We start from the raw sequence: 57,671 nt of genomic DNA on the forward strand, positions 1-57,671 counted from the left end.
GGCGGAGAAACGCTCCGATGTGGGCAAGGCCACGGTGATTGGCTTTATTACCGTGCTGTTGTTCCTGATGCTGGTGAACGTGCTGTCCCTGGGGATCATGACCCAGCCGGAACTGGCCAAGCTGCAGAACCCGTCGATGGCCGCCGTGCTGGAGCATGTGGTGGGTCACTGGGGCGCGGTGCTGATCAGCGTCGGCTTGATCATTTCGCTGCTGGGGGCACTGCTGTCGTGGGTGTTGCTGTGCGCGGAGATCATGTTCGCCGCCGCCAAGGACCACACCATGCCGGCTTTCCTGCGCAAGGAAAACGCCAACCACGTGCCGGTCAACGCCCTGTGGCTGACCAACGCAATGGTGCAAGTGTTCCTGGTGATCACGCTGTTTTCCGCCAGCACCTACCTGTCGCTGATCTACCTCGCCACCTCGATGATTCTGGTGCCGTACCTATGGTCGGCGGCGTATGCGCTGTTGCTGGCGGTGCGCGGCGAGACTTACGAAAACGCCCTCAAAGAACGCAAGAAAGACCTGTTCATCGGCGCCGTCGCCCTGATCTACGCGATCTGGCTGCTCTACGCCGGCGGTACTAAATACCTGCTGCTGTCCGCCCTGCTCTACGCCCCCGGCGCGATCCTGTTCGCCAAGGCCAAGCGTGAACTGGGCAAACCGATATTCACCAACGTCGAGAAGCTGATTTTCGCCGCAGTGATCGTTGGCGCCCTGGTGGCTGCCTATGGCCTCTACGACGGCTTCCTGACGCTGTAATTGCATGTCCACTGGAGGATCTGAAATGACCACGGAAAAAGTGAAGTACGGCGTTCATTCCGAAGCCGGCAAACTGCGCAAAGTCATGGTGTGCTCCCCAGGCTTGGCCCACCAGCGGCTGACCCCCAACAACTGCGACGAGCTGCTGTTCGATGATGTGCTGTGGGTCGCCCAGGCCAAGCGCGACCATTTCGACTTCGTGACCAAGATGCGCGAGCGGGACATTGATGTGCTGGAAATGCACAACCTGCTGACCGACATCGTCGCTATCCCCGAAGCGCTGGACTGGATTCTGCAGCGCAAGATCACCGCCAATACCGTCGGCCTGGGCCTGGTTGACGAAGTCGGTTCCTGGCTGCGCAGCCTGGAGCCGCGCAAGATCACCGAGTTCCTGATCGGCGGCGTCTCGGCCGATGACTTGCCGAGCAGCTTCGGCGGCCGGACCATCGAGATGTTCCGCGACTTCCTCGGCCACGCCAGTTTCATCCTGCCGCCGCTGCCCAATACCCAGTTCACCCGCGACACTACCTGCTGGATCTACGGCGGCGTGACGCTCAACCCGATGTACTGGCCGGCGCGACGCCAGGAAACCCTGCTGGCCAGCGCCATCTACAAATTCCACCCCGAGTTCACCAACGCCGACTTCCAGATCTGGTACGGCGACCCCGACCAGGACCATGGCGCCGCCACACTGGAAGGCGGCGACGTGATGCCGATTGGCAACGGCGTGGTTTTGATTGGCATGGGCGAGCGCTCGTCGCACCAGGCCATCGGCCAACTGGCGCGCAACCTGTTCAAGAACAACGCCGTGGAACGCGTGATCGTGGCCGGCCTGCCCAAGTCCCGCGCGGCAATGCACCTGGACACGGTGTTCAGTTTCTGCGACCGCGATCTGGTCACCATCTTCCCCGAAGTGGTCAACCAGATCGTGCCCTTCACCCTGCGCCCGGACGACAGCAAACCCCACGGTATCGATATCCAACGGGAGACTACCAATTTCCTCGACACCGTTGCCGCAGCGCTCAACCTCAAGGCGCTGCGCGTGGTCGAGACCGGCGGCAACAGCTTCGCCGCCGAACGCGAACAATGGGATGACGGCAACAACGTGGTGGCCGTGGAGCCGGGCGTGGTGATCGGCTACGACCGCAACACCTACACCAATACCTTGCTGCGCAAGGCCGGGGTGGAAGTCATCACCATCAGCGCCGGTGAACTCGGTCGGGGCCGTGGCGGCGGCCACTGCATGACCTGCCCGATCATCCGCGACCCTATCGACTATTAAGGAGACTTCATCATGGCTTTCAATATGCGCAACCGCAGCCTGCTATCGCTGATGCACCACACCACCCGCGAACTGCATTACCTGCTGGACCTGTCCCGCGACCTCAAGCGCGCCAAATACACCGGCACCGAGCGTCCGCACCTCAAAGGCAAGAACATCGCGCTGATCTTCGAAAAGACCTCGACCCGCACCCGCTGCGCGTTCGAAGTGGCGGCCCACGACCAGGGCGCGCACGTCACCTACATCGACCCGGTGTCGTCGCAGATCGGCCACAAGGAAAGCATGAAAGACACCGCCCGCGTGCTTGGGCGCATGTTCGATGCCATCGAGTATCGGGGCTTTGAACAGGAAATCGTCGAAGAGCTGGCCAAGTTCGCCGGCGTGCCGGTGTTCAACGGCCTCACCGCCGAATTCCACCCGACGCAAATGATCGCCGACACCCTGACCATGCGCGAACACAGCGACAAGCCGCTGCATGACATCAGCTACGCCTACCTGGGCGATGCGCGCTACAACATGGGCAACTCGCTGCTGATGATCGGCGCCAAGCTGGGCATGGACGTGCGCATCGGCGCGCCGAAAGCCCTGTGGCCCCATGACGATTTCATCAAGCAGTGCCAGGCGTTCGCACAAGAAAGTGGCGCACGCATCACCATCACCGAAGACCCGGCCGAGGCGGTCAAGGGCGTGGATTTCATTCACACCGATATCTGGGTGTCGATGGGCGAGCCAGTGGAAGCGTGGGACGAGCGTATCGAGCAACTGCTGCCGTACCAGGTCAACAGCAAGATGATGAAAGCCTCGGGCAACCCGCGCGTGAAGTTCATGCACTGCCTGCCGGCGTTTCATAACAGCGAAACCAAGGTCGGCAAAGACATCGCCGCGCGCTATCCGCACCTGGCCGGTGGCGTGGAAGTCACCGAGGAAGTCTTTGAGTCGCCGGCCAACATTGCCTTCGAGCAGGCGGAGAACCGCATGCATACCATCAAGGCGATCCTGGTGTCGGCGTTGGCGGATATCTAACTGATCGTTCCCACGCTCTGCGTGGGAATGCCTCACTGGACGCTCTGCGTCCGCTTTTGTGGCGCAGAGCGCCACTGGCTGCATTCCCACGCAGAGCGTGGGAACGATCATTTCAGAAGGACATTCTTTATGCGCATCGTCGTAGCCCTGGGCGGCAACGCCCTCCTGCGCCGTGGTGAACCCATGACCGCAGACAACCAACGCGCCAATATCCGCATCGCCACCGAACAGATTGCCAAGATCCACCCCGGCAACGAGCTGGTGATCGCCCACGGCAACGGCCCGCAGGTCGGCCTGCTGTCGTTGCAGGCCGCGGCCTACACCAGCGTTTCGCCGTACCCGCTGGACGTACTCGGGGCCGAGACCGAAGGCATGATCGGCTACATCATCGAACAGGAACTGGGCAACCTGCTGGATTTCGAAGTGCCCTTCGCCACCCTGCTCACACAAGTGGAAGTCGACGCCAACGACCCAGCGTTCCAGAACCCGACCAAGCCAATCGGCCCGGTGTACGCCAAGGCCGAAGCGGAAAAACTTGCCGCCGAAAAAGGCTGGGCCATCGCCCCCGACGGCGACAAATACCGTCGCGTGGTTGCCAGCCCGCGCCCGAAACGCATCTTCGAAATCCGCCCGATCAAATGGCTGTTGGAGAAGAAAGCCATTGTGATCTGCGCTGGCGGCGGCGGTATCCCCACGATGTATGGCGAAGACGGCAAGCTCAAAGGCATTGAAGCGGTGATCGATAAAGACCTCTGCTCATCGCTGCTGGCCGCGCAACTGGACGCCGATTTGCTGGTGATCGCCACCGACGTCAACGCGGCGTTCATTGACTTCGGCAAGCCCACCCAGAAGGCCATCGGCCAGGCTCATCCCGACGCCATGGAACAACTCGGCTTCGCCGCCGGTTCCATGGGCCCCAAGGTGCAAGCGGCCTGCGAGTTCGCCCGCCAGACTGGCAAAACCGCGGTGATCGGTTCACTCTCGGACATCGAAGCCATCGTCCAGGGCAGCGCCGGCACACGCATCAGCACGGCAACCGCTGGCATCAGCTATCTGTGAAGTAGAGGAGATTTGCCTATGGCTACCTTTGAACCGGGACACTTGCACGTCGAACGTCACGCGCTGAACAAAGACGACTACAGCTACAACCTGTGCATCGACTATGAGGTCAGCCAGGACCCCAAGGAAGGCAAGGGCATGTTGTTCAAACTGCACGGTTCGGTGCAGGGCAAGGACCTCAAGGAGGAGTTTTTCCTGCCCAAGGACCAGGCCTTCGACTTTGCGCGGCATGCGATGAATATCGCGCAGAAATACGGCATGCCGAAAACGGCCGTGTTGAATGGCTCGATGCACAAGCAGTACGACTTGATGTTCGAAGATGTGCGGCACCAGCTGGATGTGAAATCGGGCGACCCGATCAAGCCTGAGCACCTGACATAACGCGCCTGCATTGACACAACACTGTTCAAAAATGTGGGAGGGGGCTTGCTCCCGATAGCGGTGGATCAGCTGATAAATCTTTGGCTGACACACCGCTATCGGGGGCAAGCCCCCTCCCACATTTTTGATCTCCATCACCTGTCAGGCATACTTGCCGTCTCTCGCACGCCAGAACCCAACACCATTCCATGCGTATCCACGTCAGCTTCATCGATCGCGTCGGCATCACCCAGGAAGTCCTGGCCTTGCTCGGTGGGCGCAATCTCAACCTGGATGCGGTGGAAATGGTGCCGCCCAACGTCTATATCGACGCGCCGACCTTGAGCGCCGAGGTGCTCGAGGAACTGCGCGATGCGTTGTTCAGCGTGCAGGGCGTGCAGGCGGTGACCGTGGTCGACATCCTCCCCGGCCAACGCCGCCACCTGCAACTCGACGCGCTGTTGGCGGCCATGACCGACCCGGTACTGGCCCTGGACAGCGCGGGCAAGATCCTGCTGGCCAACCCGGCGCTGATCGCTCTTTACGGGCGCGAACCGGCCGGGGAAAGCATCGCCGAGCTGTTCAACGATCCAGGGCTACTCAACACCTTGCTGGAGCACGGCTTCCGCCTGCCGCTACGCGAGATCAGCGTGAACGGCCAGACCCTGCTGCTGGACGCCACACCGATCACCGATGCCGGCGCCCTGCTCACCCTCTACCCGCCCAACCGCATCGGCGAGCAATTATCGGCGCTGCACCACGACCATGCCGAAGGCTTCGACGCGCTGTTGGGCGAATCCCCGGCGATCCGCACCTTGAAAGCGCGCGCGCAGCGCGTGGCCGCGCTGGATGCGCCGCTGTTGATCCAGGGTGAAACAGGCACCGGCAAAGAGTTGGTGGCACGCGCCTGTCATGCGATCAGCGCCCGTCACAGTGCACCCTTTCTGGCCTTGAACTGCGCCGCGCTGCCGGAAAATCTCGCCGAAAGTGAGCTGTTCGGCTACGCCCCCGGTGCCTTTACCGGCGCGCAACGGGGTGGCAAGCCGGGGCTGATGGAGCTGGCCAACCAAGGCACGGTATTTCTCGACGAGATCGGCGAAATGTCGCCGTACCTACAAGCCAAGTTGCTGCGCTTTTTGAATGACGGCAGCTTTCGCCGGGTGGGCGGCGACCGCGAAGTGAAGGTCAATGTGCGCATCCTCAGCGCCACCCACCGCAACCTGGAAAAAATGGTCAGCGAAGGCACCTTTCGCGAAGACCTGTTCTACCGTCTCAACGTGCTCAACGTCGAAGTGCCGCCCCTGCGCGAACGTGGTCAGGACATCTTGTTGCTGGCCCGCTACTTCATGCAGCAGGCCTGCGCGCAGATCCAGCGACCGGTGTGTCGCCTGGCGCCAGGCACCTATCCGGCGCTGCTGGGCAACCGTTGGCCGGGCAATGTGCGCCAGCTGCAGAACGTGATCTTCCGCGCCGCCGCCATCTGCGAAAGCAGCCTGGTGGATATCGGCGACCTGGACATCGCTGGCACCTCGGTGGCCCGCCAGAGCGACGGTGAAATCGACAGCCTCGAACAGGCCGTCGAGGATTTCGAACGCAGCCTGCTGGAGAAACTCTACGTCAGCTATCCCTCCACGCGGCAGTTGGCCAGCCGCTTGCAGACCTCCCATACCGCCATCGCCCATCGCTTGCGCAAGTACGGCATTCCCGGCAAACCCTGAACCCACCCTTCACCAGAATGAGCGTCGTCCGCGGTGCTTGACTGAACCTTTAGCGCTGAAAAACAGTTGCTCGGCCATGGGTGCGCTGATGCGCGAATAGTAGATCGCGATGACATCCCGGTCGGTCTTGTCAGCGAGGCTGCGGAAACTCATGAAGCGCTGCTCCGGCCGCTTCAAATGGCCGGCGTTGTAAGCGCTGTCGGGTGTGGTGAGCGTCGTGTAATGAAAGTGTGCATACGCCAGGACCTTGCCCTGCTTGTCCTTGACCACATACTCCTGCAAAAAATCATCGACGCGCTTGAGTGCGATACGCCCCTCGATGCGTAGTATCAGCACCTGATCCTGGGCATGGAGCCAGGCAATCCCGTCCTCATCGAGAGGCAAACGCTTGAGCATGTCGATACGCAACAGTCGCCCCTGTTCCAGGTAACGGCGGGAGACCTGCTCCAATTCATCGAGCAGGGCCTGCGATACGGCATCGGGCGCTTCAGGCAGCGCCTTGCGAATCTTCTCGGCAACGGCCCTGATCGCTTCGGACTGCCGCGTCAACCGGGCCTGGACGTTGTCCGCCACGTTGGAGGCAAGCGCTTCGGCACGGGCCTGCTGCTGCACAATGGGCTCTCTGTCCAGCAGCCGACGGGCATCGCGCTTGAGGTTTTCCAGGGAGCGTATCGGGCGTGGCACCACGGCGACCGCCTCGGGAATCGCTTCGAACTCCGCCGAACCCACCCGCTGATGCAAGCTGACAACCACCGTCTGGTCGACAGGGCTGATGAGATCCACGATGTCTTCGCTCGCCTGCGGCGTGCGCGCACGAACCCGCCCCAACTGATAGCGTCTCTTTGAGTCACGTACCAGCCATTGACCTGCACCGGGCGTGCGCACGGTGGCGGGTTGGGGGTTACGCTCTTGCTCGCGGAGCAGTTTGGCCAACGCTATTCTCGATTCCTGTTCCAGGCTGAGGATCGCCTCTTCCACCGGCACCTCGATGTCCCCATGAATCAAGTCCGGCGCGGCTGCACGGTATTCATCCAGTATCGCCCGCGATCCGGCGTACTCATGCAGAATGGCCTGGATCCCATCGATGCGCTGCTGCACGCTCAGCACGCCGGCTTCGTCAATAGTCTTCTGGGATTGGGCCGATTGAATCGCCTCGTCAATCGCCACCTTGACCCGACTGACATCGTCGCGCTCTTCAGGCAGGGGCTGCCGGCGCCATATCAGCTGTTTCAGCGTCTGCAGCTGCAAGGTCCTCCAGTCCAGTGGCAAGCCATGGGAAGAAGGCGCCAGTTCGCCGATGTACGATTTATATCCAGGAATGCTCAGCAACCGCTCGTAAAAGACGCGCTCCCAAAAACTCAAGTTGACCATCTTGTCCTGGAATTCGCCGATCTTTCGCGCTTCCTCGGTCAGCGCACCGTAAGCCGCCTGGACGGCGGCCACGTCCTCGTGTTCCAACTGCGCCGTCAATTGATCCAGACTCACTTTGGAAAACTGCTCTTGCATGCGATTGAACTTCAATACGTACATTCGCCGGCGCATGGTTTTAAGCATGTCCTCCAATTGCAAACTGTGCTCTCTTTCAAAACCATCCACGGGCCTATTGGCGTTTTTTTGCACCAGCACATTAAGTTTTTTTAGTTGCACCTCCTCTTTTTTCTCCAGTTCCTTCAAAAAGCGCGCCCTGGCGTTTTGCCGCAGTGAGTCGGTGAATAGACCTTCAGCACTTAAATGCGCCTTTTCGCACAGGTTTTCGGCGGCAATGACCACGCGTTCAGCGTTCGTCAACTCGGCGCTCACTTCGTTGTACGCCTGCTGCAGCGCGAGGTTTTTCTGTTCGATTTGCGCACGCTGCCCGATGGCGGTGTTCTTGAGTTGACCACCGATCAAGCGCAGGCCCAGGTCGACTTTCCAGGCACCGCGCGCATTCTTCCTGAGCCAGGGGCCAAGGCGCTGGGAGTTCCTGAGGTCAAATAGACGCCAGCCCGCCTCAACAGCCCTCACGCCATACAGCTTGCCGTCTATCAGCGTGTAGTTTTCAACGCTGGCGACGGCACTGTCACTCAGCACCTGGACCCCACCGCGCACAGGGCTGTCGGCCGAGACAATCGTGGGCCGCTCAGGCCAACGTTCTCCACGCTGGGGTGACCATTGGAACGTCTCCAACTGCGCCTGCTGCTGCGGGGTAAGCCTGAACCGTGAGTTGGCCCAGGAATAATCCATGGCGGTTATATCGGCGAGTGAACGCTGCCAGGCAAACGTCGACGCCGACTGGCGAACGTGGTTGGGCGGGATCACCTCCGGAGCTGACACCACGCCTGTCGTAACGGTTTTGATCGCGCGCAGGCGTAAACGCTGATCCAGGGTGACCACGGGGCTCAGCAGCAGGCCGGCCACACTGCCCATCAATTCGGCGAGGGCATTGGCCGTGTCTTCACGACTGGCCTGGGCCGGTAAAGCCAGGACTGTCCGAAAGGTCCTGAAGGTTTGGAACAGCCAGCCCGCGACCGCCACGGGCCCTCTGATCATGGGCAACAACGCATTGAACAATTGCCAGAGATCATTCTTGAACAAGGTCCAGCGCAATGCCTGGTTCGACGCAGACTGCTTCACCGCGAGCTGCCACAGGCTTTGGGCGTTGTCATCGAAGACGGCCGCCAGAAAATCGCCCTGCACCGGCTCATCGCTGAGCAGCGCCGGACTTGAGCTGGGCTGCACGTCGTATTCATCGCCTTGAAGAAAACGCTGAACGTGAGGACGCAAAAAGCCGCCATTGCCAAACACGGCCCGGCTGTCCTCCGGCAGGCGCTGCAGCACCACGCTTTGCAGGTCGCTGCCCATTCGCGCGATCTCGTCGAGCAACGCCTGGCGGCTGGGGAATTGTTGCAACACGGCTTCGGTTTGATCCGGCCGATAAAGAATATGGGGCAATTGGCTGTTGTCACGCGGGCCGATGACAAACAGGTTATCCGCTCGATGGGCAAGCCCCCCGGCATGGATCAGAAATGCCAGAGGCCGGGCCGCTATCACTTCACCGTCGATCACACGCTTTTGCGGATCGTCCTGCAGCACCGCTCGCACCACCAAGGCGCCAGCCCGAGTAAAGCCATAGCGCCGGCGCAGGCTGTTTTCAAGGGCGCGCATCGGCAGTTGGATCGCCATCTGATCAACGAACAATCGACGCCGCCGTGCGGACTCCGCCGGGTCGGCTATCAGCGCATGTTCAAGCAGTGCGGGGTAGTGCTTGCCCACATCCACGCGTTCGATCAGTTGCTTGAGGTACGCCGGCGTGATCCATCCGGGCACCTGACCCGGCGTGGCCTGATTGCTGATCTGCACGCGGGCATAGGCCGTGGCGAAGGGGTTTTCCAGCGACCATTGGGTCAAGGTCCTGGAGGTGCGTTGCGTCCAGCCGACGGTTGCGCCCTGGGTGTGTTCGAAGGTTAGAAGGTAATCGTCCGGGTTGATAAGCGCTTGCGTGGGGTGGTCCAGGCGCATTTGCCGTTGCAGGGCTTTGTGTGCATACACATCGATAGGGTCAAGGCCATCCAGGAATGACGCACCACCGGTGACTCGCTGCGAGCGCTCCAGGCGTTCGAGCCACTGACCATACACCAGGCGATCGGCCCTGTTGGCCTGTTGCAGCCAGACAGGCAGCTGCTCTTCGTGAGGTTGCTGGAGGTAATCCGGGTCGAACCAGGCCAAGGGCGACGTGAGGGTGATGAACAGGTTTTCATAGCTGCCAATGTCGGGAAGTGCCGACCAGTCGAGCCGATACAGGGTGCGAAGCTGACGCTCGAGCAAGGTCTGGGCCAAAGCCTCGAACACATCGCACATCGGCTCACGAAGCACCCAGTTGACGGGCACTCCGGGCAGGTAGTGGTTCATGTAGCGAGGTAACAGGTTACCCAACGCGTCCGGGGTATCGAGCTTCAGCAGGTTCATCGCCGGAACGTAGACCAGAGTGATTTGCTGGCCCTGGACCTGCCGCTGCAGGACCAACAGCGGCAGCCATTCGCCACCGTGACCATCCTGGGCGGCATAGACTTGATAGATGCGCAGCACATGAGGTTTGTCCAGCGCCTCTCGGTCCGCTTGGTACGCCCAAAGTTCCTGGTAATCATTGCCCAGCCCCAGCAGCCATCCCGCTTGCTCCGGTGTCAACGGCGGATTCTGCCGCGCCGTGAGCAGGCATGCTCTTAATTGCTCGCGGACTGCATACCAGCGACTTCTGGCCACACCGGGCACGTCAGCATTCCAGTACTCCACCAACCGCTCGCAAAACCCCGCGAGCACGCCGAGTGCCAGGGTGTTGAGCATCAATTCAATGTCATCCACGCTGATGGCTTCGGTCACCGGTTGGAAAACCTCCGCTCCCGACCGGATCAACAATTGATGATGCCCTGGCGTGTAGTTCAACGCTTCGCCACTCATGCAGCGTTTAATCAGCGCATCGCTCAAGGCGATGAGTTGCGTGTAGTGACCGCCCGGCTGTGTCACGCCGATCCAGCTATTGCTCGCCTGGAGGCGGGAACCGGCAAACCATTCGCTTATCCACGCCTGGATCATCGATTGGGCCACCTCGGTCAGGCTCAGGCGGTGGGCAAACACTTTGGCCAAGTAATCGCGGGACTTCCGGGCCTGGGTGAGTTCCGGGGAATTTGCAGTTGAAGCACACATGGGACGCATCCTGATAACGGGATGGCGCACGTTAAAGCGCGGTCGGGCATCCGTTACGGTAGATAGATCGCGCAGGCAGACGCCAAAAGCGACGCCTATCCGTACTGAAAGCGCTACAGCGTAACGATTTCGCTACAACCCTGTTTTTTGCGCGCCATGCAAGGCTTTGATCCACATAGGCTTTTTTTCGCACGTCTGGCTGTAGCGAAATCGCTACAGCCGAAACACATCACCCTATAGCCATACTTAGTAACCAACTGATTTATAAAGAATTAATGGAACTGGCCGCAATATTGCTAAGCAACTCCTCATTATTCCAATCCCGTCCACCAGACGAATCTGGCCCTGAGGAGTTTCCATGAGCGAGTTGCGTTTCACTGAAGATCACGAATGGCTGCGCGCCGAAGCCGATGGCAGCGTCACCGTGGGTATCACCGCTTTCGCGCAGAACGCGCTGGGTGATGTGGTTTTCGTGCAACTGCCGGAGTTGCAGGCCTACGACAAGGGTGCTGAAGCCTCCACCGTGGAGTCGGTCAAGGCCGCCAGCGGCGTGTACATGCCGTTGGACGGTGAAGTGCTGGAGGTGAACGACAAACTCGATGGCAGCCCGGAGCTGGTCAACGAAGACCCGATGGGCGAAGGTTGGTTCTTCCGCTTTAAACCGGCTGATGCCGAGGCGGTCGCTAAACTGCTGGATCAGGATGCGTACGACCGCCTGATCAAAGCCAACGCCGAAGCCTGAGGAGCGCGCCATGACGATCAACTTGAGCACCGCCAACGAATTCATCGCCCGTCACATCGGCCCGCGCCAGGAAGATGAGCAGCAGATGCTCGCGAGCTTAGGCTTCGATTCCCTGGAAGCCTTGAGCGCCAGCGTGATCCCGGAAAGCATCAAGGGCACCAGCGTGCTCGGCCTGGAAGACGGCCTGAGCGAAGCCGAGGCCCTGGCCAAAATTAAAGCCATCGCCAGCCAGAACCAACTGTTCAAGACCTATATCGGCCAGGGCTACTACAACTGCCATACGCCGTCGCCGATCCTGCGCAACCTGCTGGAAAACCCGGCCTGGTACACCGCCTACACCCCGTACCAGCCAGAGATTTCCCAGGGCCGCCTGGAAGCGCTGTTGAATTTCCAGACCCTGATCAGCGACCTCACCGGCCTGCCGATCGCTAACGCCTCCCTGCTCGACGAAGCCACCGCTGCCGCCGAAGCCATGACCTTCTGCAAGCGCCTGAGCAAGAACAAGGGCAGCAACGCCTTCTTCGCCTCGATCCATAGCCACCCGCAAACCCTCGACGTACTGCGCACCCGTGCCGAGCCATTGGGCATCGACGTGGTAGTGGGCGATGAGCGCGAACTGAGCGACGTCAGCCCATTCTTCGGTGCCCTGCTGCAGTACCCGGCCAGCAACGGCGATGTGTTCGATTATCGCGAGCTGACCGAACGCTTCCACGCCGCCAACGCCCTGGTCGCCGTGGCCGCCGACCTGCTGGCCCTGACCTTGCTGACCCCGCCGGGCGAGTTCGGCGCCGACGTGGCCATCGGCAGCGCGCAACGCTTCGGCGTGCCATTGGGCTTTGGCGGCCCGCATGCGGCGTACTTCTCCACCAAGGACGCGTTCAAGCGCGACATGCCGGGCCGTCTGGTCGGTGTCTCGGTAGACCGCTTCGGCAAGCCGGCCCTGCGCCTGGCCATGCAGACCCGCGAGCAACACATCCGTCGCGAGAAAGCCACCAGCAACATCTGCACCGCCCAAGTGCTGCTGGCCAACATCGCCAGCATGTACGCCGTGTACCACGGCCCCAAGGGCCTGACCCAGATCGCCCAGCGCATTCACCAGCTGACCGCGATCCTGGCCAAGGGCCTGACCGCCCTGGGCTTGAAGGTCGAGCAGCAACACTTCTTCGACACGCTCACCCTCAACACCGGCGCCAACACTGCCGTCCTGCACGACAAGGCCCGTGCCCAGCGCATCAACCTGCGCGTGGTGGACACCGAGCGTGTCGGCCTGTCGGTCGACGAAACCACGACCCAGGCGGATATCCAAGCCTTGTGGGCGATCTTCGCCGATGGCAAGGCGCTGCCTGCCTTCGCCGCCACTGAAAGCACCTTGCCAAGCGCCTTGCTGCGCCAGTCGCCGATCCTCAGCCACCCGGTGTTCAACCGCTACCATTCGGAAACCGAGCTGATGCGCTACCTGCGCAAGCTGGCCGACAAGGACCTGGCGCTGGACCGCACCATGATCCCGCTGGGCTCGTGCACCATGAAGCTCAACGCCGCCAGCGAAATGATCCCGGTGACCTGGGCCGAATTCGGCGCCCTGCACCCGTTCGCCCCGGCCGAACAAAGCGCCGGCTACCTGCAACTGACCTCGGACCTGGAAGCCATGCTCTGCGCGGCCACCGGCTACGACGCGATTTCCCTGCAGCCGAACGCCGGCTCCCAGGGTGAATACGCCGGTCTGCTGGCCATCCGCGCCTATCACCAGAGCCGTGGCGAAGCGCGTCGCGACATCTGCCTGATCCCCTCGTCGGCCCATGGCACCAACCCGGCGACCGCCAACATGGCTGGCATGCGCGTGGTGGTCACCGCCTGTGACGCCCGTGGCAACGTGGACATCGACGACCTGCGCGCCAAGGCCATCGAGCACCGCGAGCACCTCGCCGCGCTGATGATCACCTACCCGTCCACCCACGGCGTGTTCGAAGAAGGCATCCGCGACATCTGCGCGATCATTCACGACAACGGTGGCCAGGTGTATATCGACGGCGCCAACATGAATGCGATGGTCGGCCTCTGCGCGCCGGGCAAGTTCGGCGGCGATGTGTCCCACCTGAACCTGCACAAAACCTTCTGCATCCCCCACGGCGGTGGCGGCCCGGGCGTTGGCCCGATTGGCGTCAAGTCGCACCTCACGCCGTTCCTGCCTGGCCACGCGGCCATGGAACGCAAGGAAGGCGCCGTGTGCGCAGCGCCTTTCGGCAGTGCAAGCATCCTGCCGATCACCTGGATGTACATCAGCATGATGGGCGGCGCCGGCCTCAAGCGCGCCTCGCAGTTGGCGATCCTGAATGCCAACTACATTTCCCGTCGCCTGGAAGAGCACTATCCCGTGCTGTACACCGGTAGCAATGGCCTGGTGGCGCATGAATGCATCCTCGACCTGCGCCCATTGAAAGACAGCAGCGGCATCAGCGTGGATGACGTGGCCAAGCGCCTGATCGACTTCGGCTTCCATGCGCCGACCATGTCGTTCCCGGTGGCCGGCACCTTGATGATCGAGCCGACCGAAAGTGAATCCAAGGAAGAACTGGACCGCTTCTGCGATGCCATGATTGCCATTCGCGAAGAAATCCGCGCAGTGGAAAACGGCACCCTGGACAAGGACGACAACCCGCTCAAGAACGCTCCGCACACTGCGGCGGAACTGGTGGGCGAGTGGAACCACCCGTACAGCCGCGAGCAGGCGGTGTACCCGGTTGCGTCGCTGATCGAAGGCAAGTACTGGCCGCCGGTGGGCCGGGTCGACAACGTGTTTGGCGATCGCAACCTCGTTTGCGCATGTCCATCGATTGAAAGCTACGCGTAACTTCGGGGGTGTACTCGCTTAAAAGGTGGGAGGGGACTTGCTCCCGATGACGGAGTGTCAGTCAACAGATAGGTTGAATGTACAACCGCCATCGGGAGCAAGCCCCCTCCCACACTGACCGAGTACACCCGATACATAATAAGAAACCGGAGAACAACTCATGTCTTTAAGCGTGTTCGACCTGTTCAAGATTGGCATCGGCCCTTCCAGTTCCCACACCGTCGGCCCGATGCGCGCCGCCGCTCGTTTCGTCGAAGGGCTCAAGCGTGACAACCTGCTCAGCGCCACTCACAGCATCAAGGTGGAACTCTATGGCTCGCTCGGCGCCACCGGCAAAGGCCACGGCAGCGACAAAGCCGTGCTGCTCGGCCTGGAAGGCGAACACCCGGACACCGTGAATACCGAAACCGTGGCCGCACGCCTGGCGCAGATGCGCGGTGATGGGCGCCTCAACCTGCTCGGCGAACACAGCATTGCATTCAACGAGAAAGCCCACCTGGCGATGATTCGCAAACCCCTCGCCTACCATCCCAACGGCATGATTTTTCGCGCCTTCGATGCCGCCGGCATCCAGGTGCGCAGCCGTGAGTATTACTCGGTCGGCGGCGGTTTCGTGGTGGATGAAGACGCGGCCGGTGCTGATCGAATTGTCGAGGATGCCACCCCACTGACCTTTGCGTTCAAGCACGCCAAGGACTTGCTCGGCCATTGCGCCACCTACGGGCTGTCCATCAGCCAGGTGATGCTGACCAACGAAAGCGCCTGGCGTCCGGAAGCGCAAACCCGTGCCGGCCTGTTGAAGATCTGGCAGGTCATGCAGGATTGCGTGGACGCCGGCTGTCGCAATGAAGGCATCCTGCCCGGTGGGCTGAAGGTCAAGCGCCGAGCCGCCGCGCTGCACCGGCAATTGTGCAAGAACCCCGAGTCGGCCCTGCGCGACCCGTTGTCGGTGCTCGACTGGGTCAACCTCTATGCGCTGGCGGTCAACGAAGAAAACGCCAACGGCGGGCGCGTCGTTACCGCGCCCACCAACGGTGCGGCCGGGATCATCCCCGCCGTGCTGCATTACTACATGCGCTTTATCCCCGGCGCGAACGAAGACGGCGTGGTGCGCTTTCTGCTCACCGCCGCCGCTATCGGCATTCTGTACAAGGAAAACGCCTCGATCTCCGGCGCCGAAGTCGGTTGCCAGGGCGAGGTCGGCGTGGCCTGTTCCATGGCCGCCGGCGCACTCTGCGAAGTGCTGGGCGGCAGCGTGTCACAGGTGGAAAACGCCGCCGAGATCGGCATGGAACACAACCTCGGCCTGACCTGCGACCCGATTGGCGGGCTGGTGCAGGTGCCCTGCATCGAGCGCAATGCCATGGGCTCGGTCAAGGCGATCAACGCCGTGCGCATGGCCTTGCGCGGCGATGGGCAACACTTTGTGTCCCTCGACAAAGTGATCCGCACCATGCGCCAGACCGGCGCCGATATGAAGAGTAAATACAAGGAAACCGCCCGTGGCGGTTTGGCGGTCAACATTATCGAGTGCTGACGCCTGACCGCGCCGGCACGTTTTTCAGGAGCTGAACATGTCCACCGAAACCCTGTTGAAAACCCCATTGCACGCCCTGCACATCGAGCTGGGCGCGCGCATGGTGCCCTTCGCCGGCTACGACATGCCGGTGCAGTACCCGTTGGGCGTAATGAAGGAACACTTGCACACCCGTGAACAGGCCGGGTTGTTCGATGTGTCGCACATGGGCCAGATCCGCCTGACCGGCGCCAACGCCGCCAAGGCCCTGGAAACCCTGGTGCCGGTCGACATCATCGACCTGCCGGTGGGCATGCAGCGCTACGCGATGTTCACCAATGACCAGGGCGGCATTCTCGACGACCTGATGGTGGCAAACCTTGGCAACGACGAACTGTTCCTGGTGGTCAACGCCGCCTGCAAGGATCAGGACCTGGCACACCTGCGCGCGCACATCGGCGACCAATGCAGCATCGAACCGCTGTTCGAAGAGCGCGCGCTGCTGGCCCTGCAAGGCCCGGCGGCGGTGAAGGTGCTGGCGCGCCTGGCACCGCAAGTCACCAAGATGACATTCATGCAGTTCGCCTCCCTGCGGCTGCTGGGCGTGGACTGCTACGCCAGCCGTTCGGGCTACACCGGGGAAGACGGTTTTGAAATCTCCGTGCCGGCTGAAAACGCCGAAAGCCTGGCCCGCAGCCTGCTGGCCGAGGCCGAAGTACAGGCGATCGGCCTGGGCGCTCGTGACTCCCTGCGCCTGGAAGCGGGCTTGTGCCTGTACGGCCATGACATGAACACCGACACCACCCCGATTGAAGCCAGCCTGTTGTGGGCCGTCTCCAAGGCCCGCCGTGCCGATGGCGCGCGTGCCGGCGGCTTCCCGGGTGCAGACCGGATCTTCACCCAGCAGCAAACGGGCGTAGGCCGCAAACGCGTAGGCTTGCTGCCGCAGGAGCGCACCCCGGTGCGTGAAGGGGCGCAAATCGTTGATGAACAGGGCACGGTGATCGGCAGCGTGTGCAGCGGAGGCTTTGGTCCAAGCTTGGGCGGCCCGCTGGCGATGGGGTACCTGGACAGTGCATTTGTCGCACTGGATACCGAGGTCTGCGCATTGGTGCGTGGGAAAAAGGTGCCGTTGCGTGTAAGTAAAATGCCATTCGTGCCGCAGCGTTACTTCCGCGGCTGAATGTCTGTTTCAATAAGTAACGCGCTTGCGTGCCGTGCACTAAACTGTAACGCAAGCGCCATATAACAGTGCACGCGTGATAGTAATTGTTCGGGGTTTTTCCCTATAACAAGTGATCGAATCTATCGAATAAGACAGCTGCGCAACTTCAACAAAACTGTCATCAGCCCGAGCAATCTCGGGCTGTTTGGCAGGGCTTGTTTTTTTCATATTAGTTGGCGTAGAGTTTCTCCACTGTGTTTGCATGGGTCGCTTGGAACCTGGACCTGGGCAGTAGCTGAAGTAGTAGTGCTACAACCCGTTCGACGTCTCTTACTTTCCTGCAACCCAGCCCAGTACTCTTTCATGTGAAAGGGGCTGTCATTAATTTTTAGCGTCAAAGGAAAGAAGAAAATGTCTGATCGTCAGAGCGGTACCGTCAAGTGGTTTAACGACGAAAAAGGGTTTGGTTTTATCACACCAGAAAGCGGTCCGGATCTGTTCGTGCATTTCCGCGCTATCCAGGGCAACGGCTTCAAGAGCCTGAAAGAAGGCCAGAAGGTCACCTTCAAGGCCGTGCAAGGCCAGAAAGGCATGCAAGCTGACGAAGTACAAGCAGAAGGCTGATCCTTCCTGCGACAAAAAGCCCCTGATATGACATCAGGGGCTTTTTTATGGGCGCTATTGCGTAAACTGCAGTTTTCCCCAGAGAGCCCTGCCATGCCCAAAGCCCTGTTGAGCCCCCAAGGCGAGTTTCCCGCAGTTGGCCTGGGCCGTCGCCTGGCAGCGATGTTCTATGATTTTCTTTTATGCACCGCGCTGCTGATCGTCACCGCGTTTATCTACAAGCTGATATGGATCGCCTTCGCCGGCGAAGCGAAGATGCGCACCCTCACCGAATCCGGCGCACTGGACGGCGACCCGCTGCTGTCGACCCTCCTGTTGTTTGTGCTGTTCGGTTTCTTCGCCAAATTCTGGACCCATTCGGGGCAGACCCTGGGCATGCAGGTGTGGGGCGTGCGCGTGCAGAACGCCGATGGCTCGCGCATCAGTCTGTGGCAGGCGCTGTTGCGCTTTGTGGTGTCGATCGCCTCGTGGCTGTGCGTAGGGCTGGGATTTATCTGGTCGCTATTCGATAAGCACAAGCGCAGTTGGCATGACATCTATTCGGACACGCGGCTGGTGCGGATCCCGAAGCAGAAGAAATAACTCCCTGCCTGGTGCAGATCAAATGTGGGAGGGGGCTTGCTCCCGATAGCAGTGTGTCAGGACTTTATATGTCACTGATATACCGCCATCGGGGGCAAGCCCCCTCCCACATTTTTGACCGAGCCAGTCTCAGATCAGGCGTTGCCGGCCAGCCTCAGGCGCGCAGCCTGGGTGAAATCGAGCATGCGCTTGAGCGGCCTCACGGCATGGGGAATCACTGACGGCTCGACGAATATCTCATTACTGCCCTCGCGCAGACATTGCAGCGTGCGTTCCAGGGTATTCATCGCCATCCACGGGCAGTGCGCGCAACTGCGGCACGCGGCGCCGTTACCGGCGGTAGGCGCTTCGATGAAGACCTTGTCCGGGCACAGCTGCTGCATCTTGTAGAAGATGCCACGGTCAGTGGCGACGATGAACGTCTTGTTCGGCAACCGTTGTGCCGCGGCAATCAGCTGGCTGGTGGAACCGACGGCGTCCGCCAATTCGATGACCGCTGTCGGCGACTCCGGGTGCACCAGGATCGCGGCATCCGGATACAGCGCCTTCATGTCTTCCAGCTGCTTGGACTTGAACTCTTCGTGCACGATGCACGCACCGTCCCACAGCAGCATGTCGGCACCGGTCTGGCGCTGGATGTAGGTGCCCAGGTGTTTGTCCGGGCCCCAGATAATCGTCTCGCCGTTATCCATCAGGCTTTCGACGATCTCCAGCGCGCAACTGGAGGTCACCACCCAATCGGCGCGGGCTTTGACCGCCGCCGAGGTGTTGGCGTAGACCACCACCGTGCGCTCGGGGTGTTGATCGCAGAAGGCGGAAAACTCATCCACCGGGCACCCAAGGTCCAGGGAGCAGGTGGCTTCCAGGGTCGGCATCAGGATACGTTTTTCAGGGGTGAGAATTTTCGCGGTTTCGCCCATGAAACGCACCCCCGCCACCAGCACGGTCTTGGCCGGGTGAGCAGCGCCGAAGCGCGCCATTTCCAGGGAGTCGGAAACGCAGCCACCGGTTTGTTCGGCCAAGGCCTGAATCACCGGGTCACAGTAGAAGTGGGCGACCAGCACCGCGTCCTGCGCTTTAAGCTCGGCGGCGATGGCGGCCCGCAGGCTCGCCTCTTCATCGGCGCTGAGGGCCTTGGGCTGCTTGGCGTCGAGGTGGGCTTGAACCAGTAGGCGTTCGGAAATGTGCGTCATGTTCGCAAGACCTGCAGGCGCAGTAGCGCGAAAGTCGAGTGTACCACCGGCTCAGGAGCCCTTCGGGCGCCGCCGGACGAAGTGTGTAGTCATCAAGCACGGGTAAAGCTGAAGCTGCGCAAGGCTACAGAATATCGAATGGATTCAAAAGCCTAATCTGGCCTTGCACGGGGCATTTTGCGGGGGGATGACGGCGGGATTGGTGCCCCGCGAATACACAGGTATTCGCGGGGTGGTGCAAGTGGTCAGGCAAACAGCTTCTGGACATTGCTCATCGCATCATCGGCGAACCCTTGCAGGAACGCCTCGAACGCCGGCACGTCCTCCGGGCCACCGGTGTAGGGCTCACCGATGATGGTCCAGGTCGCCAGGCTTTGGTTCGCGCCTTGCGGCTCCACTTGCATGACGGCCCACAGGTTGCCGATATTCAGTGAGGTGTAAATCAGCGACCAGGTCATGGTCATGCCGTCGTCGTCATGACTGTTGAGTTGCTCGATCACCACGTTGCCGTCCTTGAACAGCTTCTTGCGTACCGAGCGCACGCCCTCCCCGGTCATTTCAATGTGGGACAGCGCCGGAATGAATTTCGCGAAACCGGAAAAGTCACCGACGATATTCCACACGCTGCGCGCGTCGCCATTGACGGTGACGCTGGCGACCACAGGGTTGCCCACGGGGTTGCGCACCAGGGTATCGGGTTCAAAATGTTGCATGAGACAGCTCCTTGTTTGTGCTTTAGATGAAATCGATTTGCTTGAGGTAGTCGCAGCCTTTTTGCAGCAGCGCACTGTTCTTGGCCGGGTAGTCTTCACCCATGCTACGGATGCCTGAGAGCGCATTGCGGTATTCGATCATCGAGATATCGCCGATGTCTTCCTCAAACCCATTGAGGTAAAAGCCGACTACACCGAATAACGCGTTGTCACTGTCGATCGCCGACAGGCGCTGCTGCCATTGTGTCACCGGGACCATCTGGAAATCGTGACCAGCGGCGCGAAACGCCTCCAGGTAGTGCGCCCAGCTCAGGGGCAACGGGTTGTGCAAGTTGAAGACCGCCTTGGAGCGGTTATGCCGGCTGGCATGAAACGCAATGAACCGAGCGAGAAAGTCCACCGGCATCAGGTCGAAGTTCAGCGCCAGCTCAGGCACTTCCTTAAGCTGCAATGAGCCTTTGAGCATCAGCATCAACCGGTTCTGATGGGGCTGGCACACACCGGTCCGCGTATTGAAGGCAATGTTGCCGGGACGATAGAGGTTGACCCACACCCCCGACTCACTGGCGTTCCACAAGATGCGCTCAGCCACCCACTTGGAAAGGTTGTAGCCATTGCGAATGTAGATCGGCGGCGTGAACGCCGGCGGTTCTTCCAACACGCGCCCCTGCGCATCCACCGTGCTGGAAGCCGACAAGGTGGAAATGAAATTGAACACCTTCTTGCTGCGCCCTTCACACAGCTGCAGGCATTCCAGCACGGGGGTGACGTTGTCCTTGACCAGCGACTCATAGTCGAGCACATGGTTGACGTTGGCCGCGTTATAGATCAACACGCCGTATTCACGGTCCAGCCACTCATAATCAGCCTGCGACAGCCCCAGTCGAGGCTGGCTGATATCCGCCGCCAGCACCCTTACGCGGCTCAAGTCCAGGTGCTCCAGACGGTTCTGAATCAAGGCCTGCTCGAAACGCTGCTGGGCGCTCATCCCTGCTGATTCGCGCACCAGGCACGCCACTTCGGTGCTGCCCAGCTCCAGCAACGCTTCGACGATATGCACCCCCAGAAACCCATTGGAACCGGTGACGATGACCTTGTGCAGGTTGCCCAGGCGGCTGATCGGCAACACGTCCAGCTCGGGTCGCAGCATCGCGTCACGCAAGGCCTGAGGGCTGACCGTGGCCGTGGCCTCCACGTCCTGGTCGATGAGCTTGGCGAGGTTGATCAGGGTAGGCTGTTCGATAAAACGGTTGATCGAAACGCCCTTGCCGAACTTCTCGCGAATGCCCATGAGCATTTGCGACAACAGGATCGAGTGGCCGCCAAGGTTGAAGAAGCTGTCATCCACCGAGATGTCGGCACCGGGCATGTCGAGCAGTGTGGCCCACAACGCGAGCAACGTTTCCTGGGTAAGGTTCTGCGGCCCCTGGCGTGGCCCTTGGGTTTTGTAATTGACGGGAAGATTCTTCAAGGCCTTGCGGTCGACTTTGCCGTTGGCCGTGGCCGGCAGGCGGTCCAGCAGGCAGTAGGCGCTGGGGCGCATGTAATCGGGCAAGTGCTTGAGTGCGTAAGCCTGCAACTGTTCGCTGGCCGCGTGTCCGTCACCGCCGTGGGGTTGGGAGAAAAACGCCAGGATGCGCCGCTGCTGATCGATCACCACCGCCAATTGGCGAAACAACTGGCTCGATTGCAGCAAGTGCTCGATTTCTTCCGGTTCGACGCGAAAACCGCGAATCTTCACCTGGTTATCCAGGCGTCCGATGATCTGGATGCCGTCTGACGTCCAGCGCGCGAGGTCGCCGGTGCGGTACAAACGCAACAGCTGACCATCGGGCAATTCGTGCAGGCGGTAACGCTCGGCAGTCATTTGCACGGCGTCCAGATAACCCAGGCCCACCCCTGGCCCGGCGATGTGGATCTCGCCGCTGCCACTTTGCCCTACCGGCTGCCCCTGCTCATCGAGCAGGTAAATCGCGGTATTGGCGATCGGCACGCCAAGGTTGCGATTGTTGTCGCCGGGCAGGAAAGTGCGGCATGTGGCAAGCACGGTCGTCTCGGTGGGCCCGTAGATGTTATGCAATTGGCACTGCCCCGCCAGTTGCTCGATGACATGGGGCTCGCACACATCGCCGCCCGTCACCAGATGCTGCATGCCGTACAGCGATTCGAGCGCAAGGATGCTGAGCAAGGCCGGTGGCAGGAAGGCATGCGTCACGTGCTCCTGCTGAATCAATTCGGCCAGCGCCACAGGATCACGGCGCTGATCCTCGGTGGGTACGATCAACTCCGCGCCCTGGATCAGCGTGGGGAAAATGTCCAGCAACGAGGCATCGAAATTGATCGTGGAAAACTGCAAGGCGCGGCTGTGGCGATCCAGTTCCACATAACGGGCATACCATGCGCAAAAGTGGCTCAGGTTGTCGACCGTCAGTAATACGCCCTTGGGTTGCCCGGTGGTGCCTGAGGTGTAGATCGCCACACAAGGCGCCGCCCCTGCCAGCGGCACGCGCAGCAGGCTTTGATGCGGAGCCAGGGCCACGCGGCTGTAACCTTTGGCGCCATGGTGGAAGAAATCCAGGTGGCTGATGTCCAGGATCGCCAGGCCCGGGAGCGGGTTGCCAGCGTCGGTGTCCTGGATCAGCAAGCTGGCTTTGGCATGCTTGAGGATCGCCCCGCGGCGCTCTTCGGGATGGTTCGGGTCCAGCGGCAGGTACACGGCCCCACAGCCAATCACTGCGAGAATCGCGGCATACAGCGCCGTTCCTTTGGGCAAGGAGATGCCGATCACGGTCAACTCCCCGGCCTGGGATTGAAGCAAAGGCTGCAGGCGCTCCTGGATGGCCACGCTGTAGGCGTGCAGTTGCGCATACGACATGCCTTGCCCATCGACTTTCAAGGCAGTGCGCTCGGCATTGGCCAGCAGACTGTCCGCCAGGCGCTGTACGAAGGGTTGCCGGGCGTCCTGCAGCACCCCGATGTCGGCAGTGGCATTGTGGCGATGCTGCCAGGCCAATTGATCAAGCCGGGTCAGGCTCAGCAGGCGGTCGAGCGCCTTCACTGGTTCGCGCGGCGCCTCGAGGTAGTCGGCACTGCGCGAGTAGCGGCCAATGTGCATGCTGGCCAGTTCCACCATTTGCACGATGGCTTCCTGCGCCTGGTCCGCACCATTGCCGGCCGTATCGGCGCCAACTTCACGGCGCCCCAGCGTCATCCAATCGCCCTCCCCCGCGCGCCACAGGCATTCGAGGTGCAACGGCGCGGACACATCGCCGGCATCGTCGGACTGCATCCGTAACGATAGATGGTGACACGCCGGATAGTGAGGGAACCCTGTCGTGCTGGCATCATCGATCAGCAAGTCCGGCGACGGTAACCGGCAGTGCTCATTAGCATTATCATTGCGCAGCAGATGCGTCGTATGGCCCATCTGCTCCAGCTCTTGCGCAAGGCGGGCGAGCGCATGGCTGCGCCCGCACAGAACGATATCAAGGTGTCTCATGGCAGTTCTCCTCTAGCGCAGATAATCGGCGAGCGCTTCCTGCATGCAGGGAGCGTCGAGCATGGCGCTGTGTTTGAAGAATCGGACGATGTTGCCCACCAGCGGATGCGTCGGGGTGATCGGAAAACTCATGCCTTCGACCTCCTCACGCAACGCCGCCTTGACCGTAGGGCTCACCGGCAACTGCTCGATCAAGGCGAAATCGAACCCCTGCTGGATGTCGTTGGTCAGGTACTCGGCGAGGAACACCGGCATGATCGCGGCCAGCGCGCGCTTGTCCTCCTCGCTCGCTGTGCTCCAGTAAATGCGCGTCAACTTGGCCCAGAAGCCGGAGTGCCGCCCCTCGTCCGCCAGATGGTCTGCCATCAGCCCTTTGACCGATGCCTTGACCGAATCGTCCCGGGCAAATGCCGCGACATCATTGGTCAGGGTATTTTCGGCAACCGCAACGCAGATCAGCTCGACCGCTGCTTTGAGGTGCTCGGGCGCCATTGCCAGGGCCTTGGGAATCGACCGGCTGAGTTCGATTTCCGCAGGCAAGGTGATGGGCTCGATCCCGGTCAGTTCGATGGTTTGTTGCATGTAGTCCATCGCCACCAATGCGTGGTAGTCCTCATCGACTACCACCGTCATCGCGTCATACCGACACGCAAACGGAAAGCGGATGGCAAAGTTATCTTTCGCAATGCTTCTGGCCGTTCTGTCGACAATTTCCGTTTCGAAAATCACTACATCGTTAATGAACTTGTACAAGCTTTGAACGAGTACGAAGTGCTGCAAGTGAGCACACTCGCGAATAAACGTTGCCCCCATTACCAGCGGTTGGCGACTGATCGGGAATATTAACTTTTCATCATCTTCCAAACGACGCCTCGGTCGCGTGCGAATCGTCGCCCGCTCCTCCCACGCCTCGGAAAATGATTGATATTCTTCAGCTCTCATGAAGCGTTCCCTTTGTTCATGATGATCAGTAGTAGTGCACTTCAAACAACAAACAGCCGTCTTCGGAATGGAACGGCCCGTGTTCGGTGTGCGCCGCCCTGAAGAAGTAACCGCCATCGCGATAGGTTTTCTCGGGGCGATCTTTACTGGCTGACTCTGTCTGGTCGCCTTCAATCAAATACACTTCTTCGTGATAATCGTGCGTGTAAATCTCACGGGTGCCACCGCCCGGATGAAAGCGCACCAATCGCGTGCGAATACCGGTTTTATTGATAGGGTCCAAGGTGTCCTTGAATACCGTCAGGGTAATACCGCGCTCAGACGTCACCTCGACCCATTTGGCCTGGTCAGCTTCGATAACTGCTACGTTCATGCCACGCACTCACTGACATTTTCACGCATGGCGACACGCAAGTTGTCCCACAAGGCCAGACGACTTTGCACGGCAGCGATGGCCGACTCATACACTTCTTCCTGGCGTTGCGCATCACCGTTGACCAGGCGCGCGAGCAGGCTTTCCGCCGCCGGGCCGTGATCTTCGGAGTCGACTTCAATATGGCGTTGCAGGTAGTAGCGGAACGTCGGGGCATCGTCGGCAGTGATGTCCCAGTCATCGAGAATGCGCTGGAACATCTCTGGAATCACGCTCTCGCGGCCATGCAGGAACGCGGCGGCGACACTGTGCGTCGACGCATTGATTGCGGTTTCGATGGTATCGGTCACGAACGCGGAAGCCGCCAGGCCTGCTTCACAACGGTCTAACGCGGTCTGCAGATCGACGCCTTCACGCATCAGCTTGACGAAGAATTCGATCTTGTCGGTGCTGGCGCCAACCTCACGCATGGCATGCAGGTAGAGTTCGAAATGACTGTAGTGACCGCCCTGCAGGTTCTGGTCGGACTCTTCGCCGAGGATGATTTCGTTGATCAGGTGAGCTGCCGCCGGGTCCAGTGGTGGGAGCCAAGGCAGGCGAGTACACGTCAGGTCCTGTTGCAGGCGCTTGGCCAGGGACATGAAATCCCACACGGCAAAGACATGGGTTTCCATAAAGGCGCGCAGGACAGGCAATGAATTGATTTCAGCAAAAATCCGATGATTGCCCAGTTCCGTTTTCTTTGCGTTCAATAGCGACTTTTTATCTTCCATGGTGCTTTCCTTATCAGGCTTAGTTGCGTTCAGGCCACGCGACATATACCGACCTGCCTTTTTTCAGGCATGAGCAGGCTTATCTCGCCATTACCGGCCAGCACGGTATATATGTTAATTAAGTTACACGGTGAATCTTCGGCAGACCGAGCGGTCACCCGCCGAAGCAAGACGAAACTTAGAGGAAGTTCATAACGATCGGCAAGTGTTTTCTGGAAAAATAATACTAAATATTTCCAAACTACAAAACACACAACAACAGAAGCCCGAGCAAAGTTTTAAATATCAACTTTGTCGGGCGATAGTTTACCTACTCGCTTTTCGCGAGCATTAGCAAACTGCATGTCATTGCTAAGTTAGCAATCCACTAAACCGTCAACAGGCCTGTCGCCTTTTTTCCATTCAAGTTCCCTCTTGTTTGCTGAGAAGCGCCGCGCATCAGTTGCCGGCCAAGTGCATTCAATTCTTTGCTTGCTGACGTAATGCCAATGCCGCCACACCACACAGGACCAAGGCGATACAGGACACGTAGAACGCATCGCTGTAGGCCATCAGGTAGGCCTCGCGGCGCACGGTACGCATCAAGCCCTCAAGGACTTGCTGCTGGGCGGGCAGCAGTTGGTTGAAGACGAAGGCTTCGCTGTCTGCCATGCCGGCGCGCAGGCGCTCCTGGAATGACGGGGAAAACAAGGTGATCGACTCGCCGACTCGCTCTGAATGAAAGCGCTCGCGCATGGCGACAATCTGCGTCAACCCGGCAGTGCCCACGGCTCCGCCCAGGTTGCGCAGCATGGAAAACAGGGCAGAGGCAGAACCGGCTTCATCCTTGGCCAACCCGGACACGGCCAGCACCGAAAGCGCCACCATGATCAACGGTTGCCCGATGCCCCGTACCACAGTGGACGGGATGATCACGTTGGCGGCGCTGTCCATGTCCAGATGCGCGCCGAGATAGCAGCCCAGGGCCATGATGAAAAAGCCGCTGGCAACCATCAGTTTCGGGTTGAGCCACTTCATCAGGCGCGGCATGAACGGCGCCAGCACCAGTTGCACCATGCCGTAGGCAATCAGGCTGATCCCGATTTCCCGGGCGTTGTAGCCCTGCAGTTGGGACAGGTAATTAGGCACCAGAAAGACCAGGCCGAACGTGGCCCCGCCAAAAATGAACATCGCTGCGCTCGCCACGCCGAAGTTGTAGCTCTTGAGCAGGCGCAGGTTGATGAATGAGCGGCTGCCGTAGAGCTGTGACAGCACGAAATACACCAGGGCGACGCCGGCGGTGAGCGACATCCATACGATGAAATCGGAGCCGAACCAGTCCTTGCGTCCGCCTTCTTCAAGCACGATCTGCAACCCGCCGAGGCCGACAATCATGGCCAGGATGCCGCCCCAGTCGCCGCGCTTGAGCAGGCTCAACTGCATGGGTTTGGCATCGATGGACCATGCCACCGCCAGCAGCAGGAGAATGCCGGGGGCCAGTTGCAGGTAAAAAATCCAGCGCCAGGAATACGCATCGGTCAGCCAGCCGCCGATGGACGGCCCGGCGGCCTGGGCCACGCTGTTGGACAGGGCGAACAGGGCCATGCCCATGGCGATCTTGCTGGGCGGCAGTTCCGTGATGATCAGTTGGAACGACAACGGGATCAGCACCGCGCCGGCGGCGCCCTGGATCACCCGAATGATGATCATCACTTCCAGGTTGGGTGCCCAGGAGCAGGCAATGGAAGCCACTAGAAATACAAACGAGCCCACCAGCATCACCCGGCGCAGGGAGAACACCTGCACCAGCCAGGCGGTCAGCGGGATCATGACGATTTCCGCAACCAGATACGCCGTGGAAATCCACGAGCCTTCTTCAAAGGTCGCCCCCAGCGAGCCTTCGATTTCCGGCAGCGCGGCGCTGGTCACGTGCACGTTCATGCCGGCCATGAAACAGCCGAACAGCCCGCCGATCACGGCCACCCAGGCGCGAAAGGAGACGGTTTTCTCGCCAATCTCAGTCATGCGCGGCGCCCTGGGCAGTAGGACGGGTATCCACCGTCGTGACCACCGACATGCCCGGCAGGATAGGGCCGCCGTCATCGTGCTGATCGATCACGATCTTCACCGGAAAACGCTGCACGATCTTGGTGAAGTTGCCGGTGGCGTTGTCCGACGGCAGCAGCGCAAATACCGCACCCGAACCGGGCGAAAAACTCACCACATGGCCCTTGAGCTTGCGCCCTGAATAGCTGTCGACGCTGATATCCACCGTTTGCCCGGCGCGCATGTCACGCAATTGGGTTTCCTTGTAGTTGGCCACCACGTAGGCCTGCTGCAAGGGCACCACGGCCAGCAGCGGCAGGCCCGGCGCGACATATTGGCGGGTGCGCACCTTGCGCTGCCCCACTACCCCGTCGATCGGCGAGCGGATCAAGGTGTCTTCGAGCGCATGGGTCGCCAGTTTCAACTGGGCCTCGGCCTGGTCGCGCCGGGCTATCTGCTGCTGCAGCGAGGCATCGGCCAATTGCCGGCGGGTAGTGGCGACATTCAGCCGGGTCTCCTGCTGGCGCTGCATCGCCCGGGCAATGTCCACCGCGGCGCTGGCCTGGGTGTAACTGGCCGCGGCGCTTTCCAGGCGCTGGGCGCTGGCGGCATGCTCGCGGACCAGGCCTTCATAGCGATGTTGATCCAGACTGGCGCGGCGCAACTCCGCCCCCACGCTGCGGGTATGCGCCTCGGCCTGGGCGACACCGGCCTTTTGCTGTGCGATCAGGCTGTCGGTAACGTGCAGGTTGGCCTGCTCGGCGGCAATCGAGGCTTGTGCTTGCGCCAACTCCGCACGGGCTTGGGCCAAGCGCGCCTGGTAGTCACGGTCCTCGATGCGCACCAGCACATCCCCGGCCTTGACGGGCTGGTCATCCTCCACCAACACCTGGGCTACGTACCCGGACACCCTTGGGCTGATGGGAATCCAGTCGGCACGCACGTAGGCGTCGTCAGTCTGTTCCAGGTAACGCCCGACGGTCATCCAATACACGCCGAACGCCACCGCTGCGATCAACAACGCAGCACCACCGAGCAGGATCAGATTGCGTTTGCGGCGTTGCTTGCGGGCGTGCATGAGCTGCTCGAGCACATGCTCCTGCTCATCCTGCACAGCGGTTTTTTCATCAACAGCGATATTCATGGCTGGGTACCGGAAAAATGGGCGGAAGCGTGGGTAAGTGCAGCGGCCGGAGCCTGGGCGGAAGCGGATTGCCAACCGCCCCCCAGGGCGCGAAACAGGCTGATCTGGCGCTGCAGCAATTGGCCATCGGCATCGGCGCGCGTGGCTTGCAGGCGGATCAGCTCACGCTCGCTGTCGAGCACATCGAGAAAGTCGATGGAGCCGGCGTTGTAGTTGAACTGCGCCAGCTTGTAGGCATGCCGACTGCTATCGAGTGCCTGACTCAAGGCGGCGTGGCGCTGGCGCTCGCCGTCGTACAGCGCCAGGGCCTGGCGTACGTCCTTGAGCGCCCTGAGCACGCTGTTTTCGAATTGCGCGACTTCCACCTGCTCGAGCGCGCGCGCCTGGTTGACCCGCGCACGGTTGGCACGCCAGTTGGGGAACTGCCAGGTAATCAGCGGACCGATGCCAAACATCACCGCGCTGCTGTCCCCCAGTTCATGGGGTTTGCTGGCCGAGGAGGACACGGAGGCGCCAAAAGTCACCTTCGGATACAGGTCGGCCTGGACGATATCCACTTGCAAGGTGGCGGCTCGCAATGCTCGCTCGGCCTGACGGATATCAGGGCGGCGTGCCAGTAATTGCCAGCCATCGCCCACCGGCAGCGCGGCACTGAGTTGCGGTACCACTTCGCACGTCGCCGCGCCTGAACCCTGCTCCAGGTCAGCCACGCCGGTCAGCATCGCCAGCTCGTACAACGCCGACTCGCGGCGCGCCTCCAGCATCGGCAACAGGGCCAGGGTTTCGCCCTGCAGGGCCTGCATGCGGCTGTATTCAAGGTCTGTCACTACGCCGGCCTGACGCTGGCGATCGGTCAGCGCCAAGCTGCGCCCGACCACTTCCAGCGAATGGCGCTGCACTTTGGCGCGCGCGCCCAGGGCGCAGGCATTCACGTAGGCGCGGGTGGTTTGCGCGGCGACGGTGATGCGCAGCAAGTCTTCGGCGTCCTGAGCCGCCGCCGCTTGCACCTGCGCCCGCTCAATGCTGCGTTGAACCTGGCCCCACACATCCACTTGGTAAGCCAATTCGAAACCAGGGTTGAAGGCCCACTGCGACGGTGCGTGGCTGTCGGTGGCCTTGGCCAGGGTCTGATCGTCGGCTGTCTTGCCGTAGACGGCGCCCAGTGACGCCTGGGTTGACGGCCAACGCTCGGCGTCGGCCTGCATGATGCCGGCCAGCATCGACTGCACATGGGCCTGCGCCGCCGCCAGGTCGCGGTTATGTTCCAGCGCTTGCTGCACCAGCGCGTCGAGCTTGGGATCGTTGTACAACTGCCACCAACGGTCGGGCAAGGCCTGGGCCGACACACCCTGCGGCAGGCGGCTCAAGGCATCGATGCGCGAAGGGTGCGGTTGCGCCGGCACATGGGTGACCCAGGAAGAACATCCTGCCAACCAGACGACAGCCACGCCCAGGAGCGAAAGACGGCAGTGCCGCGTGGAAAATGAAGGCGAACCCATCGCAGAAATCCAGAGTGCTGAGTAGAGACGCAGGTTAAGAGAGCACCGTGCTGCGCATCTCCCGAGTTCCAGACAACCATCGTTTCGATTGGGACAACTTGGCTGCGCAGCCGGATCCAGAGCGCCCGCCGTCCAGGCGCACGTACGCATGGCCCTGCGCAAAGGCGGGCCATGTCCAGTAGGTGGGGGTAGCGCGGGGTCGATCAGACCAAACGGCAGTTGCTGGGTGTATAGCCCATGGTGCGTTTGAACATTGCCGTGAAAGCGCTGGGGCTTTGGTAGCCATGCTCAAGCGCCACTTCCAGAATGGACACGCCGCAGGCCAGGCGCTGCATGCTCAGCAGCAGGCGCGTGCGCTTGCGCCACTCGCCATAACTCATGCCCAACTCTTTCTGGAACAACCGAGCCAGGGTGCGCGAACTCATATTGAGTTGCACCGCCCAGCTCTCCAGTTTCGATTCCTGGGAAGGGTTGTCGATAAAGTCGGCACACAGCGACTTGAGCCGCGGCTCGTCTGGAATCGGCACATGCGCCAATACTTTCTGTGCCCTGTCGAGTTCAGAGAAGATCAGGTCGACAATCTGCCTGTGACGCACCACCGCCGGCTCGCTGTCAGGTGTTTCGGCGGCGGCGATGATCAACTCACGCAGCAGCGGCGACACACGGATGACGTGGCATTCCTCCGTCAAGGCGCGGTGGGCGCCGGGGCTGATCAGCAACGTGCGCATGCGCACCTCGCCCGTCATGCGGATCTGGTGCTCCTGCCCGGAGGGGACCCACAGCGCGTGCCCGGAAGGCACCACCCAAGTGGTGCCGACGACCGATACCAGCATGACGCCGTTGATGGCGTAGACCAACTGGCCTTCGTCGTGTCGATGCGAGGCAACGATATCGCCGTGACCATAGTTACCGGTAAGCGCCGCCAATGCGGTATGCGCATTCATCTCAGGAAGGCACCGCAGCACTCGCCACGCTGAGCAGGCCCAGACGCGATGCGCGATTGACGGCACTCGTCACCGCCTTGAGGGACGCCAGCAAGATGCTGCCATCGCGGGCGGCACCGAACAGCAACTGGTTGTTCACGCGGATCTCCACATAAGCCAGTGCTTCAGCCTGGGCACCGTCACGGGTGGCATGTTCGTGGTAATCGGCGATATCGAAGTGGATGCCACGTTGCGCGAATGCGTCGACCAGCGCCGCCAGCGGGCCGTTACCTTCACCGCTCAGTTCAAGGGGGCTCGCGCCGCCGATCAGCGTGCCTTCCAGGTAAGTCACGTTGCCCTCGCTGACCAGTTTGGGCTGCAACAAAGTGTAAGGCTGGCCTTGGTCGAGGTAGTGCCGGGTAAAGCAGGCCAGGATCATCTCGCCACTGACTTCCTGACCGGAGGCATCGGCTTCCTGCTGCACCAGACTGCTGAATTCCATCTGCAAACGGCGTGGCATCACGATGCCATGTTGTTCCAGCAGATACGCCACGCCACCTTTGCCCGACTGGCTGTTGACGCGAATCACCGCTTCATAGCTGCGTCCCATGTCGGCGGGATCGATCGGCAAGTACGGCACTTCCCACAGCCCATCGGGATTGGCCTGGCGGGCCGCGAAGCCTTTTTTGATCGCATCCTGGTGCGAGCCCGAAAACGCCGTGAACACCAGCTCCCCGGCGTAGGGATGGCGCGGGTGCGTGGGCAGTTGGTTGCAGAACTCGACTTCACGCTGCACGTGGATGATGTCCGAGAAATCCAGTTGCGGGTCGATACCGCTGGTGTAGAGGTTCATTGCCAGCGTCAGGATATCCACATTGCCGGTTCGCTCACCGTTGCCGAACAACGTGCCCTCGACCCGCTCGGCTCCGGCCAGGCAAGCCTGTTCGGCGGTAGCGACCCCGGTACCGCGATCATTATGCGGGTGGACACTGATGACTACGCTGTCACGCCGGCTGAAATGGCGGCAGAACCACTCGATCTGATCGGCGAAGACATTGGCCGTGGAGACCTCCACAGTGGTGGGCAGATTCAGGATCATTTTGTTCGACGGGGTCGGGCCGAAAGCATCGGTCACCGCTTCGCAGACCTCCAACGCAAAGTCCAGTTCGGTGAAGCAGAAGGTTTCAGGGGAATACTGGAACGTCCACTGCGTATCTGGATTGTTGTCCATGTGGCGCTTGATCTCACGCGTTGCCTGGGTGGCAATGTCGATGCAGCCGGCCCGGTCCACGCCGAACACCACCTCCCGGAACACTGGCGCGGTGGCGTTGTACACATGCACGATCGCGCGCGGAGCGCCTTTCAAGGCTTCAAACGTACGCTCGATCAAATGGCTGCGCGCCTGCGTCATCACTTGGATAGTCACATCGTCGGGAATCGCACCACTGTCGATCAATTCACGCACGTAATCGAAATCGGTCTGGGAAGCGGCAGGAAAGCCTACCTCGATCTCCTTGAACCCCACCTTGACCAGCAGCTCGAAGAAACGGCGCTTGCGCTCGGCATTCATGGGTTCGATCAATGCCTGGTTGCCGTCACGCATGTCGACACTGCACCAGGTTGGCGCTGCAGCCTGCACGACACTTGGCCATTGGCGTTCCGGGAGGTCCACGGTAGTGAAATGGCGGTATTTGCTGGAAGGGTCCTTGAGCATCATGTCGCTTCTCCTTTTTAGAACTGATCGGCGGTAGCGTAGACAGCCTTGCTGAACGCATCCGACATTGGATCCAATACTAAACACAGAGAGCTTGACATGAATTGCGTATTTGGCGCGACAACATGAAAGAAATTACATAAAAAATCATAAATTGAAAAAATAGTGGTGATTTCTTTCAATATACGAATTTATAGGGCAATAAACCCTTTAAGAGCAGGGTTTAGACGATGATCGAAATTGAGCGCGACGGGGCGCGGAAAATAGCAAAAAGGCTACTGAGGAGGATAGGTGATGGCGGTTGAGCCGTTCGCTGAGAGGTAGCGACTATGTACGTGGCGCATAGAGCGCATGTTCAGCATATTTCAGGCAAAAAAAAACCCGGAAATCCTCACTTGCGTGGGCCTTCCGGATTTTCTAAACCGCCAAAAATGGTGGGTCGTGTGGGATTCGAACCTACGACCAATTGGTTAAAAGCCAACTGCTCTACCAACTGAGCTAACGACCCGCTGTGTGGTGGCGCGTATAATACTGATTTCTAAGGATTATTCAACACCTTATTTGAAAATAATTCAAAATTATACGCAGGGGCCATAATTCAGTCGGTTGAACGCCTCGCATCACCGCCTGATCAGGCATATCAACGCCCCGGCTCGTCGTTCCACAGGTATTTGTGCAACTGCAATTGCAGGCGCACTGGTAGGTTGTCCGCAACGATCCAGTCCGCCAATTCACGGGCGTTCAGGTCGTGATGGCTTGGGGAGAACAGCACCTCGCCTGCACGACGCTCGAGGCCATACTGGATCAGCTTGGACGTCGCCCAGTCATAATCCTCGCGCGAACAGATGACGAACTTGACCTGATCGTTGGCCGTCAGCAAGTCAATGTTCTCGTAGCGGTTGCGGTGAGCTTCTTTGGAATCGGGGGTCTTGAGGTCGACCACTCGGCTCACACGCGGGTCTACCGCGGAGATATCCAAGGCGCCGCTGGTTTCCAGCGAAACCTCGTATCCGGCGTCACACAGCTGCTTGAGCAAGGGGATGGCATTGGGTTGCGCCAACGGCTCGCCGCCTGTCACACAGACGTAGCGCGGTCGGTAGCTGGCAACCTGCTCCAGGATGTCGTCCAGGGTGCGCACAGTGCCGCCGCTGAAGGCATAAGCACTGTCACAGTACTGGCAACGCAAGGGGCAGCCGGTGAGTCGTACGAATACGGTGGGCAGCCCTGCGGTGCGCGTTTCACCCTGTAACGAGTAAAAAACTTCGGTAATACGTAATGTGTCTTGCATAGTCGCCACGGGCGTAACAGCTAAACAGGCTGTCCGCCTCCGTCAGGCACTTCAAGGGATCGCGCCAACGCGTCAACCCCAGGAAGCGTGTGTCATAAAAGGGCGTGGATTCTAACGAAAAAACCCGCGCCAGGCGCGGGTTTCTTCTAAACGGACTGCATTGCTTACAAGCGCTGCAGATCCCGTTGAGCCAACTGCGCAGCGGAAGTACCCGGATACTGGGCGACGACCTGCTGCAAAATGCCTTTGACCTTGTCGGCATGGCCTAGGCGGCGTTCCACGTCAGCGAGTTTGTACAGCGAGTCCGGCACCTTGGCGTGCTTGGGGTACAGCTGGCTGACCTTGGCAAACGCCTGGCCTGCCCCCTGCAAATCACCCTTTGCCAGGTTGACCTCACCCAACCAGTACTGGGCATTGCCCGCGTATTGGCTGTTGGGGTACTTGCGCAGGAATGCGGTAAACGCCTGGCTGGCCTTATCGAAGTCCTTGGCCTTGATCAGGTCGAAGGCTGCATCGTAATACAGTTTTTCCTTCGCCGGATCACCCGGTTCACTGCTGGCAGCCGGGGCCTGGCTGGCTGCCGCGGCCCCCGCTGCTGCGCCACCGGCGGCAGCACTGGGCGTGCCACCGGCAGAAGAATTATCAGGAGTAGCGGCAGGTGCAACACCGGCTCCAATACGTCGATCAAGATCCTGGTAACGCTCCAGGCCTTCTTGCTTAAGCTGGTTCACTTGATTCTGCAGAACTTCAATGGCGCCTTGTTGCTGGGCCAATTGATCCTGCATGCGTTGCAGTTGGTTGAACAGTTCGCCCTGTGCCGAAGGCGCGGCCGTAGCCGCCCCCCAGCATAGGCGCCGTTCGTGCCATAACCCGCTGGCGGATAACTGCTGCCGCTATTGTTATAGCCAGAGTTGCTATCCGTTACAGGAACCGCAGCCCACACCGCAAGCGGTGTGAGGCTGAAAGCCAATACAGTTAGAGCACGACGGCACGTTCGCATGACGAATTACTTACGCAGTTCGACGCGACGGTTCTGAGCCCACGACTGTTCGTCGTTGCCAGTTGCAACTGGACGCTCTTTACCGTAGGAAACCAGTTCCAGTTGGCCTGGAGCAACACCTTGCAGTACCAGGTAGCGCTGAACGGCTTTCGCACGACGCTCGCCCAGTGCCATGTTGTACTCACGAGTACCACGGGCGTCAGTGTTACCTTCCAGAACAACGCGAGCGCCGTTAGCTTTCAGGTCCTTGGCGTGAACGTCCAGAGCGCGCATGGCTTCTGGCTTCAGGTCCGAACTGTCGTATTCGAAGTAGAAAGTGGTGATCGCGCGCAGAGCAGCTTCTTCGCTCAGGGAGCCGTCGACTGCACCAGTGTTAGCGCCGTAACCAGCGTTTGGATCAACAGCTGCGCCTTCACCGGCATTGTCGCCGCCTTTAGAGGAGCAACCAACGGCTACGGACAGAGCCAGAGCCAGAGCAGCAAACTTACCAAACTTCAGCATTTCCATCGTGAAACTCCTAATGAACCCCAGTGTGTTAAGTACTTCTTTTTGTAGCGCCGCGTCAGTTCAGGTAAGGGGACCAGGATGGTTCTCTGACTTCGCCTTGTGCGGTAGGAAGCGGGAGCCTTACGCGTCCATTAATGGACACGAGCATCAAGACTCCCCGGCCCTGCTGGCGGGTGGCGTAGATTACCATGGTGCCGTTGGGCGCAACAGTGGCTGACTCATCAAGGTTGGTATCTGTAAGGATTTTTACGGTTCCGCGCTGCAAATCCTGGGCCGCAACCCGGAAATTAGTGAAACCATCCTGACGGTGAATCATTACCAACGTCTTTTCATCGGCCGAAAGCTTGGGGTTGGCGTTGTAGTTACCGATAAAGGTCACGCGTTCCGCGCCACCACCACCCACGCTGGCTTTGTAGATTTGAGGCTTGCCGCCACGGTCGGAGGTGAAGTAGATGGTCGAGCCATCCTTACCCCAGAACGGTTCGGTATTGATGCCCGGGCCGCTGGTCACGCGAGTGATTTGGCGCGAAGCCATGTTCATCACGTAGATGTCCGGGTTACCGTCCTTGGACAGCACAAATGCCAGGCGCGAACCATCCGGCGACCAGGCTGGTGCACCGTTGAGGCCTTCGAAGTTGGTGATCTGCTCACGACGGCCGGTATCGATGTGCTGGACGAAGATACGCGGACGCTTCTGTTCGAACGACACATAGGCAATACGCTTGCCGTCCGGCGCAAAACGCGGCGACAGGATTGGCTCGCGCGATTGCAGCAGGGTCACGGCGCGTGCGCCGTCATAGTCGGAGCGCTGCAGGGTGTAACGCGTGTTGTCTACGGAGAAACGCTCAGCGGTGACGTACAGCATGCGTGTGGAGAACGCACCCTTGATACCGGTGAGCTTTTCAAACGACTGGTCCGAAATATAGTGGGCCATGTCACGCAGTTGCTCGGCGGTGCCCGAAACGTTGCCGGTCAGGACCTGCTGTTCGGTGGCCACGTTGAACAACGTGTACTGGATCTGCAGGCGACCACCGGCCGGTGTGATGCTGCCGACCATCAGGTACTGCGCGCCCACGGCCTTCCAGTCGCGGAAGATGACTTCGCTGGCCTGGGTCGGCTGGCTGATCATGTTGCCTTTCGGAATCGGCGCGTAATAGCCGGAGTTGCGCAGGTCGTCGCTGACGATCTGTGCCATGTCGTCCGGCAGCACGCTGCCGCCCTGCCAGCCGAACGGCACTACCGCGATCGGGGTAGCCCGATCGCTGCCGCTGGTAACCAGGATGTTCTTTTCATCCGCCGCCGCTATCCCTGCCATGCAGCAAATAACGACAAGCATTCCTCGAAGAAGGTTTCTCACAAGGCTAGATCCTCAGGTGTGAATGTCATCTTGAATGAACGATAGGGAGCGAAGTCGCTTGGTTTCATTCCCTGCATCTCGGTCAACCGGCCAATATTCTTGACTGCGGCAACCGCCGAACTGTCGAACGAACCGTCACCACTGGACTTGGCCACGCTGACCGAAGTCACCGTACCGTCCGGCAACATGCCGATCTGCAGCACTACTGTCATGCCTTTACGTGCCGAAGGTGGACGTGTCCAGCCTTCCGCTGCCCGCGCCCGGATCAGGTCGTCGAAACTGCCCGCGACTTCATCGCCACGCTCATCGGCCAAGGCTTGCTGACGCTGCGGCGTGTCGGAAAGCAAATCTGCCAGGGCCTGGGCCTTTTTCTCTTCGGCGGATTTACGGGCTGCTTCCTGGGCCTTTTTCTTGGAGGCGTCGGCGGCAGCTTTCTTCTTCGCTTCGTCGGCGACTTTCTTTTTCGCCTCGTCTGCTTCAGCTTTTTTCTTGGCGTCTTCGGCGGCTTTCTTCTTCGCGTCTTCGACGATCTTTTTCTTGGCTTCTTCGGCGGCCTTTTTCTTGGCCTCTTCCTCGGCAGCTTTCTTGGCTTCTTCTTCGGACTTCTTCTTGGCTATATCAGCCAATTGTTTCTCTTCGGCCTTTTTGGCTTCGGCAGCTTTCTCGGACTTCTTGGCTTCATCAGCCTTTTTCGCCTCGTCAGCTTTCTTCGCTTCGTCAGCCTTTTTCGATTCCTCGGCCTTTTGAGCCGCCTCTTCTTTCTTTTGTTCCGCAGCCGCCTTCACCGCTTCCTGCTCGACCTTCTTCTGTTCCATCTGCTCGACTTCGGTCTGGCGCGCAGCCGACTTCTGGGCCTCACCCGCAATCTTCTGATTGGTCTGGGTGGTGGCCTGACTTTTCGATTTCAGCTGATACAGGGTCGCCTGCACGATCGGCTTGGCTGGCGGCAGGTCCGGGGTCATGGCAAAGCTGACGAACAGCATGCCGAACACCAGGATGTGCAGGGCAATTGCCCACACGCCAGGCCAGAAGTAGCTTTCCGAGGCGGACGGCTCTCGCTGTTGCTGCATCAGGGCGCCTCGGTAATCAAGCCAACGTTACCGACGCCGGCCTTCTGCAGCCCGCCCATGGCGCCCATGACGGAGCCATAGTCGACCGACTTGTCACCGCGAATGAACACCTGGGTGTGCTTGCCGCCTTCGTTGCCGGAGCGAATGATCTTGGTCACGGCGTCAGTCATTGCCGGCAAGGTCAGGGCCTTGTCCTGCTGCTTCTGCGTGTCGACTTCGCTGCCAAGGTTCCAGTAGTAGGTCTTGTCAGCCTTGATCGAAATGGTCAGGACCTGAGTGTTGTTGTCTTGCGGCAGGGCTTCACTGGAAACCTTGGGCAGATCAACCTTCACGCCCTGGTTGAGCATCGGCGCGGTCACCATGAAGATCACCAGCAGCACCAGCATCACGTCGATGTAGGGCACTACGTTCATCTCGGCGACCGGCTTGCGCTTTTTGCGAGCTCGAGCGATTAAAGCCATTGGGAATTACCTGCTTATTCTTCGCTGGTGTGCACTTTACGGTGCAGGATCGCCTGGAATTCATCGGCGAAGGTGTAGTAACGGCTGATCAACGTTTCGCTGGTAGCGGCAAAACGGTTGTAGGCAATTACTGCGGGGATAGCGGCGAACAGGCCGATCGCGGTGGCGATCAGGGCTTCGGCGATGCCCGGGGCCACGGTGGCCAGGGTCGCTTGCTGGGCCTGGGCCAGGCCACGGAAGGAGTTCATGATGCCCCATACGGTACCGAACAGGCCGATGTACGGGCTGACGGAGCCCACAGTCGCCAGGAACGGCAGGCTCTGCTCCAGTTTCTCTTCTTCGCGGGAGATGGCGACGCGCATGGCCCGGGCCACACCTTCCATCACCGCTTCCGGGTCAACGCCCGGTTGCTGGCGCAGGCGCGAGAACTCCTTGAAGCCGGCGCGGAAGATTTGCTCGACGCCCGAATCCGGGTCCGGATTGCTGCCAGCCTGGCGATACAGCTTGGACAGGTCGATACCCGACCAGAAGCGCTCTTCAAAGCTCTCCAGGGCACGTCGACCGGCACGCAGCAAGTTGCTGCGCTGAAAAATCATGACCCAAGAGGTAACCGATGCGGCTACCAGGGTCAGCATGACCAGTTGCACCACGACACTGGCATTGCTGACCAGGCTCCACATGGAGGAATGGTCGACGACGGTAGGTTCCACGCTAAATCTCCTGCTTTGATTGTTTACCCGCGCCGCTCACGGCGGCAAAGGCCGCACGTAGAGTTTCGGGAATGGCCCGAGGTTTCAAACTGTTGGTGCGTACACACGCCACCAGGAACTGCCCCTCACAGAGCAGCGTTGCATCCGTAGCCCGCCTGACCTGCTGTTTGAATCGCAGGCTGGCACGGTTCAATTCGATGACTTCAGCGCTGACCAGCAGTTCATCGTCCAGTCGCGCCGGTGCGTGGTAACGCGCCTCGCTGGAATGCACGACGAATAACAGGTCCTCCCCTGCCAGCAAGGATTGGGCAAAGCCCAGCTCCCGTAGCCGCTCGGTTCGAGCCCGCTCCATGAATTTCAGGTAATTGACGTAATAAACGATGCCGCCGGCATCAGTGTCCTCGTAATAAACGCGACAGCGATGTGCGAACGACTGATCCCCGTTTTGCGCGCGCATACTCTAGTGCTTACTCCTCAGGTTGCCAATCCGGCTGGACAACTGTTTTTTCAATACCTGAACACATTTGCATTGCCTGAATGACGACGCCAGACACTGGGACAGCACAAACTTCAGATAAATCACCCCACATGACAAATACCCTGCAGGAGCGAGCTTGCTCGCGAAAAACCTGAGCACGCCGCGTATAACCAGACATACCGCGTTATCGTTGACGTTTTTCGCGAGCAAGCTCGCTCCTACAGTTTTTTAATCGTCCACTGCATCGAGGAATTCGTCTACCACAGGCATCTCTCCCAATCGTGACGGAATATTTAGCCCGAAGTGCAGGTAGGCGTGGCGCGTCACCACCCTGCCCCGTGGCGTGCGCATGATGTAGCCCTGCTGGATCAGGTAGGGTTCCAGCACATCCTCAATGGTGTGCCGCTCTTCACTGATGGCGGCGGCCAGGCTGTCTACGCCCACCGGGCCACCGTCGAATTTCTCGATCATGGTCAGCAGCAGGCGCCGGTCCTGATGATCGAAGCCATGTTCGTCCACATCCAGCAGGTTCAACGCCAGGTCCGCGACCGCCTTGGTGATATGCCCCTTGGCCCGCACCTCGGCAAAATCGCGTACGCGGCGCAGCAAACGATTGGCGATCCGTGGTGTACCGCGCGCGCGTCGGGCGATTTCGAACGCGCCTTCAGGGTCCAGCGGCAAGCCGAGGATACTCGCCGAACGGCTGACGATCGTCGCAAGGTCGGCGGTGCTATAGAACTCAAGACGTTGAACGATACCGAAACGGTCTCGCAGCGGGTTGGTCAGCATGCCGGCACGGGTGGTCGCGCCGACCAGGGTGAACGGTGGCAGGTCGAGTTTGATCGAACGGGCCGCCGGGCCTTCGCCGATCATGATGTCGAGCTGGAAGTCCTCCATCGCCGGGTACAGCACTTCCTCGACGATGGGCGACAGCCGGTGGATCTCGTCGATAAACAGCACGTCGTGAGGCTCGAGATTGGTCAGCAGCGCGGCGAGGTCGCCGGGGCGCTCCAGCACCGGGCCGGACGTGGACTTGATCGACACGCCCATTTCCTGGGCGATGATATTGGCCAGGGTGGTTTTACCCAGGCCCGGCGGGCCGAAGATCAGGGTGTGATCCAGCGACTCGCTGCGCCCGCGCGCGGCCTGGATGAACAGTTCCATCTGCTCGCGCACGGTGGGCTGGCCGATGTAGTCGGCCAGGCTCAAGGGGCGGATGGCGCGGTCCTGGACTTCTTCACGGTCGCGCGGGCCGGTGGCCGCGATCAGACGATCAGCTTCAATCACTTAAATCATTCCCTTCAGGGCTCGGCGGATCATGTCTTCGCTGCTCAGGTTCTTGTCCTTGATGGCCGACACCGCTTTGCTGGCCTCCTGCGGCTTGTAGCCCAGGGAGATCAACGCACTGACAGCATCGCTTTCGGCACTGGCAACCTGAGTCGCCGGCATATCCGGTTGATTGGGCACCAGGGCGAACATGCTCGGCACCACTTCCCAGGCCTTGAAACGGTCCTTGAGCTCCACCAGCAGGCGCTCGGCGGTTTTCTTGCCGACACCGGGCACCTTGGTCAGCGCCGAGGTGTCCTGGGCCGAAACGGCACGCACCAGCTCATCCACTTCCAGGCTCGACATCAACGCCAGGGCCAGCTTGGGCCCTACGCCGTTGAGGCGAATCAGTTCGCGAAAGAAGTCACGGTCGCGCTTGCCAATGAAACCATAGAGCAGTTGCGCGTCCTCTCGCACGACTAAATGCGTGTGCAAAGTTATCGGCTCGCCGACCGACGGCAGGCGATACAGGGTAGTCATGGGCACTTCAAGCTCATACCCCAATCCATTCACATCCAGAATCAGGTGCGGCGGCTGTTTCTCAGCCAGGGTGCCGCGCAAGCGTCCAATCACGGTTCAGATCCTTAAAGCTTGGGGTCAGAACAGGCCTGACCGGAAATAACGATTGCGCTGATGCTATCAGAGACGCAGGCGTCCGCCACGACTGCGTGCCGCGCCCAGACCATGGGGCAGCAGGCTGGAGCGGGTGTGGGCGTGGCAAATGGCAATGGCCAGGGCGTCGGAGGCGTCGATCTGGGGTTTTGAGGTGAGCTTGAGCATGTGCATGACCATCATCTGCACCTGTTCTTTATTCGCCCCACCCGTGCCGACGACGGCCTGCTTGACCTGGGTCGCGGTGTATTCGGCGATTTCCATACCCTCCTCGGCTCCCGCCACAATGGCCGCGCCACGGGCCTGGCCGAGCTTCAACGCCGAGTCGGCATTCTTGGCCATGAAGACTTTTTCGATGCCCATGGTCACCGGGCCGTAGGTCTGGATGACTTCACGCACGCCGCGATAGACGATCTGCAGGCGCTCGGCCAACTCCCCCGCGCCGGTGCGAATACAGCCCGAGGCCACATAAACGCAGCCACGCGGAGTGTGTTGCACCACGCCAAAACCGGTAATGCGCGAACCGGGGTCGATACCTAGGATTAAAGTCATAACGCCTGCAGGTTGGATAAACACATTTGTGATACGCCGAAGCTCAAATGTGGGAGGGGGCTTGCCCCCCGATGGCGGTGGATCAGTCAGAATTTTTTTGGCTGACCCGCCGCTATCGGGGGCAAGCCCCCTCCCACATCTGGATCTATGTAGTTCTTCAGCTTAGCTGTTCGGCCACGGATTCCGGAATGTCGGCGTTCGAATACACGTTTTGCACGTCGTCCAGGTCTTCGAGCATATCCAGCAGCTTCAACACTTTTTGCGCACCGTCCAGGTCCAGTTCGGCGCTGGTGGTCGGCAACATCACGATTTCCGCGTCGGTACCGTTGAAACCAGCGGCCTCCAAGGCATTGCGCACCGCGTAGAAGCTGGCGAACGAGGTGAACACGTCGATGGAGCCATCTTCGTTTGTGACCACGTCGTCGGCATCTGCCTCCATCGCGGCTTCCATCAACGCGTCTTCATCCGTACCGGCCGCAAAGGTAATCTGCCCCTTGCGCTCGAACAGGTAGGCCACCGAACCGTCGGTACCCAGGTTGCCGCCGCACTTGCTGAACGCGTGGCGCACCGCAGCTGCGGTACGGTTGCGGTTATCGGTCATGCATTCGACCATCACCGCCACGCCGCCTGGCCCATAGCCTTCGTAGGTCAACTCGACCATGTCGTCGGTGTCGGCGGCGCCGGCACCACGGGCCACGGCGCGGTCGATGATGTCACGGCTCATGTTGGCGCCGAGCGCCTTGTCCAGCGCCAGGCGCAGACGCGGGTTGGAGCCCGGGTCACCGCCACCCTGGCGGGCGGCGACGGTCAGCTCGCGGATCCACTTGGTGAATATCTTGCCTTTCTTGGCATCCTGACGCTCTTTGCGGTGCTTGATGTTCGCCCACTTGGAATGGCCAGCCATAACACAACTCCGAAATTCTATAGAAACCGTATCAATCCCGCCGGGCAGGATTTCCCTCTTTTAAACGCAAAGGCGCATCCGAAGATGCGCCTTTTTGACTGCGTACCACCTTATCGCGCTTTCACGCAGCAGCCTTACTCAGCCTTCGGCGTCTCGCGCAGACGGATGTGCAATTCGCGCAATGCCTTGGCATCCACGACGCCCGGCGCCTGGGTCATGACGTCCGCAGCACTCTGGGTTTTCGGGAACGCAATCACTTCACGGATCGACTGGGCGCCGGTCATCAGCATCACCAGACGGTCCAGGCCGAAGGCCAGGCCACCGTGCGGCGGCGCACCGTACTTGAGCGCGTCGAGCAGAAAGCCGAACTTCTCTTCCTGTTCCGCTTCGTTGATGCCCAGCAGACGGAACACTGCTTGCTGCATCTCTTTGCGGTGAATACGGATCGAACCGCCACCCAACTCAGTGCCGTTGAGCACCATGTCGTAGGCACGGGACAACGCGCCGGCCGGGTTGGCTTCCAGCTCGGCCGGGGAGCACTTCGGCGCGGTGAACGGGTGGTGCAAGGCGCTGAAGCTGCCGTCGTCGTTCTCTTCGAACATCGGGAAGTCGACAACCCACATCGGGGCCCACTCGCAGGTCAGCAGGTTCAGGTCGTGACCCAGCTTGATACGCAGTGCGCCCAGGGCTTCGCTGACGATCTTGGCCTTGTCGGCACCGAAGAACACGATATCGCCATCGACCGCACCGACGCGATCGAGGATCGTGTTCAGGTTGGCTTCGGGGATGTTCTTCACGATCGGCGACTGCAGGCCGTCAACGCCATTGGCGCGCTCGTTGACCTTGATGTACGCCAGGCCCTTGGCACCGTAGATGCCGACGAACTTGGTGTAGTCGTCGATCTGCTTGCGCGGCATGCTCGCGCCGCCAGGCACGCGCAGGGCGGCGATGCGGCATTTCGGGTCGTTGGCCGGGCCGCTGAACACCTTGAAGTCAACGTCCTTGAGCTGGTCGGCCACGTCGACCAGTTCCAGCGGGTTACGCAGGTCTGGCTTGTCGGAACCGTAGCGACGCATGGCCTCTTCGAAGGTCATGTGCGGGAATTCGCCGAACTCCAGGTCCAGCACTTCCTTGAACAGGTTGCGGATCATTTGTTCGGTGAGGCCCATGATCTCTTTTTCATCGAGGAAGCTGGTCTCGATGTCGATCTGGGTGAATTCCGGCTGGCGGTCGGCGCGCAGGTCTTCGTCACGGAAGCACTTGGCGATCTGGTAGTAACGGTCGAAGCCGGCCACCATCAGCAGTTGCTTGAACAGCTGCGGCGATTGCGGCAAGGCGAAGAAGCTTCCCGGGTGGGTACGGCTCGGTACCAGGTAGTCGCGTGCGCCTTCCGGCGTGGCACGGGTGAGAATCGGCGTTTCCACGTCGAGGAAGCCGTTCTCGTCGAGGAAGCGGCGGATGCTGGTGGTCATGCGCGAACGCAGACGCAGCTTCTCGGCCATTTCCGGACGACGCAGGTCCAGGAAGCGATAGCGCAGGCGAGTTTCCTCGCCAACGTCGGAATATTCGTTCAGTGGGAACGGCGGGGTTTCCGACTCGTTCAGCACTTCCAGCTCGTAGCCCAGCACTTCAATGCCGCCGGACGCCATGTTCTTGTTCACGGCACCGGCCGGGCGCAGGCGCACCTTGCCAGTGATCTTCACGACGTATTCGCTGCGCACGCGGTCGGCGGCGGCGAAGCTCTCGGCGCGATCCGGGTCGAACACTACCTGGGCCAGACCATCACGATCACGGATATCGAGGAAGATCACCCCGCCGTGGTCGCGGCGACGGTGAACCCATCCGCAAAGGGTGATTTCCTGACCTTCCAGGGTCTCGTTCAGTTGGCCGCAATAGTGGCTGCGCATCATGGTCGTGGTTTCACTTCTCGTAATTCGAAATTCGGTGGCAGGCGTGCCTCGTCACCGTACATTAAAGCAGGGGACGGATAATGCAGGAGCCTGCGCGTAGAGTTCAACTCAGTCTGCTTTGTCGCCGCCCGCCAGGTTCTTCTTGGCGCCGGTCTTGAAATCGGTCTCGTACCAGCCGCTGCCGCTCAGGCGGAAGCCCGGCATGGACAACATCTTTTTCAACTCAGGTGCCTGGCAGGCTGGGCAATCGACCAGCGGCGCGGCGCTGATCTTCTGAATGGCTTCCAACTGATGACCACAGGAAGCACATTGATAGTCGTACATGGGCATGGAGTTGTCTCGGCGATCAGATCGTTACTGCGCTACGCCCTGCCGATGTGCATAAAGCCCGGCATGCGCAGCAAAGCGTGGGATTATATCTGGTAAATCGAGGCAGCGCAGCCGGCTTTCTGCCCGAGGCGCGGCCCGCCGGAAGGAAGGGCCGCGCCCTGCAGCCTCCGATCAGACGGGGCCAGAGGCGCTAAGGCGGTCTTTCAACAGGTGAACGACACACACCACCCGCACCAGCCCGCTGAAGTTCTTCACACCGCCATAGCGCAAATGCACTTCCCGATCGACATAGGACAACAACGCACTGACCGAGCAGGTGTTGATCCTGGCCATTTCCGTCAGGATATTCCAGTAGATCTGCTCCAGCCGCAGGCAGGTGGAAAACCCGTTGAGCCGCACCGACCGCGATAATGGCTTGGCGAGCCCCATGTCGAACCCTTTCGCGAAGGGATCGACCTTTATCTTGTGAAAACCACCGGTTTCCACGCCCTTACCACATGACATACACCTGACACTCCCTTGCCAAAACAGCAGTCCATGGGTTTTTCCCATTGGACGGTCAGCCTATAAAACCGCAGGAAGCGACGAGCAGCCAGAAGACGCGGGCGCCGGGCGTCGTAGGACAACGCCAGCAAGCGCAGAGAAACCAGTGAGCGGCGCCCCGAAGACGCCGCACGGGTTCGACGGTTATTGGTTTTCGAGCAGCGAACGCAGCATCCACGCGGTTTTTTCGTGGACTTGCATCCGTTGCGTCAACAAGTCCGCCGTCGGCTCATCGCTGACCTTGTCGAGCAACGGGAAAATGCCACGCGCGGTACGGGTGACAGCCTCCTGGCCCGCCACCAGCTGCTTGATCATCTCTTCGGCGCTCGGCACACCCTCTTCTTCCTTGATCGAAGACAGGCGGGCGTAGATCGAATAGGCACCCGGTGCCGGGAAGCCCAGGGCACGGATACGCTCGGCAATGGAATCCACCGCCAGCGCCAGCTCGTTGTACTGCTCTTCGAACATCAAGTGCAGCGTACGAAACATGGGGCCCGTGACGTTCCAGTGGAAGTTGTGGGTCTTCAGGTACAGCACATAGGTATCGGACAGCAGCCGTGAAAGTCCGTCGACGATGGATTTACGATCTTCTTCACTGATACCAATATCGATTGCCATGTTTTTCCCCTTCAATTGACGAGCATTCATTGATCAGGTGCAGGATCACTCTAGCAAGAGTGCTGGCCGCGTGCAGCCCAACGCACCCAGGCAATGTGCGGCAAATTGCCCCGCACCGCTTGCGAGGGCAGCGGCGGAAGAGCCGGTCATCCTGTAAGAAAAACGCTCGAAAGGCCGCTCAAATTACCTGCACCTGTCTAGGACAAGCCTTAGACGCAAAAATGCCACCTCGATTGCAACACCCCGAAATGCTTGATTTGAGTAGGCACAGCCTTTGCTGTTAAATAGGCGGCGTGTGGCTGCCGTTCATTTCTGCGGCACGTCACATAGGCTGCTACCCGCGCACGTGCCCAACGCCTCCCATTGTTCAGAAGCGAACCGTGCCAGTCAGCTCTTCCTTGTGATCCGTCTTAACGTGAGTTAATCAAAATGTTGAAAATCGTCCACCTGCTAACGGGCGTTGCAGCTTTGCTGCTGTCCTTTATCCCGAGCCTGCAGCCTGAAAGCCTGCCCTACCTGCAACAACACGACGCTCTATACCTGGCCTTGTTCGGCCTTCTCAACCTGACCCTGGCACCGGTAATCCCCTACTGGAACAAAGGCACGCGTCATCAACTGCAAAACCTGGTCAGCGCGCTGCTGGTACTGACCGTCGTTGTTCAAACCCTTACCCTGCTGGCACCCATGCCTGAAGTGGGCGGCCACCCGGCCATCCTGCTCAGCCTGGTGATCGCTGTGGTCGCCATCGTTCTTCACCTGGCCATCAGCTTCTATCGTTCGTCCCCAGCGGCCGCGTCGCAAAACTACGACATGACCAACCGGGATACCGGGACCGTCAAGTGGTTCAACACCTCCAAAGGCTTCGGCTTTATTTCGCGCGACTCGGGTGACGATATCTTCGTCCACTTCCGAGCTATCCGCGGTGAAGGCCACCGCGTCCTGGTCGAAGGCCAGCGCGTGGAGTTCTCGGTGATGAACCGCGACAAAGGCCTGCAAGCTGAAGATGTCATCGCTGCCCTGCCGCGTCGCTGATTCCAGCCTGCGCTGCAAAAAAAACCGCGATCCGGCGTAGGCCGGATCGCGGTTTTTTATTGCACGCTCATTTAATAGTGCGGCGGCGGGGCTTCTTCTTCCGAGGTTTCGAACTGGCCGCCCATTTCTTCCTGGCGCTTGAGCAAGGCGATCATCTGCAATTGCAGGCGCTCCACCGCTTGCTGCTGGGCGACCAGAATGTCATTGAGGGTTTCGATGGTGTCGTCCTGGAACGCCAGGCGGCTTTCCAGGTCGGTGACGCGATCTTGCAGGTCCATGGTTCAGTCCTGGGTAAAAATGAAGTCGGCAGGCAATAATTCACGCAATCGGCTACGGATCGCCGCCACCTGCTCTGCGCTGTATGGACGGGCCGGATGCTTGCCCCACACCGGCGCCGGCCATGCCACGTCATCGCGCTTGCGCACGATGACATGCACGTGCAACTGGCTGACGACGTTGCCCAGCGCGCCGATGTTCATCTTATCGGCGGCCAGGCCTTCGTTCAGCAACTGTGCGAGTGCAGTCGTTTCTTGCCACAGCGTCTGTTGCTCAGCGACATCCAGTTGAAACACTTCGCTGATACCGTCAATGCGCGGTACCAGGATGAACCAGGGATAATTCGAATCATTGGACAGCAGCAGGCGACAGAGCGGGAAGTCCCCAATGGCCAATGTGTCTTGTTGCAGGCGTTGATCTAAAGCGAACACGTGGGCACTCCGTTCGGCAGGTCAATTACAGGCGCCCAGCATACCGCCGAATGCGCGAGGCTTCACGGCGAATGCGCGAGCAGCCTGAGGCAAGCCAATTCCATGGATGCACCCTTTCGAGGCAGTCGGACGTGTGAACCACGCTAACTCGGGCTTCAACGGGATGCACCAAAATGACCCACTTGTGCTTCAAAGGGAGTCGGCCGCTACCCACTTATGAGGGTCAATCGGTAACGTTTTGCCAAGGCGCAGGTTTTTCGGGCTACCACATGAAGGTAACACCCGAATGTCGCGCCTGAACCAAACTGCCCGAGAGGCCCGTGTTTATGCGGTTTTTACACTGCCGTAACGTTTTTCACGAAAAAATGACATTCGGTTGGCGCTTTGTGCACGCTTGTTGCATTCACCTCGCTATCGTCGGCAACGACACCTGGGTGGATGCCAGGGTTTCGCGATAAGAAACAATAGCGTTTCAATGGGTACCAAGGACGATTTCAAACTTTGAAGGCGTTTGAAAAGAACATTGAAGTTGTCAGCCTAATTACCATCGGGCTGTGATTTGCGACACGGAGCTAGCAATTTACGACAGCCTCGTAAAAGAAGCTGAAAGGATAGTTGGGCAAGTATCGTCAATAGCGCCGGTGTGAGATAACTTTGCGCCGACACACATAAAGAAAGAGCCGCCCAGATAAAAATACAGGTGGGACGGCAGTACTCTTCTAAACCAAAGGAGCAAATCACGATGCGCGTGATGAAGTGGAGCATGATCGCCCTGGCTGTTTCAGCAGGCACCTCGCAGTTCGCAATGGCGTCCGCCCAGGACGATTCCAAGGGCTTTGTTGAAGACAGCACTTTCAGCATCAACACTCGCGCTTTGTACTTCAGCCGCGACTTCCGCAACAACCCGTCGGGCCCGGGCTCCAAGAGCCGTGCGGAAGAAAGCGGCCTGGGCTTCAACGCCTTGTACGAGTCGGGCTTCACCCAAGGCACCATCGGTGTCGGCGTTGACGTGATCGGCCTGATGGGCCTCAAGCTCGACAGCGGCAAGGGCCGTGCCGGCACCGGTCTGTTCCCTACCGGTTCCGACGGTCGTTCGCAAGACGAGTACTCAAAAGGCGGCGGCGCGGTTAAGTTCCGCATTTCCAATACTGTGCTGAAAGTCGGTGACCAATACACCACAGCGCCTGTATTCGCCTCCGATGACAGCCGTTTGCTCCCAGAACTGCCACAAGGTATCTCGATCACCAGCAACGAGATCAAGGGCCTGAAGCTCGAAGGCGGTCACTTCACTTCCAGCGTCGCGCAGAACCAGACCTACCATGACAGCCTGGGCCTGACGAAGACCGACTTCGTCGGCGGCGTCTATGCCTTCACCCCGGAAGTCACCGGCAGCCTGTACTACGCGAAAACCGAAGACTACTTCCGCAAGTACTACAGCAACCTGAACTGGACCCACGCTTTGAGCGATGACCAGTCCTTCGCGCTGGACTTCAACATCTACGACACCAAGAGCGAAGGCGCCGGCCTGCAGCGCGCTGAGAAAGATGGCGTGACCAAGCTCGACAACCGCGCATTCAGCTTGCAGGGCGCGTACACCATCGGCGCTCACACCTTCACCCTGGCCGCCCAGAAGGTTACCGGTGACGGCGACTACGGTTACGGCGTAGATGGCGGCGGCACTGTGTTCTTGGCCAACTCCATCGCCCGTTCCGACTTCAACGCCGAAGGCGAGAAGTCGTACCAGGCGCGTTACGACATCAACATGGCGACCTTCGGCATTCCGGGCCTGAGCTTCATGACCCGTTACGTGACCGGTAGCGGCGCCAACACGGGCACCACCAGCAACGGTAAAGAGTGGGAACGCGACATCGAAGCCAAGTACGTGGTTCAGAGCGGCCCGGCTAAAAACCTCAGCCTGCGTCTGCGTCAAGCGACTTATCGTTCCGGTGATGGCGTTTACTACGGTTCGCCTTCGATCGACGAACTGCGTCTGATCGCGAACTACCCGCTGAACATCTTGTAATCACGCAAGTAATTACAACGATGACTTAAGGTTTCGACCTTGAATAAAAAGCCGCTCCCCTGTTTGCAAGGGAGCGGCTTTTTTATTTCAGTTACATTTCAAAAACAATATAACTAGCAAGCTAAGTAACTATATACAACTGTCGCATTTAACCTGACCTTTCGGCCAACTTAAACGCGACACTGTTTCATGCCTTCGCCGGAGCTTCCTGCATCACGCGAATAACGCGCTGCGGGAACGGAATATCAATCCCCGCCCCTTTCAAACGGTCGCGCGCCAGTTCATTGAGCATGAATACCACATCCCAATAATCCGCCGTATTGGTCCAGCAACGCAGGGACACGGTGATGGAGCTGTCGCCCAGGGTCGATACCACTGCGACGGGCGCCGGGTCGACCAGCACGCGCGGGTCTTTGGCCAGTTCCAGCAACACTTCACGGGCTTTCTGCAGGTCAGCCTCGTAGTCCACGCCCACATCAAACACCACCTTGCGCGTCGGCTGGCGGTTGGTGTTGGTGATGATGCCGTTGGACAGGATGCCGTTCGGTACGATCACCGTCTTGTTGTCGCCGGTACGCAGCACCGTGTGGAAAATCTGGATACTGTCGACGGTACCCGAGGTGCCTTGGGCTTCGATCCAGTCACCGATGCGAAACGGACGGAACAACAGGATCAGCACGCCGCCGGCGAAATTGGCCAGGCTGCCTTGCAAGGCCAGGCCGATCGCCAGAGTAGCGGCACCGATTGCGGCGACGAACGAGGTGGTTGCCACGCCGATCATCGAGGCCACGCTGACGATCAACATGACTTTCAGCGCAATGTTCGCAAGGCTGGTGATGAAGTGCTGCAGCGCCAGGTCGGCGTTACGCAGGGCCAGCAAGCGCCCTACTCGGTGGGTAAAGACGTTGATCAGCCACCAACCGATGGCCAGGGTGATAACGGCCAGCAGTACCCGGCTGCCGTATTCCATGATCATCGGGATCCAGGACTGCGAGGTCTTGATCAAGTGATCCACTTCAGCGTTCAAATCCATCTATCTTCTCCTGTTGTGCGGAAATGCGGCTTCATTGACTGCCTGAAAACGCAAATGAGCCCCGTAGGGCTCAATTGTAGGCATTGTTGCTGCGGCGTGGGACGTCGAAAACGGCCACAGGTTCCGCGAGCTGCCATCAGTCGCGGAAGTTGTTGAACTGCAGCGGCATGTCGAAGGTCTTGGCGCGCAGGGCCGCAATGGCCTCTTGCAGGTCATCACGCTTCTTGCCGGTAACACGCACCTGTTCACCCTGGATGGCCGCCTGGACTTTCAGCTTGGCATCCTTGATGTGCGCGACGATCTTCTTCGCCAGTTCCTTGTCGATGCCTTCCTTGAGCACGGCTTCCTGCTTCATCAGTTTGCCGGAAGCGTAGGCGTCCTTGACTTCAAGGCACTGCACGTCGATCTTGCGCTTGACCAGGGCCAGCTTGAGGATCTCGATCATCGCTTCCAGCTGGAAATCGGCTTCAGCGGTCAGGTTGACGGTCAGTTCCTTTTCCTTGAATTCGAAGCTGCCCTTGCCTTTCAAGTCATAGCGACGGTCCAGTTCCTTGACGGCGTTCTCGACGGCGTTGGTGACTTCGTGTTTGTCCAGTTCGGATACCACGTCGAACGAAGGCATGTCATTTCTCCAATATAAGGGGCGGGCTCAGTAGAGATGGAGCGCGCCCGAGCTAAAATGCCGGGGCATTATAGCGGTTCTTTCGCCGCGTTCACCGCTGGCGACCTTACGGAGCACATACTGATGTCGACCACCTGGCATATTCTCGGCGCCGGTAGCCTGGGTACCCTCTGGGCCACGCGACTGGCGCGCGCAGGCGTGCCGGTGCGGCTGATCCTGCGCGATCAGGCGCGCCTGGCCAGCTATGCGTCGAGCAACGGCCTGACCCTGGTTGAGCAAGGCGTTGCGCACACCTACCCGGTAATCGGCGAAACACCCGACAGCCCGGAGCCGATCCAGCGCCTGTTAGTGGCGTGCAAAGCCTACGATGCCCAAAGTGCCGTCGCACAGTTACAGCATCGCCTGGCGCCGAACGCGGAACTGATCCTGCTGCAAAACGGCCTCGGCAGCCAGGATACGGTAGCCGCCCAGTTGCCACAGGCGCGTTGCATCTTTGCCTCCAGCACCGAAGGCGCGTTTCGCGAGGACGAATGGCGTGTGGTGTTTGCCGGCCATGGCTACACCTGGCTGGGGGATGCGGCTCATCCTACCGCGCCGCTGTGGCTGGAGGACTTGCAGGCCGCCGCCATCCCCCATGAATGGAGCATCGATATCCTCACGCGCCTGTGGCGCAAGCTGGCGCTCAATTGCGCGATCAACCCGTTGACCGTGCTCTACCAGTGCCGCAACGGCGGCCTGCAGGCCCATCAATGTGAAGTCGCCACCCTGTGCGCTGAATTGAGCGAATTGCTGGAATGCTGCGGCCAGCCTGCGGCTGCGCAAGATTTGCACAGTGAAGTGCAACGGGTGATCCAGGCCACTGCGGCCAACTATTCCTCCATGTACCAGGACGTGGCCAACGCACGGCGTACCGAAATCAGCTACCTGTTGGGCTACGCCTGCCAGGCGGCCGCCCGCCATCAACGGGTACTGCCGCATCTGCAACTGCTGCAAGCGCGCTTGGTCGAGCAGTTGGTTGCACGCGGATTGCCCAGCGACTAAGGCACGCGCTACCCTGCCGTATGTCTATTGCCTGCGAAAAACCTGATGCCACTGCGCCAGCGTCTTGAAAACCTACCGGTAGGGCAGAAACTGCTGGCCGCCCTGCTGGTACTGCTGACCACCGTGTTGCTGGTGGCCAACCTGACCTTTATCAGCGCCGCCTACTGGATCTCCCAGGAAAGCATGGCGCCCCAGGCCTTGCAGGCCATCGGTCGGCTGGTGTCCAACCCGGCACTCGCCGCTGAAGCCCTGCAGTCCCCGGCCAAGGCCAACGCGCTGCTCAATGAGCTGACCAGCTATTCACCGCTGCGCGCCGCCGCCCTGTACGACGGCGAAGGCAATCGCCTGGCGCAGATGCAACACGGTGACCGCCTGCACCTGCCCGACAACTACCGGCATATCGAGGCCTGGCGCCTCACCGAGTTTCGCAGCAACCAAGTCATCACCCTGCCCCGCACCGACCAGCCTTCGGGGCATTTGCTGCTGGTGGCCAGCAGCGAGCTGCCGGTGGCGTTCTATACCGGCACCCTCACCGCAAGCCTGGGCATCCTGATTTTCAGTGTGTTGCTGTGGCTGGTCATCGCCCGGCAGATCAAACGCCTGATCACCCGGCCGATCCATGAACTCGAAGAACTGTCGCGCCAGGTGACTCGCGAAGAGAACTACGCCCTGCGCGCAGGCCCCGGCAACCACGATGAAATCGGCAGCCTGGCGGAAGCGTTCAACACCATGCTGTCGCGCATCGAAGCCCGTGAGCAGCAGCTCAAACGCGCGCGGGACGATTCCCAGGCGGCTTACGACCAGGCTCAGGGCCTGGCCGAAGAAACCCGCCATACCAACCGCAAGCTGGAACTGGAAGTGCAGGTGCGCAGCAAGATCGAGAAAAAGCTCACCGGCTTTCAGAACTACCTCAACAGCATTATCGACTCGATGCCCTCGGCGCTGATCGCCCTGGATGAACAGCTCTACGTCACCCAGTGGAACCAGGAAGCCACCGCGCTTTCGGGCACGCGCCTGGATGAAGCCCTCAACCAGCCGATCTTCCTCGCATTCCAACCGCTCAAGCCGTACCTGCCGCAAATCAAGGCCACGGTGGAACAGCACACGGTGGAGCGGATCGAGCGGGTCACCTGGGTCAAGGACGACGAGCCAAAGCATTACGCCCTGACGTTCTACCCGTTGATGGGCGGTGCCGGGCGCGGCGTGGTGATCCGTATCGATGACATCACCCAGCGCCTGTCCCTGGAAGAAATGATGGTGCAATCGGAAAAAATGCTCTCGGTCGGCGGCCTGGCTGCCGGCATGGCCCACGAAATCAACAACCCGCTGGGGGCGATCCTGCACAACGTGCAGAACATCCGGCGCCGCCTGTCACCCGAGCTGCCCAAGAACCTGGAACACGCCGAACAGGCGGGCATCGAGCTGGCGCTAGTCAATCAATACCTGCAAGCGCGCGAAGTCCCGCAGTTGCTGGATGGGATTCAACAGGCCGGCGCGCGTGCAGCGAAAATCGTCACACACATGCTCAGCTTCAGCCGGCGCAGCAACCGGCAAATGGCCCCCTGCGACTTGCCAGCCCTGATCGACCAGGCCGTGGAGATCGCCGGTAACGATTTCGACCTGGCCATCGGTTTCGATTTCAAGGGCCAGGCGATCATCCGCCAGTTCGACCCGCAACTGGGGCCCGTGCCCGGCACAGCCAACGAACTGGAGCAGGTGCTGCTCAACCTGCTGAAAAATGCCGCCCAGGCGATTCACCTGCGTGAAGACGGCAGCGAACCTGGGCGCATCACCCTGCGTACCCGCCTCAACCCGCCCTGGGCCGAGATCCAGGTGGAAGACAACGGCATCGGCATGAGCGAAAACGTGCGCAAACGCACCTTCGAGCCGTTCTTCACCACCAAAGAGATCGGCCAGGGCACCGGGCTTGGGCTGTCGGTGTCGTATTTCATCATCACCAATAACCACAAGGGCCAGATGGAAGTGCATTCCACTCTGGGCCAAGGCACCTGTTTCACCTTGCGCCTGCCCCTGGCCGGCAGCCAATTGTCCCCCGCAGAACTCACCCAACTGGAGCAATGACCATGGGCTTTCGCCTGTCGAAGATCTACACCCGCACCGGTGACCAGGGCGAAACCGGCCTCGGCGACGGTCGCCGCGTGCCCAAGGATCACCCACGGGTGGAGGCCATTGGCGAGGTGGATACGCTGAACAGCCAGTTGGGGTTGTTATTGGCCAACCTGGAGGAGCAGAGCGGCAAGCACCCCGAACTGGACGATGTGGTGGAAGTGCTCACACCCTGCCAGCATCGCTTGTTCGATCTGGGCGGCGAGCTGGCCATGCCGGTGTACAAGGCGTTGAATGCAGCGGAAGTGGATCGGCTGGAAGCGGCGATCGATCGCTGGAATGAAGAGGTGGGGCCACTGGAAAATTTCATCCTGCCCGGCGGCTCAGCCTTGATCGCCCAGGCCCATGTGTGCCGCAGCCTGGCGCGCAGTGCCGAACGCCGCTGTCAGCAATTGAATGCGGTGGAGCCGTTGGAAGGGGTTGGGTTGGCGTATATCAATCGACTGTCGGACCTGCTGTTTGTAGCCGCCAGGGTGATTGCCAGACGCCAGGGGGTTGCCGAGGTGTTGTGGCAGGCGGCGGCGAAGCCCCATTGATCGTTTTCAGGTGCCTGTTGATCGTTCCCACGCTCTGCGTGGGAATGCCGCCCGAGACGCTCCGCGTCCGCCTTTAAAGTCATGACGCAGAGCGTCACAGCATGCGTTACCACGCGGAGCGTGGGAACGATCAACATCAATCTCCGGGCCAAAACGCCCGAATCCCCGCAACACCTTGCGCTCCAGCCGCCCAAGCCTGCTCCCGCTGCGCAGGCCCTACCCCGCCCAACAGAAACACCGGCTTGCTGAACCCACGGATCAGCTCGGCCGCCTGTTCCCAACCCAACGGCTGAGCCTCGGGATGAGTCTCGGTCGGCTGAACCGGCGACAGCGTGACGAAGTCCACATCCATCAACTGCGCCAGCGCCAGTTCTTCAGCGTTGTGACACGAGGCCGCCAACCAACGGTCCTTCGGCAGCGGTCGGCCCTTGCTCGCGTATTTACGCAATTGCGCCGAGGTCATGTGCCAGCCTGCCGCTGGAAAATCCCCCAGCCATTCGAACGGCCCCTTGAGCATCAACTGCGCCTTGCCCGCACACAGCCCCACGGCGTCCACGGCGAGGTCGCGGTATTTAGGGTCGTAACCGTTGGGCGCGCGCAGTTGAACCAGTTTGATGCCACCGGCGATGGCTGTTTGAAGGCCACGCAGCAAGGGCGCGGTTTCCAGTTCACCGGGCGTGATCAGATAGTCGGCCGGCAGACGGGCTGCCGCGACAATGGGCGCGTTAGCCGCTGGAAACTCATAGTTGACCAGATCCCGCGGGGTCACCCACTCCAGGGGCTGCCCTTCGACCCCATGGGGCTCGCCGGTAAACGCCGAGACCTCCCAGACATCCAGCAACACCTGCTTGTCCGGGTAGTCATGCTGCACCTGGATCAACGGCCGCGCCGTGGTGACCTGGATGCCCAGCTCTTCCTGCAACTCGCGGGACAAGGCCGTGGCGACTGACTCATCAGCCTCCACCTTGCCGCCGGGAAACTCCCAGAGGCCACCTTGATGCTGGGTATCGGCGCGGCGTGCCAGCAGGACCCTGCCGTCGACACCGCGGATCACCGCTGCTGCTACATGCACTCGTTTCACCGCCACTGTTTCCTCTCGTTATAGCCCTTGTAGGAGCGAGCTTGCTCGCGAAGAACGTCAACGATAGCGCGTACATCCTGGATAAACGCGGTGGCATTGAGTTTTTCGCGAGCAAGCTCGCTCCTACATTCAGGTGCGATATTCCGCGTTGATCTTCACGTATTCGTGGGACAGGTCCGTGGTCCAGATGGTTTCGCTGCAGTCGCCGCGCCCCAACTCGATGCGGATGGTGATTTCTTCCTGCTGCATCACCGCCGAGCCCTGGGCTTCGGTGTAGGTGTCGGCGCGGGCGCCACGGCTGGCAATGCACACGTCGCCGAGGAAGACGTCGATCTTGCTCACATCCAGGTCAGGCACGCCGGCACGACCAACGGCCGCGAGGATACGGCCCCAGTTCGGGTCGGAAGCGAACAAGGCGGTCTTGATCAGCGGCGAGTGCGCTACGGTATAACCCACGTCCAGGCACTCCTGGTGGTTGCCGCCGCCGTTGACTTCAACGGTGACAAACTTGGTAGCGCCCTCACCGTCACGCACGATGGCCTGGGCCACGTCCATGCACACTTCGAATACCGCCTGCTTCAGCGCCGCGAACAGCGGGCCTTCGGTGGAGGTGATCTCCGGCAGGTTGGCCTGGCCGGTGGCGATC

The 57,671-nt window shown here is 60.2% G+C and carries 50 protein-coding genes, 1 tRNA gene and 1 pseudogene (2 of these 52 running past the window's edge); 17 read left to right on the forward strand and 35 right to left on the reverse strand.

Annotation, left to right across the window (positions count from 1 at the left end; all coding sequences use genetic code 11):
* The 6 genes from arcD to C4J90_RS20660 form a co-directional block, all read left to right on the forward strand.
* Window positions 1–760, forward strand: partial view of an arginine-ornithine antiporter gene (gene arcD / locus C4J90_RS20635; RefSeq protein WP_124364157.1) — the 3' portion only. 668 nt of this gene lie to the left of the window's left edge; only the last 760 of its 1,428 coding nucleotides appear in the window; its start codon lies off the left edge, out of view; the stop codon is at window positions 758–760.
* 25 nt (window positions 761–785) lie between these two features.
* A complete protein-coding gene (gene arcA, locus C4J90_RS20640) occupies window positions 786–2,042 on the forward strand; it encodes an arginine deiminase (RefSeq protein ID WP_124415460.1) in 1,257 nt (418 codons plus the stop codon).
* A 12-nt stretch (window positions 2,043–2,054) separates the two neighbouring features.
* Complete coding sequence (locus C4J90_RS20645; RefSeq protein ID WP_124364159.1) at window positions 2,055–3,065, forward strand: ornithine carbamoyltransferase; 1,011 nt, start codon at window positions 2,055–2,057, stop codon at window positions 3,063–3,065.
* 129 nt (window positions 3,066–3,194) lie between these two features.
* A complete protein-coding gene (gene arcC, locus C4J90_RS20650; RefSeq protein ID WP_124364160.1) occupies window positions 3,195–4,124 on the forward strand; it encodes a carbamate kinase in 930 nt (309 codons plus the stop codon).
* Window positions 4,125–4,142: 18 nt separating this feature from the next.
* Window positions 4,143–4,505: a DUF5064 family protein gene (locus C4J90_RS20655; RefSeq protein WP_124420703.1), complete on the forward strand. Its 363-nt coding sequence runs from the start codon at window positions 4,143–4,145 to the stop codon at window positions 4,503–4,505.
* A 188-nt stretch (window positions 4,506–4,693) separates the two neighbouring features.
* Window positions 4,694–6,202 carry a sigma-54-dependent transcriptional regulator gene (locus tag C4J90_RS20660; protein WP_124364162.1) on the forward strand — a complete coding sequence of 503 codons (1,509 nt, stop codon included), beginning with the start codon at window positions 4,694–4,696 and terminating at the stop codon, window positions 6,200–6,202.
* A 9-nt stretch (window positions 6,203–6,211) separates the two neighbouring features.
* On the opposite strand, the gene C4J90_RS20665 is transcribed toward C4J90_RS20660, so the two are convergent.
* The gene (locus tag C4J90_RS20665) at window positions 6,212–10,882 is read right to left on the reverse strand and encodes a hypothetical protein (RefSeq protein ID WP_124420704.1); all 4,671 of its coding nucleotides are present in this window, start codon (window positions 10,880–10,882) and stop codon (window positions 6,212–6,214) included.
* Between the two features lie 358 nt (window positions 10,883–11,240).
* Here C4J90_RS20665 and gcvH point away from each other — a divergent pair, with 358 nt between their 5' ends.
* The 6 genes from gcvH to C4J90_RS20695 all read left to right on the forward strand — a co-directional run bounded on the left by gcvH (window position 11,241) and on the right by C4J90_RS20695 (window position 18,359).
* A complete protein-coding gene (gcvH, locus tag C4J90_RS20670; RefSeq protein WP_032879722.1) occupies window positions 11,241–11,624 on the forward strand; it encodes a glycine cleavage system protein GcvH in 384 nt (127 codons plus the stop codon).
* Window positions 11,625–11,634: 10 nt separating this feature from the next.
* Window positions 11,635–14,472 carry an aminomethyl-transferring glycine dehydrogenase gene (gcvP, locus tag C4J90_RS20675; protein WP_124420705.1) on the forward strand — a complete coding sequence of 946 codons (2,838 nt, stop codon included), beginning with the start codon at window positions 11,635–11,637 and terminating at the stop codon, window positions 14,470–14,472.
* Between the two features lie 160 nt (window positions 14,473–14,632).
* Window positions 14,633–16,009 carry an L-serine ammonia-lyase gene (locus C4J90_RS20680; protein WP_124364165.1) on the forward strand — a complete coding sequence of 459 codons (1,377 nt, stop codon included), beginning with the start codon at window positions 14,633–14,635 and terminating at the stop codon, window positions 16,007–16,009.
* A gap of 37 nt (window positions 16,010–16,046) precedes the next feature.
* On the forward strand, window positions 16,047–17,171 hold the full coding sequence (gene gcvT / locus C4J90_RS20685; RefSeq protein ID WP_124420706.1) for a glycine cleavage system aminomethyltransferase GcvT: 1,125 nt from the start codon (window positions 16,047–16,049) through the stop codon (window positions 17,169–17,171).
* A gap of 393 nt (window positions 17,172–17,564) precedes the next feature.
* On the forward strand, window positions 17,565–17,777 hold the full coding sequence (locus tag C4J90_RS20690; protein WP_034109143.1) for a cold-shock protein: 213 nt from the start codon (window positions 17,565–17,567) through the stop codon (window positions 17,775–17,777).
* A 93-nt stretch (window positions 17,778–17,870) separates the two neighbouring features.
* Entirely contained in the window at window positions 17,871–18,359 is a 489-nt protein-coding gene (locus C4J90_RS20695; protein ID WP_124420707.1) for an RDD family protein, read from the forward strand.
* 134 nt (window positions 18,360–18,493) lie between these two features.
* Here the strand turns inward: C4J90_RS20695 and nadA are convergent, their stop codons facing one another.
* The 28 genes and pseudogenes from nadA to C4J90_RS20840 all read right to left on the reverse strand — a co-directional run bounded on the left by nadA (window position 18,494) and on the right by C4J90_RS20840 (window position 46,823).
* On the reverse strand, window positions 18,494–19,552 hold the full coding sequence (gene nadA / locus C4J90_RS20700) for a quinolinate synthase NadA (protein ID WP_124420708.1): 1,059 nt from the start codon (window positions 19,550–19,552) through the stop codon (window positions 18,494–18,496).
* A gap of 245 nt (window positions 19,553–19,797) precedes the next feature.
* Entirely contained in the window at window positions 19,798–20,265 is a 468-nt protein-coding gene (locus C4J90_RS20705; protein ID WP_124420709.1) for an SRPBCC family protein, read from the reverse strand.
* A 22-nt stretch (window positions 20,266–20,287) separates the two neighbouring features.
* The gene (locus C4J90_RS20710) at window positions 20,288–23,764 is read right to left on the reverse strand and encodes an amino acid adenylation domain-containing protein (RefSeq protein ID WP_124420710.1); all 3,477 of its coding nucleotides are present in this window, start codon (window positions 23,762–23,764) and stop codon (window positions 20,288–20,290) included.
* Between the two features lie 12 nt (window positions 23,765–23,776).
* A complete protein-coding gene (locus C4J90_RS20715; protein WP_124364171.1) occupies window positions 23,777–24,706 on the reverse strand; it encodes a diiron oxygenase in 930 nt (309 codons plus the stop codon).
* Between the two features lie 25 nt (window positions 24,707–24,731).
* Window positions 24,732–25,079, reverse strand: a complete 348-nt coding sequence (locus tag C4J90_RS20720) for a DUF4437 domain-containing protein (protein ID WP_124371692.1) — start codon at window positions 25,077–25,079, stop codon at window positions 24,732–24,734.
* Window positions 25,076–25,852: a DUF3050 domain-containing protein gene (locus C4J90_RS20725; RefSeq protein ID WP_124410650.1), complete on the reverse strand. Its 777-nt coding sequence runs from the start codon at window positions 25,850–25,852 to the stop codon at window positions 25,076–25,078. Before C4J90_RS20725 ends, C4J90_RS20720 begins: the two co-directional genes overlap by 4 nt.
* A gap of 459 nt (window positions 25,853–26,311) precedes the next feature.
* Window positions 26,312–27,856: a DHA2 family efflux MFS transporter permease subunit gene (locus tag C4J90_RS20730; protein ID WP_124364174.1), complete on the reverse strand. Its 1,545-nt coding sequence runs from the start codon at window positions 27,854–27,856 to the stop codon at window positions 26,312–26,314.
* Window positions 27,849–29,021: an HlyD family secretion protein gene (locus tag C4J90_RS20735; RefSeq protein ID WP_124420711.1), complete on the reverse strand. Its 1,173-nt coding sequence runs from the start codon at window positions 29,019–29,021 to the stop codon at window positions 27,849–27,851. The genes C4J90_RS20730 and C4J90_RS20735 overlap by 8 nt, the downstream gene beginning before the upstream one ends.
* Window positions 29,018–30,520, reverse strand: a complete 1,503-nt coding sequence (locus C4J90_RS20740; protein WP_124405136.1) for a TolC family protein — start codon at window positions 30,518–30,520, stop codon at window positions 29,018–29,020. The genes C4J90_RS20735 and C4J90_RS20740 overlap by 4 nt, the downstream gene beginning before the upstream one ends.
* A gap of 203 nt (window positions 30,521–30,723) precedes the next feature.
* Window positions 30,724–31,464: a helix-turn-helix domain-containing protein gene (locus C4J90_RS20745; protein ID WP_124364177.1), complete on the reverse strand. Its 741-nt coding sequence runs from the start codon at window positions 31,462–31,464 to the stop codon at window positions 30,724–30,726.
* 1 nt (window position 31,465) lies between these two features.
* The gene (leuA, locus tag C4J90_RS20750; protein WP_124420712.1) at window positions 31,466–33,160 is read right to left on the reverse strand and encodes a 2-isopropylmalate synthase; all 1,695 of its coding nucleotides are present in this window, start codon (window positions 33,158–33,160) and stop codon (window positions 31,466–31,468) included.
* A gap of 429 nt (window positions 33,161–33,589) precedes the next feature.
* Window positions 33,590–33,665: transfer RNA gene (locus C4J90_RS20755), tRNA-Lys, on the reverse strand.
* Between the two features lie 132 nt (window positions 33,666–33,797).
* Complete coding sequence (gene queE, locus C4J90_RS20760; protein ID WP_124420713.1) at window positions 33,798–34,445, reverse strand: 7-carboxy-7-deazaguanine synthase QueE; 648 nt, start codon at window positions 34,443–34,445, stop codon at window positions 33,798–33,800.
* Between the two features lie 164 nt (window positions 34,446–34,609).
* A pseudogene (gene ybgF, locus C4J90_RS20765) lies at window positions 34,610–35,445 on the reverse strand (tol-pal system protein YbgF).
* Window positions 35,446–35,451: 6 nt separating this feature from the next.
* Window positions 35,452–35,952 carry a peptidoglycan-associated lipoprotein Pal gene (gene pal / locus C4J90_RS20770; RefSeq protein WP_003193861.1) on the reverse strand — a complete coding sequence of 167 codons (501 nt, stop codon included), beginning with the start codon at window positions 35,950–35,952 and terminating at the stop codon, window positions 35,452–35,454.
* Window positions 35,953–36,007: 55 nt separating this feature from the next.
* Window positions 36,008–37,288 carry a Tol-Pal system beta propeller repeat protein TolB gene (tolB, locus tag C4J90_RS20775; RefSeq protein WP_177412836.1) on the reverse strand — a complete coding sequence of 427 codons (1,281 nt, stop codon included), beginning with the start codon at window positions 37,286–37,288 and terminating at the stop codon, window positions 36,008–36,010.
* A 17-nt stretch (window positions 37,289–37,305) separates the two neighbouring features.
* Window positions 37,306–38,379 (reverse strand): cell envelope integrity protein TolA, encoded by a 1,074-nt coding sequence (gene tolA / locus C4J90_RS20780; RefSeq protein ID WP_124364182.1) that lies wholly within the window; start codon window positions 38,377–38,379, stop codon window positions 37,306–37,308.
* Entirely contained in the window at window positions 38,379–38,831 is a 453-nt protein-coding gene (gene tolR / locus C4J90_RS20785) for a protein TolR (protein WP_161793227.1), read from the reverse strand. The genes tolA and tolR overlap by 1 nt, the downstream gene beginning before the upstream one ends.
* Window positions 38,832–38,854: 23 nt before the next feature.
* Window positions 38,855–39,550: a protein TolQ gene (gene tolQ / locus C4J90_RS20790; protein ID WP_053135845.1), complete on the reverse strand. Its 696-nt coding sequence runs from the start codon at window positions 39,548–39,550 to the stop codon at window positions 38,855–38,857.
* Window position 39,551: 1 nt separating this feature from the next.
* Window positions 39,552–40,007, reverse strand: coding sequence for a tol-pal system-associated acyl-CoA thioesterase (gene ybgC / locus C4J90_RS20795; RefSeq protein ID WP_124364183.1), 456 nt, complete (start codon window positions 40,005–40,007; stop codon window positions 39,552–39,554).
* Window positions 40,008–40,256: 249 nt separating this feature from the next.
* On the reverse strand, window positions 40,257–41,315 hold the full coding sequence (ruvB, locus tag C4J90_RS20805) for a Holliday junction branch migration DNA helicase RuvB (protein ID WP_003175801.1): 1,059 nt from the start codon (window positions 41,313–41,315) through the stop codon (window positions 40,257–40,259).
* Entirely contained in the window at window positions 41,316–41,927 is a 612-nt protein-coding gene (ruvA, locus tag C4J90_RS20810) for a Holliday junction branch migration protein RuvA (protein WP_124364184.1), read from the reverse strand.
* Between the two features lie 66 nt (window positions 41,928–41,993).
* Window positions 41,994–42,518, reverse strand: coding sequence for a crossover junction endodeoxyribonuclease RuvC (ruvC, locus tag C4J90_RS20815; protein ID WP_057723842.1), 525 nt, complete (start codon window positions 42,516–42,518; stop codon window positions 41,994–41,996).
* 157 nt (window positions 42,519–42,675) lie between these two features.
* On the reverse strand, window positions 42,676–43,422 hold the full coding sequence (locus tag C4J90_RS20820) for a YebC/PmpR family DNA-binding transcriptional regulator (protein WP_124420714.1): 747 nt from the start codon (window positions 43,420–43,422) through the stop codon (window positions 42,676–42,678).
* A 134-nt stretch (window positions 43,423–43,556) separates the two neighbouring features.
* Window positions 43,557–45,332, reverse strand: a complete 1,776-nt coding sequence (aspS, locus tag C4J90_RS20825) for an aspartate--tRNA ligase (RefSeq protein ID WP_057013724.1) — start codon at window positions 45,330–45,332, stop codon at window positions 43,557–43,559.
* 108 nt (window positions 45,333–45,440) lie between these two features.
* Window positions 45,441–45,662 carry an FmdB family zinc ribbon protein gene (locus C4J90_RS20830; protein WP_003193872.1) on the reverse strand — a complete coding sequence of 74 codons (222 nt, stop codon included), beginning with the start codon at window positions 45,660–45,662 and terminating at the stop codon, window positions 45,441–45,443.
* Between the two features lie 171 nt (window positions 45,663–45,833).
* A complete protein-coding gene (locus C4J90_RS20835; protein WP_124364186.1) occupies window positions 45,834–46,166 on the reverse strand; it encodes a ribbon-helix-helix domain-containing protein in 333 nt (110 codons plus the stop codon).
* 183 nt (window positions 46,167–46,349) lie between these two features.
* The gene (locus C4J90_RS20840; RefSeq protein ID WP_003193874.1) at window positions 46,350–46,823 is read right to left on the reverse strand and encodes a Dps family protein; all 474 of its coding nucleotides are present in this window, start codon (window positions 46,821–46,823) and stop codon (window positions 46,350–46,352) included.
* A gap of 429 nt (window positions 46,824–47,252) precedes the next feature.
* On the opposite strand from C4J90_RS20840, the gene C4J90_RS27320 reads away from it, so the two are divergent.
* Window positions 47,253–47,855 carry a cold-shock protein gene (locus C4J90_RS27320; protein ID WP_005790922.1) on the forward strand — a complete coding sequence of 201 codons (603 nt, stop codon included), beginning with the start codon at window positions 47,253–47,255 and terminating at the stop codon, window positions 47,853–47,855.
* 71 nt (window positions 47,856–47,926) lie between these two features.
* Here C4J90_RS27320 and C4J90_RS20850 read toward each other — a convergent pair whose 3' ends face one another.
* The gene (locus C4J90_RS20850) at window positions 47,927–48,133 is read right to left on the reverse strand and encodes a SlyX family protein (protein ID WP_124364187.1); all 207 of its coding nucleotides are present in this window, start codon (window positions 48,131–48,133) and stop codon (window positions 47,927–47,929) included.
* Between the two features lie 3 nt (window positions 48,134–48,136).
* Window positions 48,137–48,562, reverse strand: coding sequence for an HIT domain-containing protein (locus tag C4J90_RS20855; RefSeq protein ID WP_124364188.1), 426 nt, complete (start codon window positions 48,560–48,562; stop codon window positions 48,137–48,139).
* 742 nt (window positions 48,563–49,304) lie between these two features.
* Here C4J90_RS20855 and C4J90_RS20860 point away from each other — a divergent pair.
* Window positions 49,305–50,585 carry an OprD family porin gene (locus C4J90_RS20860; protein ID WP_124420715.1) on the forward strand — a complete coding sequence of 427 codons (1,281 nt, stop codon included), beginning with the start codon at window positions 49,305–49,307 and terminating at the stop codon, window positions 50,583–50,585.
* Between the two features lie 187 nt (window positions 50,586–50,772).
* Here the strand turns inward: C4J90_RS20860 and C4J90_RS20865 are convergent, their stop codons facing one another.
* Together C4J90_RS20865 and C4J90_RS20870 are read right to left on the reverse strand one after the other, a co-directional pair.
* Complete coding sequence (locus C4J90_RS20865) at window positions 50,773–51,618, reverse strand: mechanosensitive ion channel family protein (RefSeq protein ID WP_124420716.1); 846 nt, start codon at window positions 51,616–51,618, stop codon at window positions 50,773–50,775.
* A gap of 136 nt (window positions 51,619–51,754) precedes the next feature.
* On the reverse strand, window positions 51,755–52,240 hold the full coding sequence (locus C4J90_RS20870; protein WP_003193880.1) for a YajQ family cyclic di-GMP-binding protein: 486 nt from the start codon (window positions 52,238–52,240) through the stop codon (window positions 51,755–51,757).
* A gap of 123 nt (window positions 52,241–52,363) precedes the next feature.
* On the opposite strand from C4J90_RS20870, the gene C4J90_RS20875 reads away from it, so the two are divergent.
* The 3 genes from C4J90_RS20875 to C4J90_RS20885 are packed head-to-tail and all read left to right on the forward strand — an operon-like array spanning window position 52,364 to window position 55,944.
* Complete coding sequence (locus C4J90_RS20875) at window positions 52,364–53,281, forward strand: putative 2-dehydropantoate 2-reductase (protein WP_124420717.1); 918 nt, start codon at window positions 52,364–52,366, stop codon at window positions 53,279–53,281.
* A gap of 45 nt (window positions 53,282–53,326) precedes the next feature.
* On the forward strand, window positions 53,327–55,363 hold the full coding sequence (locus C4J90_RS20880; RefSeq protein WP_124364192.1) for an ATP-binding protein: 2,037 nt from the start codon (window positions 53,327–53,329) through the stop codon (window positions 55,361–55,363).
* Window positions 55,364–55,365: 2 nt separating this feature from the next.
* Window positions 55,366–55,944 carry a cob(I)yrinic acid a,c-diamide adenosyltransferase gene (locus C4J90_RS20885; protein WP_124420718.1) on the forward strand — a complete coding sequence of 193 codons (579 nt, stop codon included), beginning with the start codon at window positions 55,366–55,368 and terminating at the stop codon, window positions 55,942–55,944.
* A 136-nt stretch (window positions 55,945–56,080) separates the two neighbouring features.
* On the opposite strand, the gene C4J90_RS20895 is transcribed toward C4J90_RS20885, so the two are convergent.
* Together C4J90_RS20895 and argJ are read right to left on the reverse strand one after the other, a co-directional pair.
* Window positions 56,081–57,025 carry a Nudix family hydrolase gene (locus C4J90_RS20895; protein WP_124420719.1) on the reverse strand — a complete coding sequence of 315 codons (945 nt, stop codon included), beginning with the start codon at window positions 57,023–57,025 and terminating at the stop codon, window positions 56,081–56,083.
* Window positions 57,026–57,154: 129 nt separating this feature from the next.
* Window positions 57,155–57,671, reverse strand: the 3' portion of a protein-coding gene (gene argJ, locus C4J90_RS20900) for a bifunctional glutamate N-acetyltransferase/amino-acid acetyltransferase ArgJ (protein ID WP_124415479.1). Its footprint extends 701 nt past the window's final position; the window shows 517 of its 1,218 coding nt (coding positions 702–1,218); the start codon falls outside the window, past its right edge — the gene reads right to left on this strand; the stop codon is at window positions 57,155–57,157.

It is taken from the genome of Pseudomonas sp. R2-60-08W (assembly GCF_003852335.1).
Taxonomy (GTDB): Bacteria; Pseudomonadota; Gammaproteobacteria; order Pseudomonadales; family Pseudomonadaceae; genus Aquipseudomonas.

Coding starts and splice junctions, on each gene's coding strand:
- arcA (WP_124415460.1), top strand. CDS start 786: ATGACCACGGAAAAAGTGAAGTACGGCGTTCATTCCGAAGCCGGCAAA.
- C4J90_RS20645 (WP_124364159.1), top strand. CDS start 2,055: ATGGCTTTCAATATGCGCAACCGCAGCCTGCTATCGCTGATGCACCAC.
- arcC (WP_124364160.1), top strand. CDS start 3,195: ATGCGCATCGTCGTAGCCCTGGGCGGCAACGCCCTCCTGCGCCGTGGT.
- C4J90_RS20655 (WP_124420703.1), top strand. CDS start 4,143: ATGGCTACCTTTGAACCGGGACACTTGCACGTCGAACGTCACGCGCTG.
- C4J90_RS20660 (WP_124364162.1), top strand. CDS start 4,694: ATGCGTATCCACGTCAGCTTCATCGATCGCGTCGGCATCACCCAGGAA.
- C4J90_RS20665 (WP_124420704.1), bottom strand. CDS start 10,882: ATGTGTGCTTCAACTGCAAATTCCCCGGAACTCACCCAGGCCCGGAAG.
- gcvH (WP_032879722.1), top strand. CDS start 11,241: ATGAGCGAGTTGCGTTTCACTGAAGATCACGAATGGCTGCGCGCCGAA.
- gcvP (WP_124420705.1), top strand. CDS start 11,635: ATGACGATCAACTTGAGCACCGCCAACGAATTCATCGCCCGTCACATC.
- C4J90_RS20680 (WP_124364165.1), top strand. CDS start 14,633: ATGTCTTTAAGCGTGTTCGACCTGTTCAAGATTGGCATCGGCCCTTCC.
- gcvT (WP_124420706.1), top strand. CDS start 16,047: ATGTCCACCGAAACCCTGTTGAAAACCCCATTGCACGCCCTGCACATC.
- C4J90_RS20690 (WP_034109143.1), top strand. CDS start 17,565: ATGTCTGATCGTCAGAGCGGTACCGTCAAGTGGTTTAACGACGAAAAA.
- C4J90_RS20695 (WP_124420707.1), top strand. CDS start 17,871: ATGCCCAAAGCCCTGTTGAGCCCCCAAGGCGAGTTTCCCGCAGTTGGC.
- nadA (WP_124420708.1), bottom strand. CDS start 19,552: ATGACGCACATTTCCGAACGCCTACTGGTTCAAGCCCACCTCGACGCC.
- C4J90_RS20705 (WP_124420709.1), bottom strand. CDS start 20,265: ATGCAACATTTTGAACCCGATACCCTGGTGCGCAACCCCGTGGGCAAC.
- C4J90_RS20710 (WP_124420710.1), bottom strand. CDS start 23,764: ATGAGACACCTTGATATCGTTCTGTGCGGGCGCAGCCATGCGCTCGCC.
- C4J90_RS20715 (WP_124364171.1), bottom strand. CDS start 24,706: ATGAGAGCTGAAGAATATCAATCATTTTCCGAGGCGTGGGAGGAGCGG.
- C4J90_RS20720 (WP_124371692.1), bottom strand. CDS start 25,079: ATGAACGTAGCAGTTATCGAAGCTGACCAGGCCAAATGGGTCGAGGTG.
- C4J90_RS20725 (WP_124410650.1), bottom strand. CDS start 25,852: ATGGAAGATAAAAAGTCGCTATTGAACGCAAAGAAAACGGAACTGGGC.
- C4J90_RS20730 (WP_124364174.1), bottom strand. CDS start 27,856: ATGACTGAGATTGGCGAGAAAACCGTCTCCTTTCGCGCCTGGGTGGCC.
- C4J90_RS20735 (WP_124420711.1), bottom strand. CDS start 29,021: ATGAATATCGCTGTTGATGAAAAAACCGCTGTGCAGGATGAGCAGGAG.
- C4J90_RS20740 (WP_124405136.1), bottom strand. CDS start 30,520: ATGGGTTCGCCTTCATTTTCCACGCGGCACTGCCGTCTTTCGCTCCTG.
- C4J90_RS20745 (WP_124364177.1), bottom strand. CDS start 31,464: ATGAATGCGCATACCGCATTGGCGGCGCTTACCGGTAACTATGGTCAC.
- leuA (WP_124420712.1), bottom strand. CDS start 33,160: ATGATGCTCAAGGACCCTTCCAGCAAATACCGCCATTTCACTACCGTG.
- queE (WP_124420713.1), bottom strand. CDS start 34,445: ATGCAAGACACATTACGTATTACCGAAGTTTTTTACTCGTTACAGGGT.
- pal (WP_003193861.1), bottom strand. CDS start 35,952: ATGGAAATGCTGAAGTTTGGTAAGTTTGCTGCTCTGGCTCTGGCTCTG.
- tolB (WP_177412836.1), bottom strand. CDS start 37,288: ATGCTTGTCGTTATTTGCTGCATGGCAGGGATAGCGGCGGCGGATGAA.
- tolA (WP_124364182.1), bottom strand. CDS start 38,379: ATGCAGCAACAGCGAGAGCCGTCCGCCTCGGAAAGCTACTTCTGGCCT.
- ybgC (WP_124364183.1), bottom strand. CDS start 40,007: ATGCGCGCGCAAAACGGGGATCAGTCGTTCGCACATCGCTGTCGCGTT.
- ruvC (WP_057723842.1), bottom strand. CDS start 42,518: ATGACTTTAATCCTAGGTATCGACCCCGGTTCGCGCATTACCGGTTTT.
- C4J90_RS20820 (WP_124420714.1), bottom strand. CDS start 43,422: ATGGCTGGCCATTCCAAGTGGGCGAACATCAAGCACCGCAAAGAGCGT.
- aspS (WP_057013724.1), bottom strand. CDS start 45,332: ATGATGCGCAGCCACTATTGCGGCCAACTGAACGAGACCCTGGAAGGT.
- C4J90_RS20830 (WP_003193872.1), bottom strand. CDS start 45,662: ATGCCCATGTACGACTATCAATGTGCTTCCTGTGGTCATCAGTTGGAA.
- C4J90_RS20835 (WP_124364186.1), bottom strand. CDS start 46,166: ATGTCATGTGGTAAGGGCGTGGAAACCGGTGGTTTTCACAAGATAAAG.
- C4J90_RS20840 (WP_003193874.1), bottom strand. CDS start 46,823: ATGGCAATCGATATTGGTATCAGTGAAGAAGATCGTAAATCCATCGTC.
- C4J90_RS27320 (WP_005790922.1), top strand. CDS start 47,253: ATGTTGAAAATCGTCCACCTGCTAACGGGCGTTGCAGCTTTGCTGCTG.
- C4J90_RS20850 (WP_124364187.1), bottom strand. CDS start 48,133: ATGGACCTGCAAGATCGCGTCACCGACCTGGAAAGCCGCCTGGCGTTC.
- C4J90_RS20860 (WP_124420715.1), top strand. CDS start 49,305: ATGCGCGTGATGAAGTGGAGCATGATCGCCCTGGCTGTTTCAGCAGGC.
- C4J90_RS20865 (WP_124420716.1), bottom strand. CDS start 51,618: ATGGATTTGAACGCTGAAGTGGATCACTTGATCAAGACCTCGCAGTCC.
- C4J90_RS20870 (WP_003193880.1), bottom strand. CDS start 52,240: ATGCCTTCGTTCGACGTGGTATCCGAACTGGACAAACACGAAGTCACC.
- C4J90_RS20875 (WP_124420717.1), top strand. CDS start 52,364: ATGTCGACCACCTGGCATATTCTCGGCGCCGGTAGCCTGGGTACCCTC.
- C4J90_RS20880 (WP_124364192.1), top strand. CDS start 53,327: ATGCCACTGCGCCAGCGTCTTGAAAACCTACCGGTAGGGCAGAAACTG.
- C4J90_RS20885 (WP_124420718.1), top strand. CDS start 55,366: ATGGGCTTTCGCCTGTCGAAGATCTACACCCGCACCGGTGACCAGGGC.